Source organism: Stenotrophomonas sp. Sm6012, from assembly GCF_030985895.1.
Classification (GTDB): Bacteria; Pseudomonadota; Gammaproteobacteria; order Xanthomonadales; family Xanthomonadaceae; genus Stenotrophomonas; species Stenotrophomonas forensis.
The window spans coordinates 1-54,120 of record NZ_JAPTFX010000006.1 but is presented as its reverse complement, the minus strand read 5'-3'; the positions used below and the strand labels follow the sequence as shown (position 1 = coordinate 54,120).

At 66.6% G+C, this 54,120-nt stretch carries 54 protein-coding genes, 8 tRNA genes and 1 pseudogene (1 of these 63 only partly in view); 19 read left to right on the top strand and 44 right to left on the bottom strand.

Features of this window, described 5'->3' with window-relative positions; translation table 11 throughout:
* The 3 genes from O0J73_RS02395 to O0J73_RS02385 form a co-directional block, all read left to right on the top strand.
* Window positions 1–954, top strand: partial view of a hypothetical protein gene (locus tag O0J73_RS02395; protein WP_308307921.1) — the 3' portion only. The gene continues 123 nt to the left of window position 1, outside the view; 954 of the gene's 1,077 nt are visible here — the last part of the coding sequence; its start codon lies off the left edge, out of view; its stop codon occupies window positions 952–954.
* 90 nt (window positions 955–1,044) lie between these two features.
* Complete coding sequence (locus O0J73_RS02390; protein WP_040008088.1) at window positions 1,045–1,245, top strand: hypothetical protein; 201 nt, start codon at window positions 1,045–1,047, stop codon at window positions 1,243–1,245.
* A 118-nt stretch (window positions 1,246–1,363) separates the two neighbouring features.
* On the top strand, window positions 1,364–2,128 hold the full coding sequence (locus O0J73_RS02385; RefSeq protein WP_308307920.1) for a thioesterase family protein: 765 nt from the start codon (window positions 1,364–1,366) through the stop codon (window positions 2,126–2,128).
* A gap of 15 nt (window positions 2,129–2,143) precedes the next feature.
* On the opposite strand, the gene O0J73_RS02380 is transcribed toward O0J73_RS02385, so the two are convergent.
* Together O0J73_RS02380 and O0J73_RS02375 are read right to left on the bottom strand one after the other, a co-directional pair.
* Complete coding sequence (locus tag O0J73_RS02380) at window positions 2,144–2,413, bottom strand: hypothetical protein (protein ID WP_049456400.1); 270 nt, start codon at window positions 2,411–2,413, stop codon at window positions 2,144–2,146.
* Window positions 2,414–2,538: 125 nt separating this feature from the next.
* Complete coding sequence (locus O0J73_RS02375; protein ID WP_308307919.1) at window positions 2,539–3,243, bottom strand: winged helix-turn-helix domain-containing protein; 705 nt, start codon at window positions 3,241–3,243, stop codon at window positions 2,539–2,541.
* A gap of 105 nt (window positions 3,244–3,348) precedes the next feature.
* On the opposite strand from O0J73_RS02375, the gene O0J73_RS02370 reads away from it, so the two are divergent.
* Window positions 3,349–3,990: a flavin reductase gene (locus O0J73_RS02370; RefSeq protein WP_308307918.1), complete on the top strand. Its 642-nt coding sequence runs from the start codon at window positions 3,349–3,351 to the stop codon at window positions 3,988–3,990.
* Between the two features lie 10 nt (window positions 3,991–4,000).
* Here O0J73_RS02370 and O0J73_RS02365 read toward each other — a convergent pair whose 3' ends face one another.
* Window positions 4,001–4,657, bottom strand: coding sequence for a GNAT family N-acetyltransferase (locus O0J73_RS02365; RefSeq protein ID WP_308307917.1), 657 nt, complete (start codon window positions 4,655–4,657; stop codon window positions 4,001–4,003).
* A gap of 151 nt (window positions 4,658–4,808) precedes the next feature.
* Between O0J73_RS02365 and O0J73_RS02360 the strand changes: the two genes are divergently transcribed.
* Window positions 4,809–5,366 carry a hypothetical protein gene (locus tag O0J73_RS02360; protein WP_308307916.1) on the top strand — a complete coding sequence of 186 codons (558 nt, stop codon included), beginning with the start codon at window positions 4,809–4,811 and terminating at the stop codon, window positions 5,364–5,366.
* 377 nt (window positions 5,367–5,743) lie between these two features.
* Here the strand turns inward: O0J73_RS02360 and O0J73_RS02355 are convergent.
* The 3 genes from O0J73_RS02355 to O0J73_RS02345 all read right to left on the bottom strand — a co-directional run bounded on the left by O0J73_RS02355 (window position 5,744) and on the right by O0J73_RS02345 (window position 6,177).
* Window positions 5,744–5,817: transfer RNA gene (locus O0J73_RS02355), tRNA-Cys, on the bottom strand.
* Window positions 5,818–5,883: 66 nt separating this feature from the next.
* Window positions 5,884–5,959: transfer RNA gene (locus tag O0J73_RS02350), tRNA-Gly, on the bottom strand.
* Window positions 5,960–6,101: 142 nt separating this feature from the next.
* Window positions 6,102–6,177 (bottom strand) — tRNA-Gly (locus tag O0J73_RS02345).
* A 128-nt stretch (window positions 6,178–6,305) separates the two neighbouring features.
* Between O0J73_RS02345 and O0J73_RS02340 the strand changes: the two genes are divergently transcribed.
* Together O0J73_RS02340 and O0J73_RS02335 are read left to right on the top strand one after the other, a co-directional pair.
* On the top strand, window positions 6,306–6,707 hold the full coding sequence (locus tag O0J73_RS02340) for a hypothetical protein (RefSeq protein WP_308307915.1): 402 nt from the start codon (window positions 6,306–6,308) through the stop codon (window positions 6,705–6,707).
* Entirely contained in the window at window positions 6,700–7,149 is a 450-nt protein-coding gene (locus O0J73_RS02335; protein WP_197563432.1) for a hypothetical protein, read from the top strand. Before O0J73_RS02340 ends, O0J73_RS02335 begins: the two co-directional genes overlap by 8 nt.
* A 2-nt stretch (window positions 7,150–7,151) precedes the next feature.
* On the opposite strand, the gene O0J73_RS02330 is transcribed toward O0J73_RS02335, so the two are convergent.
* The 7 genes from O0J73_RS02330 to O0J73_RS02300 form a co-directional block, all read right to left on the bottom strand.
* The gene (locus tag O0J73_RS02330) at window positions 7,152–8,066 is read right to left on the bottom strand and encodes an HlyD family efflux transporter periplasmic adaptor subunit (protein WP_308307914.1); all 915 of its coding nucleotides are present in this window, start codon (window positions 8,064–8,066) and stop codon (window positions 7,152–7,154) included.
* Window positions 8,063–8,791, bottom strand: coding sequence for an ABC transporter ATP-binding protein (locus tag O0J73_RS02325; RefSeq protein WP_049456510.1), 729 nt, complete (start codon window positions 8,789–8,791; stop codon window positions 8,063–8,065). The genes O0J73_RS02330 and O0J73_RS02325 overlap by 4 nt, the downstream gene beginning before the upstream one ends.
* A gap of 10 nt (window positions 8,792–8,801) precedes the next feature.
* Entirely contained in the window at window positions 8,802–9,941 is a 1,140-nt protein-coding gene (locus tag O0J73_RS02320; RefSeq protein ID WP_006430187.1) for an ABC transporter permease, read from the bottom strand.
* Window positions 9,938–11,401: an efflux transporter outer membrane subunit gene (locus tag O0J73_RS02315; RefSeq protein ID WP_308307913.1), complete on the bottom strand. Its 1,464-nt coding sequence runs from the start codon at window positions 11,399–11,401 to the stop codon at window positions 9,938–9,940. Before O0J73_RS02315 ends, O0J73_RS02320 begins: the two co-directional genes overlap by 4 nt.
* Before the next feature lie 369 nt (window positions 11,402–11,770).
* Window positions 11,771–11,846, bottom strand: a tRNA-Gly gene (locus O0J73_RS02310).
* Between the two features lie 116 nt (window positions 11,847–11,962).
* Window positions 11,963–13,069: an NAD(P)/FAD-dependent oxidoreductase gene (locus tag O0J73_RS02305; protein ID WP_308307912.1), complete on the bottom strand. Its 1,107-nt coding sequence runs from the start codon at window positions 13,067–13,069 to the stop codon at window positions 11,963–11,965.
* 162 nt (window positions 13,070–13,231) lie between these two features.
* A complete protein-coding gene (locus O0J73_RS02300; protein WP_308307911.1) occupies window positions 13,232–14,443 on the bottom strand; it encodes an NAD(P)/FAD-dependent oxidoreductase in 1,212 nt (403 codons plus the stop codon).
* Window positions 14,444–14,728: 285 nt separating this feature from the next.
* Here O0J73_RS02300 and O0J73_RS02295 point away from each other — a divergent pair, with 285 nt between their 5' ends.
* A complete protein-coding gene (locus O0J73_RS02295; protein ID WP_006429988.1) occupies window positions 14,729–15,289 on the top strand; it encodes an Rrf2 family transcriptional regulator in 561 nt (186 codons plus the stop codon).
* Window positions 15,290–15,348: 59 nt separating this feature from the next.
* Here O0J73_RS02295 and O0J73_RS02290 read toward each other — a convergent pair.
* The 13 genes from O0J73_RS02290 to O0J73_RS02230 form a co-directional block, all read right to left on the bottom strand.
* Window positions 15,349–15,424: transfer RNA gene (locus O0J73_RS02290), tRNA-Gly, on the bottom strand.
* Between the two features lie 147 nt (window positions 15,425–15,571).
* Window positions 15,572–16,201: a CDP-diacylglycerol--glycerol-3-phosphate 3-phosphatidyltransferase gene (gene pgsA, locus O0J73_RS02285; protein WP_040008180.1), complete on the bottom strand. Its 630-nt coding sequence runs from the start codon at window positions 16,199–16,201 to the stop codon at window positions 15,572–15,574.
* Between the two features lie 19 nt (window positions 16,202–16,220).
* Window positions 16,221–18,065, bottom strand: a complete 1,845-nt coding sequence (gene uvrC / locus O0J73_RS02280) for an excinuclease ABC subunit UvrC (RefSeq protein WP_053511557.1) — start codon at window positions 18,063–18,065, stop codon at window positions 16,221–16,223.
* Window positions 18,062–19,474, bottom strand: coding sequence for a hypothetical protein (locus O0J73_RS02275; RefSeq protein ID WP_308307910.1), 1,413 nt, complete (start codon window positions 19,472–19,474; stop codon window positions 18,062–18,064). Before O0J73_RS02275 ends, uvrC begins: the two co-directional genes overlap by 4 nt.
* Window positions 19,471–19,959, bottom strand: coding sequence for a low molecular weight protein-tyrosine-phosphatase (locus tag O0J73_RS02270; RefSeq protein ID WP_197563422.1), 489 nt, complete (start codon window positions 19,957–19,959; stop codon window positions 19,471–19,473). Before O0J73_RS02270 ends, O0J73_RS02275 begins: the two co-directional genes overlap by 4 nt.
* On the bottom strand, window positions 19,956–20,729 hold the full coding sequence (gene kdsB, locus O0J73_RS02265) for a 3-deoxy-manno-octulosonate cytidylyltransferase (RefSeq protein ID WP_006429926.1): 774 nt from the start codon (window positions 20,727–20,729) through the stop codon (window positions 19,956–19,958). The genes O0J73_RS02270 and kdsB overlap by 4 nt, the downstream gene beginning before the upstream one ends.
* 75 nt (window positions 20,730–20,804) lie before the next feature.
* On the bottom strand, window positions 20,805–21,824 hold the full coding sequence (gene lpxK, locus O0J73_RS02260; protein ID WP_308307909.1) for a tetraacyldisaccharide 4'-kinase: 1,020 nt from the start codon (window positions 21,822–21,824) through the stop codon (window positions 20,805–20,807).
* Window positions 21,824–23,572, bottom strand: coding sequence for a lipid A export permease/ATP-binding protein MsbA (gene msbA, locus O0J73_RS02255; protein WP_308307908.1), 1,749 nt, complete (start codon window positions 23,570–23,572; stop codon window positions 21,824–21,826). The genes lpxK and msbA overlap by 1 nt, the downstream gene beginning before the upstream one ends.
* Entirely contained in the window at window positions 23,569–23,991 is a 423-nt protein-coding gene (locus O0J73_RS02250) for a biopolymer transporter ExbD (RefSeq protein ID WP_004152323.1), read from the bottom strand. Before O0J73_RS02250 ends, msbA begins: the two co-directional genes overlap by 4 nt.
* Before the next feature lie 3 nt (window positions 23,992–23,994).
* The gene (locus O0J73_RS02245) at window positions 23,995–24,657 is read right to left on the bottom strand and encodes a MotA/TolQ/ExbB proton channel family protein (RefSeq protein ID WP_006429918.1); all 663 of its coding nucleotides are present in this window, start codon (window positions 24,655–24,657) and stop codon (window positions 23,995–23,997) included.
* Window positions 24,658–24,660: 3 nt separating this feature from the next.
* A complete protein-coding gene (locus O0J73_RS02240) occupies window positions 24,661–27,060 on the bottom strand; it encodes a DNA internalization-related competence protein ComEC/Rec2 (protein ID WP_308307907.1) in 2,400 nt (799 codons plus the stop codon).
* A gap of 59 nt (window positions 27,061–27,119) precedes the next feature.
* Window positions 27,120–28,463, bottom strand: a complete 1,344-nt coding sequence (locus O0J73_RS02235; RefSeq protein ID WP_053449300.1) for a HAMP domain-containing sensor histidine kinase — start codon at window positions 28,461–28,463, stop codon at window positions 27,120–27,122.
* Window position 28,464: 1 nt separating this feature from the next.
* Window positions 28,465–29,136 (bottom strand): response regulator transcription factor, encoded by a 672-nt coding sequence (locus O0J73_RS02230; protein ID WP_006429911.1) that lies wholly within the window; start codon window positions 29,134–29,136, stop codon window positions 28,465–28,467.
* A 145-nt stretch (window positions 29,137–29,281) separates the two neighbouring features.
* On the opposite strand from O0J73_RS02230, the gene O0J73_RS02225 reads away from it, so the two are divergent.
* Complete coding sequence (locus O0J73_RS02225; RefSeq protein ID WP_006429910.1) at window positions 29,282–30,061, top strand: MipA/OmpV family protein; 780 nt, start codon at window positions 29,282–29,284, stop codon at window positions 30,059–30,061.
* A 30-nt stretch (window positions 30,062–30,091) separates the two neighbouring features.
* Window positions 30,092–30,376 carry a hypothetical protein gene (locus O0J73_RS02220; protein WP_006429908.1) on the top strand — a complete coding sequence of 95 codons (285 nt, stop codon included), beginning with the start codon at window positions 30,092–30,094 and terminating at the stop codon, window positions 30,374–30,376.
* Between the two features lie 52 nt (window positions 30,377–30,428).
* Here O0J73_RS02220 and O0J73_RS02215 read toward each other — a convergent pair whose 3' ends face one another.
* Window positions 30,429–30,569 (bottom strand): hypothetical protein, encoded by a 141-nt coding sequence (locus tag O0J73_RS02215; protein WP_008268513.1) that lies wholly within the window; start codon window positions 30,567–30,569, stop codon window positions 30,429–30,431.
* A gap of 161 nt (window positions 30,570–30,730) precedes the next feature.
* Between O0J73_RS02215 and O0J73_RS02210 the strand changes: the two genes are divergently transcribed.
* From O0J73_RS02210 to O0J73_RS02200, 3 genes are all read left to right on the top strand, one after another.
* On the top strand, window positions 30,731–31,300 hold the full coding sequence (locus O0J73_RS02210) for a TlpA disulfide reductase family protein (RefSeq protein ID WP_197563418.1): 570 nt from the start codon (window positions 30,731–30,733) through the stop codon (window positions 31,298–31,300).
* A 100-nt stretch (window positions 31,301–31,400) separates the two neighbouring features.
* A complete protein-coding gene (locus O0J73_RS02205; protein ID WP_197563416.1) occupies window positions 31,401–31,589 on the top strand; it encodes a hypothetical protein in 189 nt (62 codons plus the stop codon).
* A 222-nt stretch (window positions 31,590–31,811) separates the two neighbouring features.
* Window positions 31,812–32,132 (top strand): hypothetical protein, encoded by a 321-nt coding sequence (locus O0J73_RS02200; RefSeq protein WP_308307906.1) that lies wholly within the window; start codon window positions 31,812–31,814, stop codon window positions 32,130–32,132.
* A gap of 93 nt (window positions 32,133–32,225) precedes the next feature.
* On the opposite strand, the gene O0J73_RS02195 is transcribed toward O0J73_RS02200, so the two are convergent.
* From O0J73_RS02195 to uvrB, 3 genes are all read right to left on the bottom strand, one after another.
* Window positions 32,226–32,300 (bottom strand) — tRNA-Val (locus O0J73_RS02195).
* A 98-nt stretch (window positions 32,301–32,398) separates the two neighbouring features.
* A tRNA-Val gene (locus tag O0J73_RS02190) sits at window positions 32,399–32,473 on the bottom strand.
* Between the two features lie 106 nt (window positions 32,474–32,579).
* Window positions 32,580–34,604, bottom strand: a complete 2,025-nt coding sequence (gene uvrB, locus O0J73_RS02185) for an excinuclease ABC subunit UvrB (protein WP_006429643.1) — start codon at window positions 34,602–34,604, stop codon at window positions 32,580–32,582.
* 170 nt (window positions 34,605–34,774) lie between these two features.
* Between uvrB and O0J73_RS02180 the strand changes: the two genes are divergently transcribed.
* Complete coding sequence (locus O0J73_RS02180; RefSeq protein WP_308307931.1) at window positions 34,775–35,269, top strand: GspH/FimT family protein; 495 nt, start codon at window positions 34,775–34,777, stop codon at window positions 35,267–35,269.
* Between the two features lie 48 nt (window positions 35,270–35,317).
* Here O0J73_RS02180 and O0J73_RS02175 read toward each other — a convergent pair.
* The 11 genes from O0J73_RS02175 to grxD all read right to left on the bottom strand — a co-directional run bounded on the left by O0J73_RS02175 (window position 35,318) and on the right by grxD (window position 48,717).
* A tRNA-Asn gene (locus O0J73_RS02175) sits at window positions 35,318–35,394 on the bottom strand.
* A 79-nt stretch (window positions 35,395–35,473) separates the two neighbouring features.
* Window positions 35,474–35,896: a type IV pilin protein gene (locus O0J73_RS02170; RefSeq protein ID WP_164241066.1), complete on the bottom strand. Its 423-nt coding sequence runs from the start codon at window positions 35,894–35,896 to the stop codon at window positions 35,474–35,476.
* Window positions 35,897–35,934: 38 nt separating this feature from the next.
* Window positions 35,935–39,687, bottom strand: coding sequence for a PilC/PilY family type IV pilus protein (locus O0J73_RS02165; protein WP_308307905.1), 3,753 nt, complete (start codon window positions 39,685–39,687; stop codon window positions 35,935–35,937).
* Between the two features lie 11 nt (window positions 39,688–39,698).
* Window positions 39,699–40,217 carry a PilX N-terminal domain-containing pilus assembly protein gene (locus O0J73_RS02160; RefSeq protein ID WP_308307904.1) on the bottom strand — a complete coding sequence of 173 codons (519 nt, stop codon included), beginning with the start codon at window positions 40,215–40,217 and terminating at the stop codon, window positions 39,699–39,701.
* Window positions 40,218–40,219: 2 nt separating this feature from the next.
* A complete protein-coding gene (locus tag O0J73_RS02155; protein ID WP_006429634.1) occupies window positions 40,220–41,380 on the bottom strand; it encodes a PilW family protein in 1,161 nt (386 codons plus the stop codon).
* 2 nt (window positions 41,381–41,382) lie between these two features.
* Complete coding sequence (gene pilV, locus O0J73_RS02150) at window positions 41,383–41,856, bottom strand: type IV pilus modification protein PilV (protein ID WP_049456558.1); 474 nt, start codon at window positions 41,854–41,856, stop codon at window positions 41,383–41,385.
* Complete coding sequence (locus O0J73_RS02145) at window positions 41,853–42,368, bottom strand: GspH/FimT family pseudopilin (protein ID WP_006429631.1); 516 nt, start codon at window positions 42,366–42,368, stop codon at window positions 41,853–41,855. Before O0J73_RS02145 ends, pilV begins: the two co-directional genes overlap by 4 nt.
* Window positions 42,369–42,528: 160 nt before the next feature.
* Entirely contained in the window at window positions 42,529–43,917 is a 1,389-nt protein-coding gene (gene ppnN, locus O0J73_RS02140) for a nucleotide 5'-monophosphate nucleosidase PpnN (protein WP_308307930.1), read from the bottom strand.
* A gap of 252 nt (window positions 43,918–44,169) precedes the next feature.
* The gene (locus O0J73_RS02135) at window positions 44,170–47,391 is read right to left on the bottom strand and encodes a carboxypeptidase regulatory-like domain-containing protein (RefSeq protein WP_049456556.1); all 3,222 of its coding nucleotides are present in this window, start codon (window positions 47,389–47,391) and stop codon (window positions 44,170–44,172) included.
* A gap of 232 nt (window positions 47,392–47,623) precedes the next feature.
* Window positions 47,624–48,400, bottom strand: a complete 777-nt coding sequence (locus O0J73_RS02130) for an SDR family NAD(P)-dependent oxidoreductase (RefSeq protein WP_049456555.1) — start codon at window positions 48,398–48,400, stop codon at window positions 47,624–47,626.
* A complete protein-coding gene (gene grxD, locus O0J73_RS02125; RefSeq protein WP_006429513.1) occupies window positions 48,397–48,717 on the bottom strand; it encodes a Grx4 family monothiol glutaredoxin in 321 nt (106 codons plus the stop codon). The genes O0J73_RS02130 and grxD overlap by 4 nt, the downstream gene beginning before the upstream one ends.
* A 121-nt stretch (window positions 48,718–48,838) precedes the next feature.
* Here grxD and O0J73_RS02120 point away from each other — a divergent pair.
* Window positions 48,839–49,279, top strand: a pseudogene (locus tag O0J73_RS02120) (Fe-Mn family superoxide dismutase); the annotation flags it as partial.
* 12 nt (window positions 49,280–49,291) lie between these two features.
* Here the strand turns inward: O0J73_RS02120 and O0J73_RS02115 are convergent.
* From O0J73_RS02115 to purE, 3 genes are all read right to left on the bottom strand, one after another.
* Window positions 49,292–49,633 (bottom strand): carboxymuconolactone decarboxylase family protein, encoded by a 342-nt coding sequence (locus O0J73_RS02115; protein ID WP_006429504.1) that lies wholly within the window; start codon window positions 49,631–49,633, stop codon window positions 49,292–49,294.
* Between the two features lie 112 nt (window positions 49,634–49,745).
* Entirely contained in the window at window positions 49,746–50,894 is a 1,149-nt protein-coding gene (locus tag O0J73_RS02110; protein ID WP_308307903.1) for a 5-(carboxyamino)imidazole ribonucleotide synthase, read from the bottom strand.
* Window positions 50,891–51,394: a 5-(carboxyamino)imidazole ribonucleotide mutase gene (gene purE, locus O0J73_RS02105; RefSeq protein WP_005412808.1), complete on the bottom strand. Its 504-nt coding sequence runs from the start codon at window positions 51,392–51,394 to the stop codon at window positions 50,891–50,893. Before purE ends, O0J73_RS02110 begins: the two co-directional genes overlap by 4 nt.
* A 58-nt stretch (window positions 51,395–51,452) precedes the next feature.
* Between purE and O0J73_RS02100 the strand changes: the two genes are divergently transcribed.
* The 4 genes from O0J73_RS02100 to O0J73_RS02085 all read left to right on the top strand — a co-directional run bounded on the left by O0J73_RS02100 (window position 51,453) and on the right by O0J73_RS02085 (window position 54,094).
* Entirely contained in the window at window positions 51,453–51,722 is a 270-nt protein-coding gene (locus O0J73_RS02100; RefSeq protein WP_005408847.1) for a Trm112 family protein, read from the top strand.
* Window positions 51,719–52,570 carry a carboxylating nicotinate-nucleotide diphosphorylase gene (gene nadC, locus O0J73_RS02095; protein ID WP_308307902.1) on the top strand — a complete coding sequence of 284 codons (852 nt, stop codon included), beginning with the start codon at window positions 51,719–51,721 and terminating at the stop codon, window positions 52,568–52,570. Before O0J73_RS02100 ends, nadC begins: the two co-directional genes overlap by 4 nt.
* A 104-nt stretch (window positions 52,571–52,674) precedes the next feature.
* The gene (locus tag O0J73_RS02090) at window positions 52,675–53,676 is read left to right on the top strand and encodes a DUF2272 domain-containing protein (RefSeq protein WP_197565086.1); all 1,002 of its coding nucleotides are present in this window, start codon (window positions 52,675–52,677) and stop codon (window positions 53,674–53,676) included.
* 67 nt (window positions 53,677–53,743) lie between these two features.
* Window positions 53,744–54,094: a DUF3301 domain-containing protein gene (locus O0J73_RS02085; protein ID WP_049436544.1), complete on the top strand. Its 351-nt coding sequence runs from the start codon at window positions 53,744–53,746 to the stop codon at window positions 54,092–54,094.
* Window positions 54,095–54,120 lie beyond the last annotated feature (26 nt).

The following is a 54,120-nucleotide window of genomic DNA, read 5'->3' as shown; positions in this document are numbered from 1 at the left end:
CTGGACGTGCCGGCCGGATGGAACGGCGACCTGGTGATGCTGGCGCATGGCTATGAGCCGGTGGGCGTGCCGCGCACCACGCCGATGACCGCCAACGACAGCACCGCAACACTGCTGGCCGCCGGTTACGCAGTCGCGCAGAGCGCGTATTCCAGCCAGGGTTGGGCCGTAGCCGATGCGATCACCGACATGGAGCGCCTGCGCCGGCACGCGCTGGACGAACTCAAGCGCGTGCGCAGCACCTGGATGCTCGGATTCTCGATGGGCGGCGCGGTGGCCATCGCCAGCCTCGAGCGATATCCGCAGCACTACGCCGGGGGCGCCTCGCTGTGCGGCGCCAACCTCAGTGGCGAGCAGATCGCCGCCAACCTGCTGACCACGCTGGTCGCGTTCGATTACTTCTTCCCCAACGCAGACGGCCTGCCGACCACCGGGCTGGCTTCGCCGGAAGCGGCCGCGCTGCCACAGGCAACCCTGTATCAAGGCATTGCCAATGCGCTGCAGCGGAACCCGGAACATGCCGCCGTGCTGGCCAGGCAGTTGCAGGTCTCTACTGACGCGCTGGCCGGTACGATCAGCCTGCACGCACTGGTCCTGCACGAACTGGCTGCGCGCAGTGGCGGCATGCCGGTGGGCAACAGGGGCGTGATCTACCGCGGCTTCGGTGACGATACGGCGTTCAATGCCGGTGTACGGCGTGTCGACGCCGTGCCTGCCGCGCAGGCCGATGTCCGCACGAAGCTGGCACTGAGCGGTGCCTTGAAGCGGCCGTTGGTGATCCAGTTCAACCACAACGATCCCACCATCGTGCCGCACATGCAGGCGGTGTATCCGCAGCTGGCGGCTCAAGCCGGCGCACGGCCCTTGCCACGGGTCCTGCCTGCGGAGGGCGCCGGGCATTGTGGTTTCTCTGAAGCCGACGTGCTCGAGGCGTTGAAGGCTGCACAGCGGTGAAAACAACGCGTGTCGCGGTGCGTCAAGGCCGCGCTGGAAGGACTGCTATGGTAGCCCCGCCCATTGATGGGCAGACAAAGGACTGACGTGATGATCAAGACGACCTTGAAGACCGTGATGCTCCTTGGCATGGCCGTGACCGGCCTGGCCTTCGCCGCAGGACCCTGTGAATTCTGCAGCCAGCAGTACGAGTACTGTCTGCGCGCAAACTCAGGCCCACTGGCCAAGACACCCGCAGAATGCCTGGCCCAGTACAAGATGTGCCGCGAAATGGATTGCCAGTCGTCCTGACCGGCATCCGGCCGGCTCCTGCGGGAGCCGGCTCCTCCCGCTGCGGTGCCGAACGCTTACGATGCAGAGACCGGTGGAGTTCCTGCCACCTTCCTTCCCTGCTGAAGCAACGCACTCGATGGCCTTCTTCGAACGACTGAGCGAGACCCGCTACCTGCCGACCGAACATACCGGCGGCGCCTGGAACATCCGCGAGCAGCACATCGCGCCGGCGATCGGCCTGCTCGCCCACCACCTGGAGCGTGATGCCGCGGCGCGTGGCCATGGCTTCCTGATCGCGCGCCTGTCCTACGACATCCTCGGCACCATTCCGATCGAAGCGATGGAGGCCGACGTACAGGTGCTGCGAGGTGGCCGCACCATCGAACTGGTCGAGGCCACGCTGCGGCATGACGATCGCCCGGCTCTGCGCGCGCGCGCCTGGTTGATGCGCCCGAACGACACCGAGGCGATCGCCGGCACGCCGATTCCAGGCATTGCTCCACCGGAATCGATGCCGGCGTGGGACCCGGGCACGGTCTGGCCCGGTGGCTTCATCCAGAGCATCGAGATCCGTCGCCACGACCAGGGCCCCGGCCGCGCAACCTACTGGGCACGCGCAACACAGCCGCTGCTGGATAGCGAGACGGTCAGCCCATTGGCCCGCGCCGCGACGCTGTTCGACCTGTCCAACGGCATGGCGGTACGTGCCGATCCGAAGGAGGTCGCCTTCCCCAACCTGGACCTCACCGCTCACCTGTTCGGCATGCCCGAAGGCGAGTGGCTGGGCTTCGACACGTCGGTGTCGTTCGGCCGCCTCGGCATCGGCCTGACCAGCACCGTGCTGCATGATGCGCGCGGCCCGATCGGAGCACTCGGCCAGGCGCTGACGGTGCGCCCGTAAACGCAACGGGCGGCGTCAGCCGCCCAGCGTACCCATCGTGAAGGTGTAACCCGAACTCATCAGAAACTCGCGCATGCGCATTTCCGCGCGGCGCGGTGAGGCCAGATTGGCCGGTGCATACAGCGCGTAGACCACGCCCGCGCCCTCAACGGCCTCGCGGCGCACCCCGCAGTGCCGGGTCTCCGAAGCAATCACCCATCCATCCTTCAACCGGTCGGGGCCAATCGACTGGCCGTTCATCAGCCGGAACGTCAACCAGCGTACTTCCGCAGCGGATTTGTTCATTGCCGGCGCCCCGGCTGTGTATTGCGATTCATCGTGTCCTTGCTCGCCATTGCAGCTCCCTAAGACTTGGAACTCGACCATAGCGCCTCCCCATGTCGCGGGCGGATGAGACTGGTCAACGCCGCTCAGGATGGCAGGCCAAACCGCTTCCACAGCGCCTCGCGCCCGGGCGGTGTCAGTCGCAGTTCTCGCCGGCCGTCCACGCGCCGCAGCCAATCATTCTTCACGAAGCTGTCCAGCATCGCCTCACCGACCAGCCCGGCCAGATGCGGGCGCCGCTCCGTGCAATCCAGGCAACCGCGGCAATAGCGTGCGGGCTTGCTGGTTGCAGGGCGCTGCAGCACCTCGACCAGCGGCTGGCCGAGCGCCTTCAGGAACTCGGCCCCCTCCGGAGTCACTTGCCAATAGCCATCACACGGCAAAAGGTGCCCGGCCTGCAGCAGGCGATCGGTGATGGCCACGGCATGCACACCCGCCAGATGCCTGTAGCAGGAGCGCGCCTCGCGCAGCGCCGGCATGCTGCGCGACGCAGCCGCGGTGCAGGACGGCGTGCGGTCGGCAACCCGCAGGATGCCCTCCAGCATGTCCGCGACCTCGGTGGACGCCAGTCGATGGTAGCGGTGGCGGCCCTGCGGGATGGCGACCAGCAGATCGCCTTCGATCAGGCGCCGCAGATGCGTGCTCGCCGTCTGTGGCGTCACCCCGGCCACCCGCACCAGTTCCATCGCGGTGTAGGCGCGGCCATCCATCAGCTGCAGCAGCATCGCGGCGCGTGCCTGGTCACCGACCAGGGCACCGACGCTGACAAGGGAACCGGAGGTGTGGACCATGCCGGCATTGTGGCATGCAAGGCCCGGCCGACAGTTCGATGCAGGCCGAAGCATTGCCGGGCCGCCTCGACGCACAGTCATCGCCCCGCTCTTCCGAGAACCGCAGTGACGAATCCTTCGATCCCGCGTCGGCGCATCACCCCTTCGGTCCTGTACCCGGGCACGCCGGTACTGCTGATGACCACGCTCAATCCAGACGGCAGCAGCAACATCAGCCCGCTCTCATCGTTCTGGGCACTGGGCAACCGGGTCGTGCTGGGGCTCGGCACGCAGGGCCAGGGTTATCGCAACCTGCAGCTGCGCAACGAGTGCGTGCTGAATTTTCCTTCCTCTGCACAGGCGGCCCAGGTCGAAGCCATCGCGCGCGCAACCGGACGCGATCCGGTGCCCGATGCCAAACAGGCGATGGGCTATGTGCATGTCCGCGACAAGTTCGCGCTGGGCGGATTCAGCGCCGTGCCGTCCGCCCAGGTGGCACCTGCGACGATTGCCGAATGCCCGCTGCAGGTGGAAGTCACGGTGATGGCGATGCACGCACCCAGCGAGGACGATGGCCAGCACTTCGTGATCGTCGAAGGCCGCATCCGCTGCGTGCATGCGCATGAGGCGATCACCCATGCAGGCAGCCAGCACATCGATGTCGCCCGCTGGAAACCGTTGATCTATCTGTTCCGCCACTACCTGGGCGTGGGTGAACCGGTCGGGCGCAACTTCCGGGCGCAGACGCCGGCCCTCGATCCGGCGTAGCACCGATGATTCAAGGCTCCGGCGATGGTGGGTGGCTGATCACTGAAATCCAGTACGACACCGTGTCCACATAGCGGCCATCGCGTTTCACCGCACGCGGCTCGATGCCGGATTCGATGAATCCCAACGACACGTACAGTGCACGTGCGGCGGCGTTGTCTGCCAGCACCGTAAGCGTGAGCGACTCGATGCCATCTGCGTGTGCCGCCGCGAACGCCGCAAGGAACAGTTGACGGGCGATACCCTGACCACGATGGCCTGCGCCAACATGGACACTGTGGATCTCCGCCGTGTGCCGGCGCGCCAACCGCACCGGACGCACATAGCGCAGGAAGCCAACCAGTGTTGCCTGGTCAAAGGCACCGAAGTAACGGGTATGAGGGTCATCGAGCTGTGTCCGCATCACTTGTGCGGTATCACCGACGGCTTCGGCCAGCGTGGACAGGAACGCAGCAGGCGACTCGCGCAGTGCCTGCAAGCGGGCCGCCCACAGCGTGTCCGCGTCGTCGTTTTGCAGTGGCCGGATCAACATCTCGCGTACCCGCAGGCGTTCATGCGCAGTGGCCAGCGTAGCAGTCCAGTCCCAGCATCGGTGCCCGCAGGCCAACGCCAGGCTGAAGGCGATGATGGCCGCTCCGCTCAACATTGGGGCGAGCTGTACCGCCATTCTCAACCGCTCAGGCCCGCCTACATGCATTCTCCTGCGATCCGTCGTAGGGCTTCACCTACAGCCATGCAAGTGATTTCCCGATTGCACCCACGTCGCACGGTTGCGACCTTGCGCGAGCAGTGCAGCACTACCCTACTCATATGGAGAGATGGAAGTGAAGTCGAAGCGAAACGATCGCAGAACTGCCCGCTCAGTCATTCGCCCGATACTGCTGGGCGTATCCCTTTGCCTGATGTCAGCCGGCCTCGCCCAAACTGCCTTCGCCGGCCAGTGGGTTCAAACTGGCCGCGTATTGCTGGTAGATACGGAAGGTGTGGCCCCTTACATTCTGTCGTGGACCAACACGTGCCAAGGCGGCGTGGAAGGGCCCTCTGGTTTCTACACCTACGGAGATTGGGGGCCGGAGGGTCTCGGCTCGTGCCCGTCTGACGCGAACACGGGATGGGCGGCAAATATGATGGGCAGCGTTGGCTACTGCCGACCCGAGCCCGAAAGTCTCGGCGGGGGCTACTCGTGCACTGAGTACTCGCACACGTTTGGTGGTCAAAGTTACACCGGAGCAATTCCGGCAACATGCAACGTTCCAGGGACCTACGCCATCAGCTACATGCGGCGCGCAGAGCTCGTTTACGCCGGCAACGGCAACATGCCCAACGACTACTACGACAGGATCAACGAAGTCTCTGCCGAGTTCTACTGCCAGTAACAGACAATGCAGAGCATCTGACCGCTAGAGCTCCAACAGTCCCCGCGTGAGCGGGGACACTTGCCCGAGCCGCTCCAGCTTCATAGGCCTTGCAGGTCCTTCACCATCTCCTGCCCCCTGCTGAAGGAACCCGGCCAGCAGCGCCCCCGGGTTGAGCTGCCTGTGGCCCCGGGTCCGGCAGAGTCAGAATGCCTGCCCCACCCGCCTGGCACCATCGGGCAACCCTGCCCTATGGGGTCGGGCGGTCCGTACAAACACCCTGCCACCCGGAAGCGGGTGGCAGACCGATGATTTCATGGCTGAATCAGGGGATTTCTCAGGTAGCCGTCAAACGCCAGGCAAAAAAAAAGCCCTGACCGGAGTCAGGGCTTTTCAATTGGAGGCCTCAAGCGGAATCGAACCGCTGTAAACGGATTTGCAATCCGGTGCATAGCCACTCTGCCATGAGGCCAACGTACTGCGCGCCAGGAACGGGGCCCTGACAAGACAAAACCCCATGATGGGGCCTGTCGGAACATGGAGCGGGAAACGAGACTCGAACTCGCGACCTCAACCTTGGCAAGGTTGCGCTCTACCAACTGAGCTATTCCCGCGTAAGCCGACATGGTACCGGAAATCCGGGACACACACCAGCGATTTCACCTTTCTGACTGCGCGCAAAGCCTTGTGGCCCAACGTGCCCCGCCTTGCCGTGGCGGGAGAAAAACAAGGCCCCTACCGGGGCCCTGTAGAATCTGGAGCGGGAAACGAGACTCGAACTCGCGACCTCAACCTTGGCAAGGTTGCGCTCTACCAACTGAGCTATTCCCGCAGATTCTTCGACCTGCGTCGAAGGAGCGCTATTGTGTCCAAATTCCTTCACGCCGTCAACAGTCTTCACACGATGCGGTCACGGGCGTCCGCACTGGGGTACGCTGCCCCGCCCAGCTCTCTTCGGCCATGTTCCTTCGCGGCAAGCCCCTGTTGATCGCCCTGCTGCTGCACCTGCTGGTGGCACTGCTGTACTGGGCGCTGATTCCGCTGGGGATGAACGCCTATCGCGACCATTTCGGATTCACCTCCCATCGCGACATCGGCCTGGGCATCGCCCAGTTCCACCTGTTCTGGACGTTCCTTGCTGCCCAGCCATTGATCGCAGTGCTGCGGCCGCTGTTCGCGAAGCTGCTGGTACTGGCGATCCCGCTGGCGTTCGCGACGTGGACGCTGATGCACAACCATCCGCTGCGCCTGCTGTATTTCACCGTCGGGCCCGGCCTGCTGGCGCTGGCCGCCATCGCGGTAAGCCTGCGCTGTTCGCCTGTCGGAACCTCACGCCCCATCACGGACATCGCCGATGCCTAGACGCTACGTCCGCCTGTTCTGGCTGCTGGTCTCGCTCACCTGGCTGGCGCTGATCGCCGCGCTGGTCAATGCCGGCTTCACCCCGGACTACTGGCTGCTGCATCGCCTCGAAGGCATCGAGCCGCGCTACCCCACCAGCAGCGTCATCGTATTCGCGTTGCTGGGAACGGTTGAGCTGGTCGTGGCCGCACTCATCGTGCGGCCCTGGAAGCTGAAGCGGCTGTGGCTGCGCCTGCTGATCGCCTTCGCCCTGCTGCTGGCGTGGTCGGTACCGTGGATGCTGTCGGCCATGCACCAGCCTCCGGTGCACGGCATGCATCTGCTGTGGTTGCTGCTGCTCGACGTAGCCCTGCTGCTGGCACTGTGCGGGGTATCAGCAGTGAGTGCCTGGCGGGCGCTCAGGCACCGCGCGGGAGACGGCGCTGCCCCGCTGCAACGCTAGGGTTACTTCCGGAACTCCACCCGCACATGCTGGCCGAAGCGCGCCTTGGCCGTGCCGTCGAACTCCAGCACGCACTCCACCACCTTGGCCACACCGCGCCCCGCGTCTTCGGGCAGGCGTGCCTGCGCGAACACCGGGCTGATGCGCACCACATGTGCGGACGGCAGCGTACTTGTGTTCTCGGCGCCGTCGCTATCCGGCACTACGGTGGCCTTCATGCCCACCTGCACCGCGTCGGCATAGGCGGCGCTCAGTTCTGCACGCACCTGCAGCGGCCGTGCCGGCAGCAGCGAGATCGCCGGCTTCCCCGCCTGCACGAAGGCGCCGAGACCCGGCACCTGCCCGACCACGGTGCCGGCCTCCGGTGCGCTCAGCGACATCTGCTGCAGTTTCAGTCTGGCGTGTTCCAGCTTGTGCTGGGCCATGTCGACCTGCGCGCCGGCCACGTCGACGTCGGCACGCACGCCGGCCAGCTGCTGCTTGGCCGCATCGGCCTGCTGGTTGGACGACACGCCTTCGCTGGCGCCCGTGGACAGGCGGGTGGCGTTGCGCTCCAGTTCGCGCAGCTGCGCCTGGCTGCCCTTCAGACGGTCATTGGCCAGGGCGAGATCGGCGGTGGCCATCGCCACCTCCTGCTGCAGCAGGGCACCATCCAGCGACAGCAGCAACTGCCCCTTCTTCACCGTGGCGCCCTCCTTCACCGGCGCGGCGGTGATCGAACCATCCACCGGCGGCGCCAGCGCGATCAGGCCACCCTCGACGTCGATGATGCCGCGCGCCACGGCGACCTTGCCGGCGGTGGCAGTGCTTGCTTTACCTGCAGGTGCCTGGGCGGGCGCGTCCCTGGAACAGGCGCCAAGCAGCAATGCCGCGGACAGGGCCAGGCTGAGGGGGAGCAGGTGCGACGTCTTGGTCATGGGGCGGACTCTACAGTTTCGTTCTGGCGGCGGTCATCACGGACCATGCCGTCTTCCATGGCGATCACCCGATCGGCATGCCGGATCAGGCGCGGATCGTGGCTCACGCACAGCACGGTGGCGCCATGCGCGCGTGCATAGCGATGCAGGATGTCGATCACGCGCTGGCCGTTCTCGGCGTCCAGCGCGCTGGTGGGCTCATCGGCGAAGATCAGCGTCGGTGATTTGGCGAAGGCGCGGGCGACCGCAACGCGCTGCTTCTCGCCGCCGGACAGCTGCGCCGGGCGCATATGGCTGCGATGGCTCAAGCCGACTTCTTCCAGCGCCCTGCGGGCCAGCGGCTCGCTTTCGCGATTGCTCATGCCACGGTAGCCCAGCGGCAGCTGCACCTGTTCAAGCGCGGTCAGTGCAGGGAACAGGTTGAAGCCCTGGAACACAAAGCCAACGTGGTGCAGGCGGAAACGCTCGACCTCGCTGCGGGTCATGTGGCCCACATCCTGGCCCAGCGCATGCACGCGGCCACCATCCGGTGAAGACAGGCCAGACAGCAGCGACAACAGCGTGCTCTTGCCGCAGCCGGACGGGCCCGACACCAGGGTCAGCTCGCCGGGGTAGATGTCCAGCGACAGGCCGCGCAGCACGGGCACCTGCACATCGCCGGACATGAAGCCCTTTTCCAGTGCGTCGGCCTGCAGGGTCGGGGCGACGGCGGGTGTGGAAGTCATCGGCCGGTCCTCAACGCAGCAGCAACGATGGATCGGAGCGGACCACGCTGCGGACCGCCATGATGCTGGACAGCATGGCCATCACCGCGACCAGTGCCACGCAGCCGATGATGACCATCGGCGTCAACTGCACCGGCACGCGCTGGGTCTGCGCGATCAACAGCACGACGGTGCTGAACGCCGCCGCCAGCAACATGCCTACGCCGCCGATCAGCAGCGCCTGCTCGAACACCACCCGCGCCAGCGCATAGCGGCCTGCGCCGAGCGCATTGAGCGTGGCGTATTCGCGAACCGAGCCGGCCACTACCGAAGCAAACGACTGGTTGGTGATCACCGCGCCGACGAAGCAGACGATGACCGCCATGAACAACACCGCGATGCCGGCACCGGTATCGAACAACCAGTACTGCTGCGAGCGGCTGGCAAACTCGGGCGCCGTCCAGAACTCGACCGGCGTCGCCTGGCCCATCGACGCGGCCAGACGATCGCGCACGCGGTCGGCCAGCTCCGGCGAACGCAGGCCCGCCACGAAATAGGTACTGCCTTCATGCGGGTCGGTACCGGCGATGGCACGCGCGGTATCCAGCGACGCCAGCACGTTGACGCCACCAAGGCCACGCAGCCCCGGTTGTGCGGCGACCACACGCACCGCCTTGCCGTTGATCCAGGCACGGTTGTTCTGCAGGTCCACGCCCAGCGTATCCAGATCGGCACTGTCGACGATCACCGCGCCCGGCTCGCGCAGCTGCGCGCGCAGGTCGGCCGGCAGGATGCGCGCGAACATCATCGCGTCATCCTGGGTGGAGATACCGGACAGGTACACCGAGACGTTGCCGGTGCCCTGCGCGCTGGAGCGCCATTCGCCATCGACCCATTCGTAGGGTTCGACACGGGTCACATCCGGGTCCATGCGCAGGTGGCTTTCCACGTCCGCGCTTATCGCGTGGCCGTAGTTGACGCTCTGGGTGCCGGGAAAACCGGCCCAGATGTCGGCCGAGGACGCCTTCACGTAGATCGCGGCGGTACCGAAGATGCCCAGCACCAGCGCTGCCTGCACGATCAACAACACACCGGCGAAGCACATCGCCAGCACCACCGGCAGGAACCGGCGCCACTCGTAGGCCAGGGTCTTGCGGGCCAGTGCGATCATTGTGACTCGCCCTCCGCCTCGACCGGCAGCGGCGCGCCGCCCAGGGCGCGGTACAGCGAGGCGAATGCCAGCACACGCGCACCCTGCGCACCGATCAGATCGGCCTGCGAAGACAACGCAGCGCGCTGCGTGTCGAGGCCATCGAATTCGCTGGACAGGCCCAACTGCACCTGCCGCACCTGGCGCTTGACCTGCTGGCCGGCAGCATCATTGGCCGCACGCAGCGACTGGATGCTGCTGTCCTGGCGTGCCAGGCTGCCCAGTGCGCCCTCCACTTCGCTCACCCCTTCCAGCACCGCCTTGCGGTAGCCGAGCAGCGCAGCATCCAGCTGCTTCTCATCGGCATGGAAGCGTGCACGACGCTGGCCCCAATCCCACAACGGAATATCGATGTACGGGCCGATCGAGGGACTGGAGTCGGAATTGGAGCGGGCGTTCTGGGTGAGGTTGTAGGCGTACAGGATCGAACCGCCGAGGCTGACCCGCGGATACATCGCCGCACGTGCGGAACCCTTGCTCGCCGCAGCCTGCATCACTTCCGATTCGGCCAGCAGGATCTGCGGGCGGTGGCGAAGCAGATCGGCCGGCACCTGCTGCAGCGAGAATGCGCCCAGCTTCGGCGGCGTGCGATAGGCGTGCCAGGCCGGGTCGGGGCCATCGCGGCCCAGCAGCAGGGCCAATGCACGGGCGGCATTGTCCGCATTCTCGCGGGCCTGCGCCGTCGCCGCGCGGGTGGCTGCCTGGCGAGCCCGCAGCCGATCAAGTTCGCCCGGCTCATCCAGGCGCAGGCGCTGGCGAACCAGCGCCAACTGCTCGCCGCGATCATCCACCGCCTGCTGCCGGGCCAGCAGGTCCTGCTGGGCCTGCGCCACGGTCAGATCCAGGTAGCTGCGCACCACGTCGGCGATCACCGCAACCTGCGCAGCACTGCGCAACGCCTCGGCATTGCCGGCCGAAGCCTGCGCGCTCAACTGCGCACTCTCGGCGGCACCGAACAGGCCCAGGTCCCAGATCGCTTCAATGCCCGCATGGAAGTAGGTATCGACTGCGGCGGCGTCCTGCACCTGCTTGGCGCTGGCCGAGATCTCCGGCAGGAAGCGTGAGTCCGACGTGCCGGCGACGATCCGCACCGCCTGCAGGCGCAGCGTGGCCTGCTGCAGGTCGAGGTTGCCGGCAATGGCCTGGTCCACCAGGCCATCCAGCGCCGGGTCGGCCAGCACCTTCCACCATTGCCTGGCGTCCACCGCCACGCCCTGCCCCTGTGGCACCTGGGCCCAGGCGCTGGGCGTGCGGTCGGGCAGGTCCGGCACCGGTACCGACATGCAACCCGCCAGGGCCAGGCTGGCCAGCAGTGCGCCGGGGCGCAGCACCGCCTGCAGGGAGAATCCGCGCCCGGTCCTGGGCACTGCCACTGGAGTGATACGCCTGACCACCAGCCCGCCAACGTCTAGAAGGAGCATGAAGGCTACCGTGCGATTGTGGAGCGAACATGGAGAAATGGTCCGAAAAACGTCACAGCACGCGTGCGGTTCAGGCAATGCTGGCGTTGGCCTTTCGCCAGCCTTTCACCACATGGGACGCGCAGAACGCTGGTGCTGATTCCAAGCCATTGAACCCTGCTGCCGCCCACCCCCGAGCCTTGCACCCGCGATCGTCCCCACGACCGCACGCCCGCCATTCCGATTGCGATACTGATGTCGGGATCATCCCGCAGGCGCACTGATACCACGCCTTCCATGAAGATGCCGTGGCCTGCCTGTAGCGAGTGCAGCAGCCGGCATCATGACAAACGAAAAAACGCCCCCTTGCGGGAGCGTTCTTCTTGAATCTGGAGCGGGAAACGAGACTCGAACTCGCGACCTCAACCTTGGCAAGGTTGCGCTCTACCAACTGAGCTATTCCCGCAGATTTCGTTCGACCTGCGTCGAAGGAGCGCTATTGTGTCGATATTGCTGCACGGCGTCAACAGGAATTTTCACGTCACATGTGGGGTCGCACTCGGGCGTCACGGCCGGCTCCCTTCACATGCGAAGACCGCGACGGTGGAAGTAGATCTGCTCGGCGATGCGCCGTGTAGCCGCCGTATGCAGCAATGCGTTGAGCGGCCAATCGGCCTGCAGATGATCCATCGCCCGGCGCAGCAGGCGCTTGCCGCGGAACGCCGGCGCCGCCTGCCGCGCCACCCGCTCCGGCTGCGGGCCGCTGCCCCGCAGGTGCCGACCGATGGCATCGCCCACGGCCCAACCGTGCCGCCATGAGGAATGGATGCCGCCGGCCGAGAGCGGCGAGACGATGCCCGCGGCGTCGCCGGTCAGGATCACGCCAGGGCCGGTGATCGGGCCTTCCGGCCGGCCGCACGGCACCAGGCCGGCGCGGGTAGCCGAAGGCCGCGCGGCGGGCGGAATGCCGACCACATCGCGCACGTGCTCAAGGAAGCCATCGATATCCGGCGGCCGCACCTGTGCCGGGTCATGGCGCAGTGCCAGGCCGACCTGCAGGCCCGTCGGATTCTGTGCGACCCAGCCGATATAGCCCGGTGCGAAGCGCTTGCTGACGAAGCAATGCAATGCATCGCCCTGCGGCAATTGCAGGCCAGCGAACTCGCGCTCGACGCCGTAAAGGTTGTCACGCACCTGGCCGAGGCCGGTTCGCTGGGCCACGCGCGAACGCGCGCCATCGGCGCCGACCAGGTAGGCGCAGCGCCCCGCTCCCTTCACCTGCCAGCCGTCGCCACTGCGACGGGCATCGGTGAAGGACTGTTGCAGTCGCAGGTCCACGCCATTCGCGCGCAGCTCACTGGCCAGCCAGCGCATCAGGCTCGGCGTATCGGTGGTGAGAAAGTAGTAGCCCGGCGCAGCCAGCAGCACGCTGCGCAGGTTCGGCGCATACAGGCGCACATTCGCAACGCGTTGCACAAGGTGTTCGGGCATTCGACCCAACCAGGTCTGCTCCATCGCTTCCTTCACCACGATGCCGGTGGTGTGCAGGCGTTCGCCGGGATCGGCTTTGCGTTCCAGCACGCAGACGCGCAGGCCGTACTGGGCAGCGGCGAGTGCGCAGGCGGCACCGGCGAAACTGGCGCCGACGATGACCACGTCATGGTCGTAGGTGGAGGGGATGTGGGGCATCGCTGCATCACCGGCTGGAAACGAGGAATACAGCTTCAGTCCAGCGCATGGTGGGACGATGGGATGACGGTGAAGTGGGGATGAAGCGATGCCCTGCGCGTGATGCACCGGAAGAGCAACGCTCCCTTCGGGGAGCGTTGCCTGCAGAGCGTCCTGGCGCTATCAGGCGACCACGATCCTGAGCGGGTCGGCCAACGCAAGGATCTCCGCACGCTCACCACTAGGCGGATAGATCCATTCGGTGTTGATGCGGGTCTTCAGCGCCTTGGCTTCCGCACCGGACAGCACGACCTGGCGATCCCAGCCTTCGGTGTAGACGGCACCCCACGGCCCCAGGTCCAGGCAGGTCACGTACTTGGGCTGCGCATACGGAATCATCGCTTCCCCGATCAGATCGGCTGCAACATTGTGGCCAGCCGAGCGTCCCAGGTTCATCGCGTGCTGGCAGGACATCATCGCTACGTTGCCATCGTCGTCCGTGGCGGCGTGCGCGCAGTCGCCGGTGGCGAACACCGCATCGACGCCCGTCGCCTTGAGGGTGCGATCCACGTGCAGCCGACCCACGGCGTCGTGCTGGCCGGGGATCTGCGTGGTCAAGGCGCTGGCGCGTGCACCGGCCGTCCAGATGACGGTCGCGGCGTCGATGCGCTCACCGTTCTCAAGGGTCACGCCGTTGGCATCCACGCAGGCCACGCCCGACCCCAGCTGCCAGGACACACCGAGCTCGGTCAGGGCCTGGGTGATGACCGGACGCGGACCTTCGCCGAGGTCCGGGCCCAAGTCCTCGGCGCGCTCGACCATGATGACGTTCACTGCGGCATCGGCACCGAGTACGTCGCGCAGGCGAGCCGGCATTTCGGCTGCGGTTTCGATACCGGTGAAGCCGGCGCCCGCGATCACCACCGTGTTGCGTCCTGCGCTTTCCGGGCGGCCGGCAAGACCCTCCAGATGCGCCTGCAGTCGTGCCGCGTCGGCGATCTGATCGACATTGAAGGCGTGCTGCTGCAGGCCGGGAATCGGCGGGCAGTTCAGGCGGCTGCCAGCGGCCAGCACCAGGCGATCGTAGTGCAATGCCTGCGTTGCGGCATCGGCTCCCACGCCCACCACCTGCACTTGCCGGTTGGCGACGTCGATGTGCTCGACGCGGCCGGCAAGGTAGCGCACGCCGACCGCATCGAAGATGGCCTGCAGCGGCGCCTTCATGCGCTCAAGTCCCTTTTCGTAGAGGCGTGGGCGCACATGCAGCTCCGGCGACGGCGCAACCAGCACGATCTCTACATCACGGCGCGCCGCCTGGTCGAGAAGACGGGCGGCGGCGAGCGCGCTCCACATGCCGGCAAAGCCGGCGCCGATGACAAGAATGCGTTGGGACACGGAGGGAAATCCTTCTGGGAATCAGGGTTCAGGCGCCCGGGTGCGCGGACGGCACGGGCGTGGGCGGTGTGCCGCAGCGCCGTACCACATAACGCGGATCATATGAGTCCGCATTATGTCGCGCAAGCGCCTGACGGCGGCGCGGTTCAGGCCGACGCCTTCCTGCCCTACTCCTTTTCCCCACCACAACGCCAATGAAATCAAAGATCTGCATGAAGTTCCGCAGGGTTGCGGCGGGTAACTCAGGCCCCTATAGTCCGCGTTATATTTTTCTGGATCGGTCCCATGGCCCACATCGGAACGGGCGTCGAGTACGCCCTGCACTGCCTGCTCTGGCTGGTCCCGCCGCTGGAACAGCGGCCCAGCAGCCGCGACCTCGCCGAACTGCAGGGCGTGCCGGCAGCGTTCATGGCGAAGATCTTTCCGAAGCTGGAGAAGGCCGGCATCGTCGAGTCCACTGGCGGCATCCGCGGCGGCTACCAGCTGGCGCGTGCGCCCGAAGACATCAGCGTGCTGGATGTGGTCGACGCCGTTGAGGGACAGAAGGCGCTGTTTGATTGCCAGGAGATCCGCGGGCGCTGCGCGCTGTTCGATGGCAGTCCACCGCGCTGGGCCAACCGCGGCGTGTGCGGCATCCACGCGGTGATGATCAATGCACAGAAGGCGATGCGCGAAGAACTGGCGCGTTCCAGCCTGGCCTCGATTGCCGAGGGTGTGCAGGGCAAGGGGCGCCCGGCGAGCTTCGCAGGCGATGTGCAGGAGTGGTTTGCCGACCGCCAGGCGGCACGCGAGGAAGCGCGCATCACCGGCATGCGTGCGCGCACGTCGACGCAGGACGACGATTGATCGCAGTGACGCGCACGCAAACGAAAAACGCCCCCTTGCGGGAGCGTTCTTCTTGAATCTGGAGCGGGAAACGAGACTCGAACTCGCGACCTCAACCTTGGCAAGGTTGCGCTCTACCAACTGAGCTATTCCCGCTTGGGAGGCGAAATTCTACCTGTTCCAGGAATGGCGTCAAGCGGTTTTTTTCAGGCGTATGCGAGGCACCTGGCATTGCCCATCTACGCCTGGCATGGATGCATGCCTTTCCAGTAGATCCACGCCATGCGTGGATGTCGCGCCCGATCAACCGTTGCCCAGCTTCTTCTGCCGCGAACGCTCGCGCGCAGCGCGCTCGTCCTCGCGCAGGCTCGGCCAGGCGGCGTGCAGGTACTGCAGGCCCGACCACAGGGTCAGCACGGCGGCAATCGCCAGGGTCCAATCGCCGATATGGAACACCGGCCAGCCCATCCAGATGTCCTGCACCGGTACGTTCGGCGCCACCGAATACAGCAGGCACAGCAGCGCGACCATCTGCGCGGTGGTCTTGACCTTGCCGATCATCGCCACGCGTACCTTGGCACGCTGGCCCAGTTCAGCCATCCACTCGCGCAGCGCCGACACCGCGATCTCACGGCCGACGATCACCGCCGCCCAGAACGCCATCCACGGCGTCGGATGACCCTGCACGATCAGGAACAGCGCCACTGCCACCATCAGCTTGTCCGCGACCGGGTCCAGGAACGCGCCGAACGCCGACTCCAGCTGGTAGCGGCGTGCGATCCAGCCATCGAGCCAGTCGGTGATCGCGGCCAGGCCGAAGATCGCCGCCGAAGCGAAGTTGGTCCAGGTGTAGGGCAGGTAGAACACCAGCACCAGCACCGGGATCATCACGATCCGCAACAACGTCAGCCAGGTGGGGAGGGTCAACTTCATGGCGTGCGTGCTTCTCTCTCTACTCGGCCGCATCGGGCGTGGCCAACCCGTGCAGGTTAGCGTAGATACGTGCCGCGAGGGCGTCATTGATGCCTTCCACCTTGGCGATTTCCGCTTCGCCAGCGGCTTTCAGGCCCACAAGGCCACCGAAATGCTTGAGCAGGCTGGCACGGCGGCGCGGCCCGATACCGGGGATGTCCTCCAGCTTGCTGGTCATCCGCGCCTTCTGCCGGCGGCCGCGGTGGCCGGTGATGGCGAAGCGGTGCGCCTCGTCGCGCACCTGCTGGATGAACTGCAGCGCCGGATTGGCCGCGCCAGGGCGCAGTTCGCGGCCATCCGGCATCACCAGCGCTTCGTGGCCGGCGCGGCGTTCCACGCCCTTGGCCACACCCACCAGCAGCACGCCTTCCACGCCGAGGTCGGCCAGCGCCGCCTGCGCCTGTGCCAACTGGCCGGCGCCACCGTCAATCAGCAGCACGTCCGGCAGCACGCCCTGCTCTTCCACGGCACGGCGGAAGCGGCGGTCGATGGCCTGGCGCATGGCGGCGTAGTCATCGCCCGGCTCGATACCGCTGATGTTGAAGCGGCGGTACTGCGCGCGCACCGGGCCAGCGGCGTCGAACACCACGCAGGAGGCCACGGTGGCTTCGCCGAGGGTATGGCTGATGTCGAAGCACTCCACCCGCTTGACCGGCTCGGCCAGGCCCAGCATGTCGCGCAGCGCATCGCTGCGTGCGTGCTGTGCGTTGCGGCTGTTGAGTTCGGTGGCCAGGGTCAGCTGCGCGTTGCGGCTGGCCAGTTCCACATAACCGGCACGCTCGCCACGCACGTTCCACTTCAGCTGCACCTTGCGTTCGGCCGAGGCCGACAGCGCGGCGACCAGCAGGTCGGCATCGGGAATCTCGCGGTCCAGCAGGATCTCGCGCGGCGGCTCGAATTCGATGTAGTACTGCGAGACGAACGCAGCCAGGACTTCTTCCGGGCTTTCCTCGCCATTGGTGCGCGGGAAGAACGGACGGGTGCCCAGGTTGCGCCCATCACGGAACGCCAGCAGCAGCACACAGGCCTGCGAGCCCTGCATGGCCACCGCCAGCACGTCCAGGTCGGCGGCGCGGCCATCCACGTACTGACGGGTCTGCATGCTGCGCAGCGAGGAAATCAGATCGCGCAGGCGCGCGGCCTGCTCGAATTCCAACGCCTCGCTGGCCGCCTGCATCTGCTCGCCCAGCTCGCGGGTCAGCTCGTCGCTCTTGCCTTCCAGGAACAGCGCGGCACGACGCACCGACTCGGCATATTCGGCTGGCGCCACCAGTTCGACGCAGGGCGCGCTGCAACGGCCGATCTGGTACTGCAGGCACGGCCGCGAACGGTTGCGGAACACGCTGTCCTCGCAGCTGCGCAGCTTGAACAGCTTGTGCATCAGGTTCAGCGTCTCGCGCACTGCGGTGACGCCCGGATAGGGCCCGAAATAGCGGCCGGGAATGGCACGTGGACCGCGATGCAGCGCGATGCGCGGCCAGTCCTCGCGGGTCAGCAGCACATGGGGATAGGTCTTGTCGTCGCGCAACGAGACGTTGTAGCGCGGCGACAACGACTTGATCAGCTGGTTTTCCAGCAGAAGCGCCTCGGCTTCCGAGCGCGTGACGGTAACGTCCATGCGCGCGATCTGCGAGATCATCGACATGATCCGCGCGTTCTTCGGGCTGCCGTTGAAATAGCTGCCGACGCGGTTGCGCAGTGCACGCGCCTTGCCCACGTACAGCAAGGTGTCGTCGGCCGCGTACATGCGGTACACGCCGGGCGCGGTGCTGAGATGGGCCGCAAAGGCCTTGCCGTCGAAGGCCGGGGCGGGAACGTCGGTCATTCGCTGATCGGTACTTCGCTGAGCACGCCACTTTCAGGGTCCAGGCGCAGCACGGCGTGGGCGTCGGTCTCGGCGATCCACACCGCGCCTGCGCCCACGGCCAGCCCGGCCGGGCCCTGCAGGCGACGCGGCAGCGGCTGGGTGGTGAGTTCTCCACCGCCCAGGCGAAGCGTGCGCAGGCGGCCGTTGCCGGAATCGGCGATCCACAGCAATGGAGCGTCCGGACTCAAGGCGATCGCCTGCGGGAACTGCAGGCGGGCCTGCGCGCGCGGGCCATCCTCATTGCCGAAGCGCCAGGGCCCCTGCCCGACCAGCGTCTGCACCAGATCGCCGCGCAGCTGCAGCGCACGGATCGAGGAACCCAGCGCGTCGGCCACGTACAGCACCTGCTGCACTACGGCCAGCGCGCTGGGCTGGGCGAAGGCGGCCAGGTGGCCACTGCCGTCGCGCTCGTCGATGGCACCGCTGCCGGCGCGCCACTGCAGGCTGCGCTGGCCCAGGTGATAGCTCCAGATGCGGTTGTCGCCGGCCATGGCGATATGCAGCTGGTTGTCGGCGATGGCCAGGCCGATCGGATGGTCCAGCGATACCTGCCGCGCCTGCGCAACCGGGCCCTCTACCGGCGCGCCGGGGCGGCCGTTGCCGCACAGCGTGTCGACGATGCCGGTCAGCAGGTTGATGCGTCGCACCGCATGGTTGCCGGTGTCGGCCACGTACAGCGCGTCGCGTTCAAGGACCAACGCCTGCGGGCGATGGAACGCCGCCTCGGCAAGGTTGCCATCCATGAAATCGGCGGTGCCCAGCCCGAACTGGCGCAGGATGCGGCCACCATGGCTGCATTCGAGGATGCGGTGATGGCCGCTGTCGGCGATGTACAGGCGTTCGGTGCTGACAGCCAACCCCAACGGAAAACGCAGGGCCTGGCGCGGCTCCGGATGCAGTTCGCTGCCTCCCCGCGGCGGCGCCGAAGGGGCGCCCTGGCACAGCGCGTTCAAGGCACGCTCAAGCTCACCGGGCGCGCCCTGCCCGACCAGCCGTTGCTGCTCGCGGCCCTGCGCGTCCAGCAGCACCATCGTTGGCCAGGCGTTGATGCCGAAGCGACGCCAGCCATCCCAGTCGGCATCCAGCAGCAGCGGCATCGTCAGGCCCTGCCGGCGCAGCAGCTTCAAAGCGGCCCCCGGGTCGCGCTCGAAATCAAAGCGCGGCACCTGCAGCACCAGCGGCTGCAACTTGCCCGGGTGGCGTGACAGCCACTGGCCGAACTCGGCCAGCCGCTGCGCGCTCCAGGCGGAGGCGGCGTTGACGAACAACAGCGCCACCGGCCGACCGCGCAGTTCGGTCAGGGTGCAGGGGGTGGCGTTGAGCCAGGTGGCGAACTCGGGCAGGTCCGGGACGGGCTGGACGTTCATGGCCCGATTATGCCGGAGTCGGCGTCATGCAACAGTCGTGCCACGGCACGTTCTGCCGCAGTGTCGACCAGCGTCCAGACCTGTTCGAAGTGATCGTTGCTACCGGTGTAGGGATCCGGGATCGCGACTCGCCCCTTCCCGCCCGACCACGGCAGGTACAGCGCCAGCCGCTCGCGCTGGGCGGGCGTCGCCAGCCGAGCGGCATCACGCATATTGGCTTCGTCGGCGCACAGGACCCAGTCGAAGCGGTCGAAATCCACGGCCCGCAGCTGGCGTGCACGCAGGCCACCAATGTCCACGCCGTGCCCGGCCGCACAGGCGATCGCGCGCCGATCCGGCGGCTCACCGACGTGCCAGTCACCCGTACCGGCCGAGTCGACCTGCACCTGGCCGGCCAGCAGCGAGGCGTCCAGGCGTGCGCGCAGCGCACCTTCGGCCATCGGCGAACGGCAGATGTTGCCGAGGCAGACGACCAGCAGTCTCATCGCGCGGCCATCGCCTGCAGCAGCGCTTCGGCGCGCTCGAGGTCCTCGGGGGTATCGATGCCCGGCGGGAACGGTTCCGGCGAGATCGCCACGCTGATCGGATAGCCGGCCTCCAGCACCCTCAGCTGTTCCAGCGATTCGACCTGCTCCAGCTGGCCCGGCGGCATCGCCGCGAACTGCTGCAGGAAGCCGGCGCGATAGCCATAGATGCCGATATGGCGCAGCCAGGCATGGCCGTCCGGCAGGGTGTCGCGGCCGCGGGCGAAGCCATCGCGGTGCCAGGCGATCGGCGCACGGCTGAAGTACATCGCCTCGTTGCGCACGTTGCGCACCAGCTTGACCACGTTCGGGTCGAACAGGGTGTGCGCGTCCTCGACGGAGGTGGCCAGGGTCGACATCGGCGCATTGCCGTCGACCAGCGCGTCGGCCACTGCCCGGATGCCGGCCGCAGGCGCGAAAGGTTCATCGCCCTGCAGGTTCACCACCACGGTGTCGTTCGCCCACCCGGCAATACGCGCGCACTCGGCCAGGCGGTCGGTGCCGGACGCGTGCGACGTCGCGGTCATCGCCACCTTCACTTCGGCCAGCCCGGACAGCGTGTCGGCAATGCGCTGGTCGTCGGTGGCGACCCAGACCTCGCCAGCGCCCGCCTGCAGCGCGCGGCGCGCCACGTGCAGGACCAGCGGCTCACCGCCCAGCAGGCGCAGCGGCTTGCCCGGCAGCCGCGATGCGGCATAGCGGGCCGGGATGGCGACGACGAATTCGGTCATGCGGGCGGTACTCGGCAGGCTTGTTGCAACAGGAATGCGGCCGGCGACGGGTGAATGCAAGCGCCGCCGCGCCACTCAGTTCGGTCTCAGCTTGTCCAGGCGGTCGGTCAGCGCCACCCAGAACGCAGCAGGCAGCTCGGCGCGCAGCGGGACGGCGTAATGCCAGTCGTTGCCGAACTGACGGCACTTCACCGCGTCCTTCTCGGTCATCAGCACCGGCAGCTGGCTGCCGAAGGACAGGTCCTGCGGCTGATACGCCTGATGGTCGGCGAAGGCATGCGGCACCACGCCGATGCCCCGCGCGCGCAGCATGTCGAAGAAGCGCTGCGGATGGGCGATGCCGGCCACCGCGTGCACACGCTGGCCCTTGAAATACGACAGCGGGCGCGCACGGCCACCGGCCAGCGGCTGCGCACTGTCGATGTGCAGGGCCATCGGCCACTGGCCGAATCCACAGGCCTGGGCGGCGGCGTCCTCATCGGCCTGGCCGAGGTTGACCACACGGAAGTCGCACTCGGTAGCGCGGCTGACCGGCTCACGCAGCGGCCCGGCCGGAATCATCCGGCCATTGCCGTAGCGGCGCTGGGCATCGACCACTTCAATCTCGATGTCGCGTGCCAGACGATAATGCTGCAGGCCATCGTCGCAGACGATCACATCGCATCCTGCCTCGATCAGCGCCTTGCCAGCGGCAACGCGGTCACGGTCCACGCGCACCGGCACGCCGGTCTTCCACGCGATCAGCACCGGTTCGTCACCGCCCTTGGCGGTCGGCGTGTCGGCCTGCACCCACAGCGGCTTGTCGGCATCCTCGCGGCCATAGCCACGGCTGGCCACGCCCGGCTTCCAGCCGGCGGCGCGCAGTCGCTCGACCAGGGCGATCGTCAACGGCGTCTTGCCGGTCCCTCCCGCAGTGATGTTGCCCACCACGATGACCGGCACCGGCAGCGTGTAGTGCTTGCGCCAGCCGCGCCGATAGGCACGCCGGCGCAGCGCGGTCACACCGGAGTACAGCGGCGCCAGCAGGCGCATCGCCCAGGGAACCGGGCTGCCGTCATACCAGTAGGGCGGGGTCTGGGTACCCTTGCCAGCCATCAGTCCTGCCTTTCGCGGAACTGCATGCTGTGCAGATGCTGGTACAGGCCGCCCATGCCCAGCAGCTCCTTGTGGGTGCCACGTTCAACGATGCGACCGTGGTCCATCACCAGCACCTGGTCGGCATGCTCGATGGTCGACAGGCGGTGCGCGATGACCAGCGTGGTGCGCTCGGGCATCAGGCGCTGCAATGCGTCCTGCACCAGCCGCTCGGATTCGTTGTCGAGCGCAGCGGTGGCTTCATCGAGGATCAGGATCGGGGCATCACGCAGGATCGCGCGCGCGATCGCCAGGCGCTGGCGCTGGCCACCGGACAGCAGCGCGCCGTTCTCGCCGACCGGGGTCTGCAGCTGCTGCGGCAAGCGCGCGATGAATTCCCACGCATTGGCCGCTTCGGCGGCCGCGCGGATCTGATCGTCGGTTGCCTCCATGCCATAGGCGATGTTGGCGCCGATGGTGTCGTCGAACAGCATGACCTTCTGACCGACCATCGCCACCTGGCGGCGCAGATCGGCCAGCGGATAGTCGTCCAGCGCCACGCCGTCGAGGGTGATGCGCCCGCCACTGGGTTCGTAGAAGCGCGGTACCAGCCGGATCAGGCTGGTCTTGCCGCTGCCGGATCGGCCAACGATGGCGGTCACCGTGCCCGGCTTGGCAACGAAGCTGATGTCATCCAGCGCGATGCCACTGTCGGCGCGGTAGCGCAGCATGACGTGCTCGAACGCCAGTTCACCCTGCACGCGCTGCACCGTGTTGCGGCCTTCGTCGCGCTCGACCGGCATGTCGAGGATGCCGAACAGGCGCTCGGCAGCGGACACGCCACGCGAGATCGAGGACTGCACGCTGGTCAGGCGGCGCAGCGAGGGAATGATCGCGGTCATCGAGATCATCAGCCCCATGAACTGGCCGGCATTCAGACGGCCGGCAAGCGCTTCGCGGGTCGACACCCAGACGATCACCGCCAGTGCCAGCGCGGCCAGGAACTGGACCACGCTGGACGCGCCGGCACGGGTGATTTCCACCTTCATGTTCAGTGCCAGCATGCGGTTGGCCAGGCGCGAGTAACGCGACATCTCATGCTGCTGGGTGCCGTGCACCTTCACTTCCTGCTGCGCGGCCAGCGACTGCTCGGCGGTCTGCGCCATCGTGCCCATGCCGTCCTGGATGCCGCGGCTGATACGCCGGTAGCGCTTGCCGACGTAGGACACGATCACGCCGATCATCGGCACCACCACCAGCATCGCCACGGTGACCTTGACGCTCATCTGCAGCATCACCGCGAGCATCGCGATGATGGTGAGGGTATCGGCGACCACGGTCTTGAGTGCATCGGCGCTGGCCTGGGTGACCTGCTCGGTGTCGAAATTCAGGCGGCTGACCATCACCGGGGTCGATTCGGTATCGAAGTGCGATGACGGCAGGTGCAGGTACTTGGCCAGTACCTGCTCACGCAGGTCGCGCACCACGCTGCGGCCGGTCTTGGCCAGTGCGTAGTCGCTGACCCAGGTAGCGGCACTGCGCATCAGGAACAGGCCGAGGATGGTCAGCGGCAGGATCACCGCCATCCTTGGCTCGGGATTGACGAAGCCGCGGTTGACCAGGGGCTCCATCAGCTTGGTGAAGAAGTAGCCGGCCACCGACTCCACCGCCATGGCGATGACAGCGGCGACCATCAGCATCCAGTAGGCACGGGTATATCCCAGCAGACGCTTGTAGATCGGCCACACCGGCGCGTGTTTGGAACTCATGGACGCACCTCGGGTGCTGTTGCAATGGCAATACGTCGGAAGCCGAGCTGGCCCAGCGCATCCTGCGCGGTCACCACGGCCTGGTAGGGAGTGCGTGCATCGGCGCGCAGCAGCACGGTCTGCTCGCGATCACTGCCCGCCACGGCGGCAATGGTCTGCTTGACCGACTCGACGTCGCTGCGCAGCACTTCCTGGTCATTGATGAAATAGCGGCCCTCGGCGTTGATCAGCACGCTGAGCGAGCGCGGCGGCTCGTTGGTCTGCTGCTGGCTGGCGGTCGGCAGCTGCACCTGCAGCGTCGAACGCGCGTCGAACGTGGTGGTGACCACGAAGAAGATGATCAGCACCAGGATGACGTCGATCAGCGGCACCAGGTCGATATGCGGCTCATCCTGTGACCGGTCGTTGCCGATACGCATCGATCAGGCCTTCGCCGTGGCAGCGTTGGATGAACGCACCGCTGCGGCCGGGTTCATCACCCCGGGGCGACCGTCGAGCGTATCCAGCAATGCGCTGGCTTCCTGCTCCATCTCCACCACGTAACCATGGATGCGGCCCTTGAAGTAGCGATGGAACATCAATGCCGGGATCGCCACGATCATGCCGGTGGCGGTGCAGACCAGAGCCTTGCCGATACCACCGGCCAGCTGGTTCACGTCGCCCACGCCGTGGTCGAGGATGCCCAGGAACATCTGGATCATGCCGATCACCGTGCCGAGCAGGCCCAGCAACGGGCCCGCCGAGGCGATGGTGCCCAGTGCGTTGAGGAAACGTTCCATGCGGTGCACAAGGTGGCGGCCGGTGTCCTCGATGCGCTCGCGGATCTGGTCACGCGGGCGATTGCGCGCTTCCAGCGCGGCGGCCAGCAGCGCGCCCAGCGGCGAGTTGGCACGCAGGGTCTGCAGATGGGCCGGATCAAGCTTGCCGCGCGCGGCCCAGTTGCGCACTTCCTGGCCGAGGCCGGGCGGCAGCACTTCCGTCCGCCGCAGGGACCAGAAACGCTCCAGGATGATCGCCAAAGCCAGTACGCCCAACAGCAGCAGCGGCACCATCGGCCAGCCACCGGCCTTGACCAGTTCCCACACGTTTCAACCCTCCGGCCCAACGGCCGCTTGTTCGATCGACGATAGGATAGCAGCCGACCGCGCCCGCCCAGCGGCATCCCACCAACGGGATGCGTGGACACGCTGTTCACGCAGCTGCAGCCCTTGCGCGCCAAGCCATACGAGGATCGCCCCGGCGTCGGCGGTCGCCAGCACCTCGGCTCCCTGCGCCTGCCAGCGCTGGACCACCTCCCGGCGCGGGTGGCCGAAGCGGTTCTGGTGCCCGGCCGAAACCAGCGCCAGCCGCGGTGCCACCGCCGCCACCCATCCCGCGCTGGAGCTGCCGCCGCTGCCATGGTGCGGCACCAGCACCACGTCGGCCTTCAACGCCGCTGGTGTCGCCTGCAGCAGTCGCTGTTCCGTCGACCGGCCGATGTCACCGGGCAGCAGAACAACGCCATGACGGCTGGCGATGCGCAGCACGCAGCTGTCTTCGTTGCCGGCCTGGCGGCTGCCGGGCGCCGGGTGCAGTACCTGGAAATCAACACCGTCCCACTGCCAGCGCATTCCCTGCTGGCACGGCAGGTCCCCGGCAATCGCACTGCCGGGCGGGGCCAGCGCCTGCAGCCCGGGCAGTTGCCGCCGCAGGCTGGGCAGGTTGCCGATGTGATCCAGATGGTCATGGCTGAGCATCACCTGCTGGGGAGGCCCCTGGCCCAGCGCGCGCAGGGCCGGGACCAGGATCCGTTCATTGCCGTCGCCGCCGTTCGGCGGCCCGACGTCGTACCAGAGCGCGTGCTGCGCCGTGCGCACCAGCACCGCCGCACCCTGGCCGACATCGTGCACCAGCAGCTCCAGCTCGCCCTCTGCGGGCGCCTCGCGCGCCGGCCACAGCAGCGGCAGGCACAGCAACAGACCGCTGAGTGCACCGCCTGCCCCGCGCGGCAGCAGCCACCAGAACACCCCCAGCAATGCCGCCGGCACCGCCCAGACGGGCGCTTCGGCCAGCCACCACATCGCCCGCGGATGCAGCGCCAGGGGCTGCAGGGCCTGCCAGCTGAGCTCGAACAACCCGGCGGCGGCACGCCACGCCCATCCGCCCGCGCCGTCGTGCAGGGTGTGAAGAGCGGTCCCCAACAGCGACAGCGGCACCACCAGCAGCGTCCACCACGGGATGATCGGCAGGTTGACCAGCGGCCCCAACCGCGCGGTACCGCCGAACAAGGCCACGCACAGGGGCAGCAGGCCCAGGCTGGCCACCCCCTGCGCCGCCAGGAAGCCGCGCACTCCACCGCCGAGGCCTTCCCGCCCGGTGCGCGGCAGGCACCACAACAGCCACAGCACCCCGCCAAAGCTCAGCCAGAACCCCGCCGACAGGACCGACATCGGCGCCGGCAGCAGCATCACCATCGCAGCCAACGCCAACCCCTGCCCCGCAGCAACCGGGCGGCGTCCGGCCCGGGCCAATGCAACCAGGCCGATCATCAGTGCCGCGCGCACGGTCGGCAGCGCGCCGCCGGCCGCAACGGCATAGGTGGCCGCGGCCAGCGCGGCGCCCCACGCGGCGGCCTGCGGCCGTGGCCGGACCCGCCCCAGCGCCGGGCACAACCACCACGACACGCGGCACAACAGCGCACCGAATCCAGCCACCACGCCCACGTGGAATCCGGAAATGGCGACCAGATGGGTCAGGCCCAGCGCGCGCAGGTGCTCCCAGTCGGCATCGGACACGCCACGGGTGTCGCCCAGTGCCAGCGCCTGCACGAACCGTGCAGCCGGATGCGCCACCTGCGTGGCAATCGCGGCGCTGCTGCGTTCACGCCAGGCCTGCAGGCCCCGTGCGGGCAGCCGCTCACGAGCGCTTGCCGGATCACGAACCGTGCCATTGCCGGAAATGCCCCGCTGCAACGCATGCCGCTCGGCATCGAAGCCACCCGGATTGATCCGTGAACGCGGCGCCCGCAGGCGCAGTGACAATTCCCAATGCGCCCCGGCGCGAACCGCATGGCGCCCTCCCCCGCCGCCAGCGCTTGCAGGCCCGCGCCACGGATCGTTCCAGGTGACCTGCAGGCGCGTGCCGCGCAGCGATGGGAGCGCCCCGGCCTCGTCCACGTGCAGCAGGAAACGTGTGTAATCCGGCCCGCTGTGTGGAAGGTCGACGACGCGTCCCAGCACCCGCACGTCCTGCGCCGGCGCAGCGGGAGGCATCTGCCGGTGCAGCGCCCAATGCCCGTGCAGCGTCGCCCATGCCAGCCCGAACACGGCCATCGCCCAGCCCCGGCCCCGCCAGCGCGCCAACCAGCCGGCAACAGCGGTAACCGCCAACGGCGCACACAGCCACAGTGGCAGCAGCACCGGCAGCTGCATGCAGGCCAGCGCGCCCAGCACCAGCCCTGCGGCACTGCCCCCACCGAACAGGGGGGGAGCGGATCGTTCGGAAACCATCCGTGCAGCCTGCAATCGGCCACGACGGCTTGCCTATCGGGCAACGCCCCGCGCGGCTGTCAGCGCCGAACGGTGCCGCGATGGAAATTGACCCGGAAGCTGGCGCCGCCGCCGGTCGCTTCGCCGACACTGACCGAGCCGCCGTGGTGCTGCACGATCTCCTTCACCAGATGCAGGCCCAACCCACTGCCACTGCCAGCCGCGCGCAGCCGGTGGAACGGCTCGAAGATCGCCTCGCGATCATTGACCGGAATGCCGGCACCCTGATCGCTGACCTCCAGCAGGCCGCGCTCATCCAGGCGCACGCAGATGGTGCCGCGCCCGCCACCGTGAACGATGGCGTTGTGCACCAGGTTGGCGATCACCCGCCCCAGCGCCAGGCTGTCGCCGTGGATCCACACCGGCGCGTCCGGAGCATCCACCTCGAAGCCATAGCCCGCCCCTACCACCAGCGGCGCCAGCTCGGCAGCGGCTTCGCGCACCAGCAGCGCCAGGTCCAGCCGTTGCAGCGCACCGACATTTCGGTCAAGCCGCTGCAGGTCGAGCAGATGCTCGGCCACGTTGCCGAGGCGGGCAACGTCGGTGAGCAGCTGCGACTTGAGTTCGCCCTGCGGCAGCTGTGACAGGCGCGCCTGCACCACCGCGATCGGCACGCGCAGCTCGTGTGCGGCATCGGCGAGGAACTTGTCGCGCGCCGCGTAGCCCTGCTGCACCTTGTCGATCGCATCGTTGAACGCTTCCACCAGCGGCGCAACCTCGGTCGACACCAGCTGCGCATCCAGCCGCGCGCCCGGCTGGCCGATATCCAGCTCCTTGGCCTGCTGCGCGGAACGCCGCACACCGCGCATCGCGCGGTGGATCACCGTCGGCATCACCAGCAACGTGACCACGATCAGCGGCAGGAAGAACCACAAGCCAATCAGGCGCAACACCATCAGTGCGCCATCCAGCAGCCCACCCTTCGGTGCGCCCCCCACCATCACCGTGATGCGCCGACCATCCTCGTTGCGGATCATCACCCTTGCCACATCCAGGTAGGGCGGCACCAGCGAACCGAGTTCGGTGGCACCCAACGCCGGCAACCGTGCCAGCAACGGCGCGTGGATGGCCGGAATCGTGCCGCGTTCCAGCCAGATGCCCTTGTCATCGACCGCCGCGAACCAGAGATTGCCTCCCGCATCCGCGTCCAGCCTGCGCCAGCGCGCCTCGTCCAGCACCAACCTGCCGCCCTCACTGTGCACGGCCTTGGCCACCGCCTCGGCCATGAACATGTCCATGCCCCAGGAGTCCTTGTCACCCCAGGTCAGGATCAGCGCGACCACCGCGAACAGCACGGTGAATGCCTGCGCCAGGAACAGCCGCCAGGCCAGGCCGAGCGTGATGGAACGGATCGGGCGCGCCATCTCAGGCCTCCGCCAGCAGGTAGCCGACGCCCCGGATCACGTGGATCTCCACGCCCGCCCCGGCCTGCTGAAGCGCCTTGCGCAGCTTGGAGATGTGCGCGTCGAGTGCATTGGACTGGATCTCATCATCGAAGCCGTAAACCGCCGCTTCCAGTGCGCTGCGGGTAACCGTGCGCCCCTGCCGCATCGCCAACGCCTGCAACACCAGCACCTGCCGGCGCGGCAGCGGCAGCGGCTGGCCTTCCACCTGTGCCTGCAGCGATTCGAAATCGAACTCGAGCCGTCCCAGCCGCAGGCTCGGCGTCACCATCGCAGACGGCCGCCGCGACACCGCGCGGATGCGCGCCATCAGTTCCTCGATCGCCACCGGCTTGACCAGGTAGTCATCGGCACCGACGTCCAGCCCTTCGACCTTGTCCGACAACGTGCCCTTGGCCGTCAGCATGATCACCGCCAGGTTCGGGCGCAGTGACCGCGCAGTGGCGACAAAACCGGCGCCGTCACCATCGGGAAGCTGGCGGTCCAGCAGCATCAACTGGTGCACCGGATCGCGCAGCGCGATGGCCGCCTCGGCCAGGCTGCCGACCACGTCGGCCACCACGCCCTGCCGCTCCAGGCCCGATTGCAGGGCACGGGACAGATCAGGATCGTCTTCGACCAGAAGGATGCGCATCAGGGACTCGGCTGCCGGAAACGGTGCCGATCATAGTGCCTGGCGCCTGCTTTGGGCGTCATTGCGTGCCGATTGCCCAGGCGCAATGTTCTGACAATGTTGGGCCCGCACCATGCACAGCCATCCCCCGCAAAGTGGCTGATCGATGCCGTCGCTGTCCCCGACCCTGCTGCGCCCCCTGCTGCGCCCCCTGCTGTTCTCCGCTGCCATCGGCCTGCCGTTGATCACGCAAGCCGCCGACCGCAGCCCGGGCGTGCAGGCTGGCATCACCGCGGGTGCGACGTCCGGCGCGTATGCGCACTACGACGTCAAACCGCTGGTCGTACCGGCGATTTCCTGGCAGGGCCAGCGCTTCTTCGCCAGCCCCGGCTCGCTGGGCATGTATCTGTACAAGGGCCAGGGCCTGCGGCTGTCGGCAGCACTGACGCCGTACACGCTGCGCTTCAAGACCGACGACGTGAATGATCCGCAGCTGCGCCGCCTGCACAGCCGGCAGATGTCGGCCATGGCAGGAATCAACGGTGAATACAGCGCCGACTGGGGCATTGTCGAGGCCGGTGTGATGCGTGAGATCACCGGGCATGGCGGTGGTTTCGAATCGCGCCTGCATTACAGCTATCCGATCCAGGCCGGCCGCTTCACCTGGGTGCCACGGGTGGGCGTGGTGCACTCCAGCGCACGCCTGCTGGACTACTACTACGGCATCAGCGACGAGGAAGCACTGCGCTCGGGCTTGGCAGCCTATCGCCCGGGCAGCACGACATCACCGAGCCTGCAGATCGCGGTCAGCACGCCGCTGGGCACCAAGTGGCGTGCAACAGGCGTGGTCGCCAACCAGTGGTTCGGCGATGCGGTGAAGGACAGCCCGATGGCACGACGTGGTACACAGACGTCGGCCTTCGTTTCCCTGATGCGCTCGTTCTGATCGAGCGCCTGCTACGGACAAGGACCCCCCATGGCCTCCGTCTCCCCTGCTGCAGAAGCGCACGCGATCCTGCGTGCTCCCGACCTGGAAAGCGCCGAGCGCGCCTACCTGGGACTGATGCCCGACCTGGAACACGTGAACGCGCTGGCGCGGCGCGCCCTGGGACTTTCGCGCGTTGCCGATGCGGCGCGCGGCTACGCGCTGTCGATGACCCTGGTCGGGCTGCGCCTGCAGGAACTGGAAATGGGTGAGGCCATCGCGAAGGAACAGCGCCAGGCGACCCTGCGCAGCCTGCGCCAGGCCTTCAACGCCTGAGCGCAGGGTAGCAACGGCGCCTGCAGCCGGTGCTGCAGCGCCGCGCAAGGACTCAGCGGAAGGTGGTCCAGGCCAGGACCGCAGCCAGCAGGGCCACCCAGACCACCGCCTTGAACGTGCCCTCCAGCATGTTGCCGCCGAACAGCAGTTCAAGCACTGGATTGGGCCGGGACACCGGGACATGATCGCTCATCGGGAAATCCTTCTGGTAATGAGGGAAGGCAGGCGCGCATGCCTGCGCGGATGCCACTCTAGTACAGGCGCGGCTCCCGTGCGCGCGTGGCGAACATCGACTTAACATCCCGTGCGCCAGTTCCGGTATGTTCGGGCCAACGCTGCGTTCAAGGATGATCGATGATCAAGCGCGTCCTGTTCCCCGTTGTGGCCCTGTTGCTGTCGGCGCTGATCGTCGCGCTGGGATGGCAGAACCGCCAGCTGCGGCAGATCAACCAACAGATGGCCTCGCAGCTGCAGGACATGCGGCTTGAAACACACGGCCTGGCACTTGGCAGCCTCGCCGCCCCGCTTGCACTGGCGACCACGCAGCAGGCCCGCGTGCAGATTGGTGGCCCACGCGCCACCCCGCAGATCCTCTATTTCTTCTCCACGGCCTGCCGCTACTGCCTGGCCTCGATGCCACATGTGCGGAAGATTGCCGCTGCACGGGGCGCCAGTGAGCTGATCGGCGTGGGCCTTCCTCCCTACGACGAACTGGCCGGCTACGCCGGCACGCACGATCTGCGCTTCCCGATCGCCATCGACAGCGGAGGCGATGCATCGAAGCGCTATCGCGCAACGGTCACGCCGATGCTGATCGTGCTGGGTAACGATGGCAGCGTGGCCTACAAGCATGTCGGCCAGCTTGATGAGCAGGTCGTACAGGCCGCCATGACGTCGTTGGCGCCGGACCTTGCCCTACCCTGACCAGACAGACCCCGATACCTCGTCATTGCTCCCGCGCCACCACTGGCACTCACGTGCCTTCGGCAACTGCAACACCACAACGCCAACCAAGGAGATACACATGATCGGAAAGAAAGTCCTTTCGTCCGTCGCCGGTATCGTCGTTGTCGCGGCCATGGCCTTCGGCGCCACCCAGGCCTTTGCCGTCGCGCCCAAGACCGGCTACGCGCCGGGCTGCGAACCGCACCCGAGCTGTCCGTTCGGAAATTCCGGCAAGCCCGGCCAGGTACTGTGCTGTGATCCGTTGTAACCCCATCCGTTCCGAAGCCCGGGTTCTCTGACCCGTTGCCACCGCCGCGACGCTGTTCCGGCTCCGCGGCGGTGGCAGGGCCAGGGGGATCATGGCCACCCCGCCCCGGATTCATCCTCCCCGGACAGGCTTGAAGCGCGCTTTACCGGCTTTCGTCGCATACCGGTTTCACCGCGCAGGAGGCAGTGCCACGCTGGACTCCCTTCTCCGGAGCACCGTGCCATGCCGATGCTTGCCCTGCTGCTGTTGTGCGCTGGATTGTTCGGCCGCGACGCCGACGCCGGGGATACCTCACTACGCCGCCAGATCCTGCAGGCCGACGCCGAACACGCAGGTGCGCCGGCGGCACGCGATCCGGCGACCCTGCAGCTCTACAGGCTGCGCCAGGACCGCGTTCTGCGCGTGGGCTACCAGCCTCTGGCCACAGACGGCCAGCAGCGGCGGTCCAGGTCGGCGCGCTTTGCGCAGGTCTGGGAATGCGTCGAAGGCCATTGGAAGCTGCAACGCGTGATCAGCCTCGATGAATGGGTCGCCCAGCGCTGATACGCAGCGAGGCAACCCTCACACATGAAAAAAGCCGGCCCAAGGCCGGCTTTCTCGTGATCCACCGCTGCACCGGTCATGCCGGGAGCCAGGTGGTGGGCGGTACAGGGTTCGAACCTGTGACCCCTACCATGTCAAGGTAGTGCTCTACCGCTGAGCTAACCGCCCATCTTGTTCTTGCCGCCCGAAAGCTGGCCTTGCTACGTAAAAACCCGGCGCCAGGGCCGGGCTTTGCAGTTCACGACAGCCCCTTTCCAGAGACTTCGTGGTGGGCGGTACAGGGTTCGAACCTGTGACCCCTACCATGTCAAGGTAGTGCTCTACCGCTGAGCTAACCGCCCGTTTTGCTTCTGCATTTCCGCGATTGCGTCGGTGCAGGCCGCGTATATTACGGATGCCAGCCGTGAAGCGCAACACTTTTGTGAAGATGCGGCTGCCCTGCCACGTTCAGCCCAGGCTGGCTTCCTTCAGCTGCCGGATCTGGTCGCGCACGCGTGCCGCATCCTCGAACTCCAGGTCCTTGGCATGCTGGTACATCTGCTGTTCCAGCGCCTTGAGCCGGGTGGCCAGCTGGGCCGGGCTGAGCGACCGGTAGTCGGCCCCTTCCTCTGCCACGCCTGCCCGGCTCTTGCCCTTGCCCTTCTTGGCTTCCTTTTCGGCCGCGTCGGAACGGGCGCCTTCCAGCACGTCGACAATCGGCCGCGCCACCGAGCGCGGCACGATGCCGTGTTCCTCGTTGTACTCGACCTGCTTGGCGCGGCGGCGGTCGGTCTCGTCGATCGCCGCCTGCATCGAACGGGTGATCTTGTCCGCATAGAGGATCGCCTTGCCGCGCACGTTGCGCGCCGCTCGGCCGATGGTCTGGATCAGCGAGCCGGTGGAGCGCAGGAAACCCTCCTTGTCGGCATCGAGGATCGCCACCAGCGACACCTCGGGCATGTCCAGGCCTTCGCGCAGCAGGTTGATGCCGACCAGCACGTCGAACTTGCCCAGGCGCAGGTCGCGGATGATCTCCACGCGCTCGACCGTGTCCACGTCCGAATGCAGGTAGCGCACGCGGATGCCATGCTCGGTGAGGTATTCGGTGAGATTCTCCGCCATGCGCTTGGTCAGCGTGGTGACCAGCACGCGGTCGCCAGCCTTGATGCGCTCGTTGGCCTCGCTCATCAGGTCATCGACCTGGGTACCGACCGGGCGGATCTCCACCACCGGGTCGATCAGGCCGGTCGGGCGCACCACCAGCTCGGTGATCTCGTCACCCGCTTCACGATATTCATAGGGACCGGGCGTAGCCGACACGTAGATCGCACGTGGGCAGCGCTCTTCCCACTCCTCGAAGCGAAGCGGACGATTGTCCAGCGCAGAGGGCAACCGGAAGCCGAATTCGACCAGGGTCTCCTTGCGCGAGCGATCGCCCTTGAACATCGCGCCGATCTGCGGAATGGTCACGTGCGATTCGTCGATCACCAGCAGTGCGTCGGGCGGCAGGTAGTCGAACAGGGTCGGCGGCGGCTCGCCGGCATTCTTGCCGGTGAGGTGACGCGAGTAGTTCTCGATGCCGTTGCAGAAGCCGACCTCGGCCATCATTTCGATGTCGAACTGGGTGCGCTGGGCCAGGCGCTGCGCCTCGACCAGCTTGTTCTCCGCGTACAGCTGCTCCAACCGCTCCTTCAGCTCGACCTTGATGGTGTCCACCGCCGCCAGCACTCGCTCGCGGGTGGTCGCATAATGGGTCTTCGGGTACACGGTGAAGCGCTGCATGTTGCGCAGCGTCTCGCCGGTGAGCGGGTCGAACAGGGTGATCTTCTCAACCTCGCCATCGAACAGCTCCAGGCGCAGCGCCTCGCTGTCCGACTCGGCCGGGAACACATCGATCACTTCGCCGCGCACGCGGAACGTACCGCGCTGCAGTTCGTACTCGTTGCGCGTGTACTGCAGCTGGGTCAGGTGATTGATCAGGTCGCGCTGGTCGATGCGCTCGCCCTTGGACAGGATCAGGCGCAGCGACAGGTAATCCTCGGGTGCACCCAGGCCATAGATCGCCGATACGGTCGCCACCACGATCGCATCCGGGCGCGACAACAGGGTCTTGGTCGCGGCCAGGCGCATCTGCTCGATGTGCTCGTTGATCGAACTGTCCTTCTCGATGAAGGTGTCCGATGACGGCACATAGGCTTCCGGCTGGTAGTAATCGTAGTAGCTGACGAAGTACTCCACCGCGTTGTGCGGGAAGAACGCCTTGAACTCGCCATACAGCTGCGCCGCCAGCGTCTTGTTCGGCGCCATGATCAGCGTCGGCTTCTGCACGTTCTGGATGACGTTGGCGATGGTGTAGGTCTTGCCCGAGCCGGTGACGCCCAGCAGGGTCTGCTTGGCGATGCCCGCTTCGAAGTTGCTGGTCAGCTTCGCGATGGCATCGGGCTGGTCGCCCGCCGGCGAGTACGGCGAGACGAGTTCAAAACGGTCGCTCATGGTGTTGCCAGTTCCCGGGAAGGGTGAGTATACGGGGCCAGGAGTGACGGCCGGCTGAGGGGTTTCCGGGCAGCCGAGCGCGGCGCTGCCTGATGGCGCAGTCCCTGCGCGGCAGCGAGGCTGGATGCATGCGCCTCCTTCCTGCTTCCAGTCCCGACACGCAGCACGGCATCCATCTGCTCGAACTGCTGGTGGTGGTGGCGGTCCTTGCTGTCCTGCTGGCAGCCGGCTGGCCCGCGCTGCGGGAACTGATGCTGCATCAACGGGCGGAATCCACCCGCCTCAGCCTGCAGTCCGGTCTGGCCACCGCGCGCTACCAGGCCATCATGCGCAGTGCGCTGATCGGCCTGTGCGCAAGCCCCGACGGGTACCACTGCGGCGACGATTGGAGCCAGGGCTGGATCGTGTACAGGACCGATGGCCGGCGAGAGCCCCCCTCCTCCACCGACTCCATCCTGCTGCACCAGTCCGGCCTGTCCAGCGTCAGGATCAGCGCGGCCAGCAGCAGCGGCCGGCCGCAGATCTACTTCCAGCCGGATGGCCGCAGTCCCGGTGCGAACCTGACGCTGCGCATCTGCGCGGACCACCGGGAACGCGCCCGGGTCATCGTCAGCAACAGCGGCAGAATCCGCTCGACCCGCAGCCAGGACGGCCCACCCTGCTGACAACAAAAAAGGCCTGCGGATAACCGCAAGCCTTTGATGCGTAATGCTTGGCGCCCGAAGTTGGACTCGAACCAACGACCCCCTGATTAACAGTCAAGTGCTCTAACCGGCTGAGCTATTCGGGCGGGGAGGCGCATTGTAATCACCTCGAACAGAGAGTGCAACACTCTTTCACGCAGCCCTGCAGGCAGCCTCCTGCTCGCGTCACCAGCAGTCGGACAGTGTTGCCTGCGACGTCTTCACGTTGGCCTGGTTGAGCGTCAGGTCGCCACATTTGTCCTTGGTCTGCGCATTGGCCGCCGCTGCAGTGAACGTGAACGTCGACTGCCCGGTCTCCATGGACAGGGTGTAGGCCGCGGTGCCACCCTCGCGTGGCGAGTTGATGGAATCAGCTCCGCCGGGGAAGGTGAAGCCCACATAGGTGTTGTTGATGGTGTGGTAGCGCTCGGCCAGCTGCGCGTACTCCACCAGATCGGCCTTGGCCTGCGCGCGCCGCGACTTGAGAACATGCGCGCTGTAGTTCGGATAGGCGATCGCAGCAAGGATCGCCACGACCGCCACCACGATCATCAGTTCGATCAGGCTGAAACCGCGGGCCAGGCGGCCCGCCATGAACGGTGTGCGCATTGCGGTGACTCCTGGTGCCAGCGTAGAAGGAACGTCAATCACTGGATCTGCCTCCATGACTGGCGACCGCAGGGGTACGGCAGGTACATCGGATCCGCGCCAGCCACCGAAATCTGCATCATGCAGGCATCACCCGGAGGCTTCGGCGGCGGGCTGCCAGGCTTGCCCGCGTCCGGCGGCGCCAGCCGCGGCACCACCGAGGTGGTGACATCCCTCACCGGCGCGTTGCCGCCGGTGTTGAGCGCAACACCCGCCGTCCCTGCGCCCTGCGATTTTCCGTCCGGCGCGCCAAAGCGCACCTGCGACATCGATGCCTCGCCACTGCTGGCCTGGAGGCCGAACAACCAGTTCGAGCCATCCACCGAACAGCCCTGGGCCTCAGAAGGAATGTAGGTCGGGAAGAACACCACGCCGGAGACGATGCGCGGATTGCCCACGGCCCGCTCCTTGTTGGCGAGCGTCACTGTCCAGCCACGACTGACCGTGGGAATGCTGCCTGCACTCAGCGTGCGCAGGTTGTCACTGATGCCGGCCGCATATGAACGCAGGTTGGCCGAAGTCAGTGTCGCGGTCGACAGGCCGGCCTCGGTGTCGTTGATGCCGTACAGCGCCTGAAGCGCCGAATCGTTCTCGTCGCCGTAGTAGGAGAAACTGCCGGTGCCGAAGATCAGCATCACACCGCCGGACGGCCCCGTGGTCACGGTCATGCCGCCGGTGATCGGCTGACGATAGGTCAGGCGATCACTCGCATCGACATGCGTATCGGTGGTGAACAACGGCACCGTCGGTGCAGCATCGTTACGCAGGTCGAACTTCCAGACCGCGCCGCGCTTGTCGGCCGCATAGACAGTATCAGCCAGGCCATCGCGCACCTGTTCGTTCTGCCCCGCTCCACCCCAGCGATCGACCACGACAATGTTGCCCAGCCCATTGCTGCCTGCCGGCAGGTTGGTACCAGACTCGACGGCTTCGATCATGCGGATGGTCGGCGTGCTGCCGGCCACCATGTCGACCACGAACAGGACCGCCTTGCCGCTGCTGCTTTCATAACCATTGCCGAAGATCGCACGGAAACTCACCGAACCGTCTGCGTTCTTCATCGGCACGATCACCGGCTTGCCCAGCACGTGGCCGATGTTGGCCCGTACTTCGCTGTCCAGCGCCGAGTTCAGATCGCTGATCTCCCACAGCAGGGAACCGGTGCCCCCGAAGCTGCCCGGATCGGACACATCCAGTGCGAACACGCTGCGACCACCCGCGCCGGCAGTACCCACCAGCGAGGTGGTCCAGCCATTGCTGCCATAGGTGTCGCTGACCGTTATCGGGCCATCGACGTAGTAGCGATGCTGGAAGCGCTGGGTGTTCTCATTGGTCGGATCGTAGGGCAGCAACAGATTGCCCATATGGCCCAGCGCGGTGGACGGAATGTAGGCGAACAGTTCCTTGCCGCCGTCACTGTCCATTTCGCCATCCGCGCCCATGCCGCCATCGAAGGCATGCAGCATGCCGTCATTGGCACCGGCATAGACCATGTAACGACGATCATCCCGCTTGGTGGTCATGTACTCGGCGTAGCTGCTGCCGATCGCACCCGGCAGACGGCGGAAACCGTAGTCGTCCAGGGGTGAGCTCAGCACCGGCGTGGAGGTGATGATGTCGCCCAGCACGGTGGTGCGGTCACGCAGCTTGCCGCCATTGCGTTTCTCGTTGCCGGTAGCACCTCGCAGATAGGCCACCGCCGTAGCCGAGTCGGTGGCCAGCGTGGTGATCTCGGATTCAGAGCAGATCCTCATGCCCGGATACAGCGAGCCCGACTTGTCGCACAGATTGGCCAGACTGACGTTGCCACCGGAGAAATCCACCAGCGCGCCGTTGCGCCAGAAACGGATGCGGCGTGAATCGGCCGCCGGCATCTGCGCGGAGGCTTCCCACGCCTCCTCCGAAATGACCTTGCGGGTGGATTCTTCCACCTTCAGGTTGAAGGCGTGCAGTTTGCCGTACCAGTCGGTGCCGTTGTTGGTCGCTTCGTAGAATGGCTCCACCGACAACGAGCCTACGCCGATGCGCGCGCCGGTCAGCGAACGCGAGCCGGACGGCGTGGCGCCCTGGGCGACGTTGCTGATGATGCGGCGCATCGCAGCGGTGATATCGCCCGGACGGGTGGCATTGACCATTTCGCCGCGGGTGTCATACACCGCGTTCCACAGCTCATCGACCGCTTCCGGCTTGAGATCCTGCGTCGACGTGGGGAAGCTCGGCTTGTTCACATAGGGATTGGGGCTGAGTACCCACGGCCGTTTCGGATCCGGCAGGTACTTGACGCCGAACTCCTTGCCCAGCGTACCCAGGGTCACGCCATAGAAATTCATGTGCAGGTGCGTCTTGCAGTCCAGCGCCGGGTCTGGATTGGCGCCCTTGCACTCGGAAGGCACTGGAACGGAATTGGTCTCCTTGGTATCCACCAAGGACTTTTCGTAGTACGGCGCCACCAGGTCCTTCATCAATGTCCTGTTTTCGGTCTCATTGATGTAGCCGTCGGTAAACAGCATGCCGGCGTTCTTCTGGCACGACAGCAGCACCGGCGCTTTCGCGTCGGTACGCTTGAACTGCTGCCCCAGGTAATCGGCGGCCGATCGATTGGGCGTACTGCTACTGGCCCGCATGTCCTTCATGATGTCATCGAGAAGCGTCGACTTCTCATCATCATTGGTCATGTTGTACATCGTGACGTTACGCCGGTTGTTGATGCGGAACCAGCCGACTCGCAGGTTGGTCTGGTCATGCAGCGCAGTGGTGGCTGCGCCGATCAGCGATTCGCGACGCGTCCGATACAGGCTGAACCATCGGGCGAAGTTGCCCATGGCCTGGTTGTACTTGGCCGTATTGTTGCCGAAATTGGCGAGCTTGATTTCGTACTTGTACAGGGTGCCCGGGCGACCACCGACAGGATTGGTCACCGCGACCGGTGACGCGGTATAGCCATAGTCTTCAGGCAACGTAGCCCGATCCACCAGATAGAACGTGGCCGGGAAGAACACCATGGCCGCACTGCAGTTCCCGGTGAGGGTCACGGCCTTGGAGCCGACCACGCTGAAACCACCGTCGGTCGAGCTGTTGTTGCGGTTCAGATCACCACAGCGGTCGCGTTCGATACGCGTGCCGGACGGCAGCACCATGCCGCTGTAGAACTGGAATCGCCAGGCCACGTTGCTGCCATTGACCACGATGGCATTACTCGTCGAATCGGCGGTCAGGTTCAGCGTACCCGTCTTCAGAGAGAAGGCGCCGCTCGGCCGAGGATCCAGCGGCGCGCTCTTGGGATCGATGCCCTGTTTCGGGAAGTCGGCATTGGGTTCCGGAAGGCCCGTCTTCCAGTAAGAGTATGTTTCGCGTGGATCGAAGTAGGAGGCATTGATGTCCGGAGAGCGTGCGAAACCGTAAGCATCCAACGGCGGAAGTGCCAGATTGGAGTCCCGACCGTAGCTTGGAAACACATAGTGGTACAACAGCCCGCGATCAACGTAGCCGTTGGCCTCGCTGCCCGTGTAGAAGCTCTTGCCGCCCCAGCGGTAAACCCCGTCGCGGGTATTGTTCAGCACTTCCCAAAGCATCGAACCGGAATCGTCCAGCGCCATCAGGAACGCTGGCGGCGTCTGCACCTGGATGTTCAGCGGCGCCTGTGCCAGCGTGCCCTGGGCCTGGGCGGCCATCAGGCTGTAGATGAAATAGCCTCCCCCCAGCGCCAGTGCGGCGCCGCCTGCGGCCATGAAGCGGAATTTGCGCGAAGCCATGGCCTGCGTCCTCAGAGTTTGAATACGGTGTCGATCACCACCGACGACGAGCTCGCATCGGCATCGTCGGTAGCGAACCCGGTGATCTGGTAGATCGGTGTGGTGTCGTCCAGCGGCCGGCCCATGTCCAGCGACGATTCGCCGACCACGCAGCTGTCGATCTGCCGCACGTTGACGGCCGGCGCCGTCTCGTCGCGCCGGTCCTCCGCCCAGCTGGCCGGATCGAAGCCGTCATCGCAGACACGCGATACATCCCCCGCCTGCAGCAGGCTGCCCTCGCTCACGCTTTCGCGATTGGTGATCTGCTCGACCGAACGCTCGGCCGCCCGCACCACGCCTTCCGAATTCTGGAAAGCGCGGTTGGCCGCCCGGTAGTTGGCCGCCATCTTTTCCTGCATGCCGGCCACCTGCATGCCGGCAATTCCCAGCAGCGCCAGCAGGATGAGCATCACCAGGGCCACATACAGCACCGCACCGCGCTGGCGGGCGGGAGCGGCGACAGGCCGGAAGGAACGCGGGAAAGGAGTCATGGTCAGTTTCCGAACAGGCGATTGCGCAATGCAATCGACACTTCATAGCTGGAGCGGTAATGACCGTCGGACTTGTCGCCGTTGGCAAAGCCCACGCCGAGCACAGACAGCGCATTGGCCGAGCGGGTCGAGGACGACGGCGACGGACTGCGTGCCAGCAGCCCCACCTGCACCTGCCCCACGCGCAGCCATTGCGCGGCACCCGCGGCATCGGCATCGGTGCTGACGCCGTCGGCCGCAGCAAACTGCGTGATGTTGCCGGCCGGTGGCGTGTCCAGGCCGATGTTGGCGGTGTTGTCCAGGCCGTACATCAGCTGCAGGCTTTCGATGCCTTCCACCAGTTCTTCGTTGATCGAGTAGGCGCCATCACTGTCGGCGCGCGCGCGGCGCAGGCCCGGCTGCTTCGTCTCCGGATTGATGCCCACGTAATAGACCATCGACTCGGCGCGATACAGCATTGTCTGCCCGGTGGGCTGCGCGGCATAGCGCGACAGGTCGAGCGAAGCGGCGGTGACCCGTGCGGCGCTCAACGTGCCCGCGAACACATCCGCGTGGCCGCAGTCGGCGATGCCGAACAGGGTCGGATCGCCCACGCCACCGCCGGTCAGGCGGGCGACGCGGGTGCTGTCCATGTCCAGCAGCGCGTTGCCGCCGTCCGCGGAAATGGCCGTGACCGGCACGCCTTCCGGCGCGAAAAAGCGCAGGACCAGCACATCGCTGCCGCCGGCCGGTGCCGGGATGAGCCCTTCGATCGCGGTAGGCAGACCGGTCGGAGCCGACCAGTCCGCCCCCAGCGTCAGACTCCCGCCCGGCGTCGTCTCGGGCGCGTCGAAGCCCTGGATGGACACGCTGAAATCCAGCGGACTGCCATCGCCCGAGGTTGCCCCCAGGTGTGACACCGGGTCGCCCTGGTTCTTCACCACATGGGCCTGGTCGTTGACGCATCCCATGTGTCCGGCCATGCGGATGTCGCGCTCCAGGAAATCCAGCGCGAAGCGCGCGTTTTCCTGCACGCGGGAGGCGCCCTCGGACAGGCGGGAGGCCGTCTGCGAGGCGATGAACACCTGGACCACGCCCAGCATCAGCACGAGGCTGATCACCAGCGCGACCATCAGTTCAACCAGCGACAGGCCGGTCATGGCGGCACGACGGTTCATGGCCATGCTCACAGCTCCGTATCCAGGGCGAAGGTGGTGGCCTTGTCCGGATGGTCCGGATCCCAGCGCTGGTCGCCCCAGCTGACGGCCACTTTCACCTTGCCGCCGTTGTAGGTGACTTCCGCGCCCGCGTCATCACCCAGCGCCTTCACCACCTGGCATTGCCAGCGCGCGACCTTGGCGGAAATGGCGACGTCGCCGGTGTCGGCACTGCATGCCTTCTCCGCGGTCTTGCTGCCTGCCGCGAACGACGCAGTGGTGTACCACGCCGCCTGGTAGCGGTTGCTGCGCATCTGCTCGGTCAGGTCATAGGCAAGATTGGTGGCCTGGGTGCGGTAGTTGGCGCTCTGCACGAAGCGGACGTTCATGGTCTGCAGCAGCGCGAACCCCAGCAGGCCGAACGCCAGCACGATGATGGCGATCAGCACTTCCAGCAGGGTGAACCCCCCTGCCTGCCGCGCGCGGATGGAACGGGATTTCATGGGCAGGCTTCCTTGGTGCTGCGGATCTGCCCGGAGGCGTTCACCGTCAATGTGCGCTTGTGCAGCGCGTCCTTGCTGCAGACATCCGGCTCCAGCAGGATCTCCTGATCGGTGCTGGCCCTGCGGCGCCCGCGGCCGTCGAAGGCGATCACCTCCGACGGCCCGCTGACCGTCAGCTTCGGACTGCCATTGACGAAGCGCAGGACGGTCTCGCCCGACGACATCTCGCCATCACCATTGGTATCGGCGAAGGCCAGCATGCCGCCGGACCAGCTGCCGTCGCAGCTGGCGCCATCGCTGCTGCCGCACACGCCGCCGCCGCGGTTGCTGCGGATCGCCTCGCTGCGGGCCAGGCTGAGCAGGCCCAGGATTTCATTGTTGCCCGAGGTCACCCGGCTGGAACGCAGGGTGCCCTGGAAGCTCGGAAACGCGATCGCGGCCAGGACCGCCACCACGGCAATGGTGACCATCAGTTCGATCAACGTGAAGCCGCTTTCCCGGCGCAAAGACATTGGACGCTCCCCAGCGTATTGATGGCCACGATGGGCCATCGCCCTGCCACCGGCAAGCGGCGGCAGGATGAACGGTCAATCCGGGACGACGGGCGTCAAAGGCTTGACGACCCGCCCTCCCTTTCCGGCCCGGCGCGATCCCCATCGCGCCGGTGCAGGCTCAGGCCAGCACCTGGTAGCAGGGCTGGTATTCGCCGGAGATCTTCATCCGGCGCTGCTCGACGAAGGCGCGCAGCAGCGCGTCCAGGGCCTGCATCATGTCGGTGTCGCCATGGATCTGGAACGGCCCGAACTGCTCGATGCGGCGCATGCCGTCTTCCTTCACGTTGCCGGCCACGATGCCCGAGAACGCCCGCCGCAGGTCGGCCGCCAGCGCGTGCGGCGCACGCCCGTGGTGCAGGTCCAGCGCGGCCATCGCCTCGTGGGTCGGCAAGAACGGCTGCTGGTACTCCCACGGAATCTCGATCGACCAGTTGAAGAAGAACGAATCCTTCTGCGCCAGGCGGTGTTCGCGCACGCGCTTGATGCCGTTGGCCATCTTCTTCGCCACCGACACCGGGTCACCGATGATGATCTCGTAGCGCTCGGCGGCCTCATCGCCCAGGGTCAGGCGGATGAAGCGGTCAATCTGCTCGAAATACGGCGCGGCCACGGTCGGGCCGGTCAGGATCAGCGGGAACGGCAGGTCCTTGTTTTCCTCGCGCAGCAGGATGCCGAGCAGGTACAGGATTTCCTCGGCGGTACCGACGCCACCGGCGAACACGATGATGCCGTGGCCGATGCGGACGAAGGCCTCCAGGCGCTTCTCGATGTCCGGCATGATCACCAGGTGGTTGACGATCGGGTTCGGCGACTCGGCGGCGATGATGCCCGGCTCGGTCAGGCCGATGTAACGCGTCACGGTACGGCGCTGCTTGGCGTGGGCGATGGTGGCGCCCTTCATCGGGCCCTTCATCGCGCCCGGGCCGCAGCCGGTGCAGATGTCCAGGCCGCGCAGGCCCAGCTCGTAGCCCACCTGCTTGGTGTACAGGTATTCGTCGCGCGAGATCGAGTGGCCGCCCCAGCACACCACCAGGTTCGGATCACCCGGGTTGAGGATGCGGGCGTTGCGCAGCAGCCCGAACACCGCGTTGGTGATGCCTTCGGACGACTCCAGCTCGGCCGCATAGGCCGGGCCCATCTCGATGGCCATGTAGGCCAGGTCGCGCACCACCGCGAACAGCAGTTCGGCGACACCGCGGATGATCTCGCCATCGACGAAGGCCATCGCCGGCGCGTTGACCAGGTCGATGCGCACGCCGCGATCCTGCTGCGCCACCTGGATGTCGAAATCGGGATACAGATCGCGCGCCGCACGCGGATCGTCGGAGGCACTGCCGCTGGTCAGTACGGCCAGCGCGCAGCGGCGCAGCAGCTCGTGCATGCCGCCGGCGGAGGCATCGCGCAGGCGCGCCACTTCGGCCCGCGACAGCACATCCAGCCCACCGCGCGGGTAGATCCGTGCGTCCTGCACCGGCAGCGCGCGGGCTGCTTTTTCGTTCGTGGTCATATCCAATTTTTCGCTTCCTTCAAGGTTTCCGACTGTACTGCCGCCCCCTTAAAAAGCAAAACGGCCGGGAAACCCGACCGTTGGATATGTGCTGCCCGTGATCACCTGCCTGGGACCGCTTCGGCGGCATTGGCGCCGCGCACATTTCTGGATGCTACGCCCATGCAGAGCCGCCCGCAAGGACTTTCGCCTGAACGGAAAACGGCGCGCGTTCCCCGGCCGTTTCCATTTACATCATCAGGCTCTGAAGGATCAGAACTTGTACTTCAGGGTCAGCTGCATCGACCAGCGCGACACCGCGGTGTTGCCCTTGTCGTTGTTGTTTTCCTGCACCTGCGCGTTGTCGGTCGAACCGGTGAACGAGTACACGTACTTGCCGGTGGCCGGATCGATACCCGCGTAGTTGGCAACGCGACGGGTCGAGTAGAAGCCGTAGTCGTCGATCAGGCCCCACTTCTTGTTCAGCAGGTTGCCGACATTCATGATGTCCAGGGCAACTTCACCCTTGTGACCCTTCATGAAGCCCGGGAATTCCTGGCTGATGCGGACGTCGAAGCTGTTCACCCACGAAGCGCGGTGCGAGTTCGCCGGGACCACGCTGCCACGGTAGGCATCCAGATCCGGGGTCTTTGCCAGCCAGTCGAAGAACGCCTTCTCCATCGCGGCGCCGCCGGTGAACAGCACGTCGCCCGGGCCCTTCGGCACGTAGAACAGGTCGTTGGTGGTCGCACCGTCGCCGTTCGCGTCGTTGTAGAAGATGTAGCTGTACGGACGGCCCGAACGGCCTTCGTAGAACAGACCGACGCGGGTAGCGTTGTCACCGAAGAAGTTGTGCTTCCACTCCAGGGTGCCGGTGATGCGGTCCTTCATCGCGTAACGCGAGTTGTAGGCCACGTTCTCGTTGGCGTTGAAGATCAGCGTGTTGTTCCAGTTCGAGGTGTTCTGCGAGCTGGACAGCGGGCTGACCTCGGACGACTTGGTGTAGGTGTAACCCAGCGACCAGCCCCAGTTCTCGGTCAGCGGCTTGGCCAGCGAGAAGGTGGCCTGGGTACCGTGACCCTTGTCGGTGTTGCGCAGGACCAGCACGTCACCGATGTCGGTCGGACGGTTGAAACGATCAACCGCGTTCTTGGTACCGGTGGAGATGCCGTAGTCCACACCCTTGTCGATACGGGTGTTGGCCGAGTTGCGCCCTGCATCGTTCCAGTAGATCGCACGGCCGTCCTGACCGGTAGCGGTCGGAGCCGACACGTCCAGACGGTCGAAGTAGATGCCGTCCTTGACCTTGGTGAACAGCAGTTCGGCCGACGCCACGATGCCGTACCACGGCAGCTCATGGTCGAATGCCAGGTTGGCCTTCCACACCGACGGCAGGCGGGTGCCCGGCGCGATGATGTCGACGTTCTGACGGGCCGAAGCCGGGCCACCGGCCGGGATGTACGGGTTGTTGCCATCCGGGGTGAAGGCACCGGCCGGGATGCTGCGCTCGTCGTACTCGATGTAGTTCAGGCCGGTGTTCTGGTAGGCACCTGCCAGCCACACGTTCGGGGCAGCGCCGCCGAACAGGCCCACGCCGCCGCGCAGCTGGGTCGGGCGCTCGCTGTCGAAGGTGTAGTTGAAGCCAACGCGCGGCTGCACCAGGTTCTTGTCGACCAGCTTGGTGTTGTTGAAGCCGTACAGCTGCTCGATGCGCGGGTTGTACAGGCGCTGGGTGCTGAAGTCAGGCATGTCGATGCGCACGCCGAACATCAGGTTCAGGTTGTAGTTGATCGCCCAGGTGTCCTGCACGAACACGCCGGTGTTCTTCAGGGTGAAGTCGGCCGGGATGTCGCTGCGGCTGCCATCGGCGCGCGGCGCACGCAGCTGGTAACGCGATGCCTTGCCCGCCAGGAAGTCGTTGACGCTGTTGAATTCATACACGCCGTTGAGGTTGCGGCCGTAGAAGTTCATCAGGTCGTTCTTCGAGTAGTCGAAGCCGAACTTGACGGTGTGGTCACCGATGTACCAGGTACCGGCACCGAAAGCGCTCAGTTCCTTCGACTCGACGATGTTGACGTGGGTGTTCTGCTCGGTACCGACGTACAGCGAGTCATTGCCCGACTTGATGCGGATCTGCGGCATGTCGACCAGCGGAACGCGGTTGGCCGAGTAATCCTTGTGCGAGACCTTGAACTCGGTCGAGAAGTTCTCCGACCAGTCACTGAACAGTTCGCCCATCCAGGTTTCGTATTCGGTCGGCTGCTGGTACCAGAAGTTGCTCAGCGAGATGGCGCTGCTGCTGACCTGCGGGAAGCGAACGACGTTCTGCTCCATCTTGTTGTAGCGCAGGGCCGCACGGTGGTTCTCGTTGATGTTCCAGTCCAGCTTGACCGCGTACTCTTCGATCTCGGTCTTGCTGTTCGGCGCAGACAGGCTGCCCGGGTCATAGCCCAGCTTGCCCAGGAAGTTCTGGACATCGGTGATCTGCTGCTGGGTGATCGTGCCACGGCCGATCGGCGTGTCGCTCAGGGAAACGCCAGCCGCCGCGCGCTCGTACTTTTCATAGTTGGTGAAGAAGAACAGCTTGTCCTTGACGATCGGGCCGCCGAAGGTCATGCCGTAGGTCTTCTCGTCCTTGAAGCCGTTGAAGTCCTGCTTGTCACCTTCCAGGCGCGAACGGACCATGTCCTTGTCGCGGTAGGAACCGTAGATGGTGCCGTGGAATTCATTGGTACCCGACTTGGTGACGGCGTTGATCACCGCACCGGTACCACCGGAAATGGTGGTGTCGTAGTTGGCCAGGTCGATGTTGATTTCCTGGATGGCGTCCATCGACACCGGCTGACGCTCGGTCGGCAGGTTGTTGGAGCCCAGGCCGAACGGATCGGAGGCGCTGATGCCGTCGATGCGGATGGCGTTGTAACGGGTGTTCTGGCCGCCGGCCGAGATCGCGCCGTCCGCCTTGCTGACCTGCGAGATGCGCGGGTCCAGACGGATGTAATCCTGGATGTTGCGGCTGGCCGACGGCAGCGCATCCATCGTTTCACGGGTCACGTTGGTGCCGGTGCCCATCTTGTTGGCACTGAACAGGTCCAGGCCGCCAGCGGTGGCGACGACGTTCACGGCGTCCAGGTTGGTGGCAGCCAGATCACCGCCGAGGTTGGCGTTGACGGTGTTGACCTGGTTCAGGTTCAGGTAGACACCTTCTTCGGTCTTGGTGCCTTCACCGGGCTTGGTGATGGTGATGGTGTACGGACCACCCACGCGCAGGCCGCGCGCATTGTAACGACCCGCCGCATCGGTGGTGGCACGCGAAACGGTGCCCGACTCGGTGTGGGTGATGGTGACTTCAGCGCCGGCGACAGGCTGGCCTGCGGCGGACATCACCTGGCCGCCGACGCCGGCGGAGGTGCTGCTCTGGGCGAAGGCGGGAGCGGCGGCGAGTGCAGCCACGAGACCAAGGGTAAGCTTGGACATCCGGAGTGGGTGGGTCATTTTTCGGTAGCCTCGATGCGAGTTGGCGATGGCGGAAAAAAAGCGCATCCAAACAGCCCTGCGGGTGGCTGGTCGGAGAGTTATCTGGGGTTCCCTACCGCTTGGCTGAAGGCAGCCATAACGGTTAACACTAGATTAACACGCTACGCCATCAATGTGACGGTTGTGCGACAAACGGCACCAGATCGCAACGCAATCGTGACGGGTTCTTCACTCCGCCTTTCCCCGGGACTCACTGGCCGGGAAACGCTCCGCTGGCGTCGAGAATCCGCCCCCGCCAGGCATGGCCGGCGCGGGACAACAGGGTTACCGCCGCGGCCGCCGCAGCTTCCGGGCCCTGCGCGGCCGGGTCCTGGTCAACCGAGTAGGCCCGGGCACGCAGCGCCGTACGCAGCGGCCCCGGGTACAGGCCACTGACCCGCACCGGGCTGCGGCCGAGTTCGTCGTGCAGGCTGGTGATCAGGCCACGCAGGCCATGCTGGGCCACGCCATAGCCGCCCCAGTAGGCCTGCCCGACCCGCTCCGGAGCGTCGACGGCAAACACCAGAGCGGCATCCTCACGTTGCCGCAGCAGCGGCAGGCAGGCCTGGGCCAACCACGCCGGGGCGGTCAGGGTGACGTGCACCGCGCGGGCGAAACTGGCAGGGTCGGCCAGCTCGAACGGGGTCAGGCCGGGGAAATGCGCGGCGCAGACCAGCAGCCCGTCCAGCCGCCCCAGCTCGCGCTGGAGCGCCTGGGCCAGCTCGGCATAGTCATCCGGGCCTGCCCCTTCAAGGTCCAACGGGTACAGCAGCGGTTCCGCGCCGACGGCCTGGACCTGGGCGTAGACCCGATCCAGCCGGCGCGGCTTGCGCCCCAGCAGCACGACCGTGGCGCCGGCGGCTGCAGCAGCCACCGCCGCGGCACTGCCCAGGCCACCGCCGGCGCCGGCAACCAGCACCACGCGATCCTGCAACGGGCGGCCATCGAGCGCCCCGTCGGTCGGTGACGTCGATGGCCAGGCACTCATCCCTGGGTCGCCTCTTCGACGATGCGCTTGAGCTCGCCGGATTCGAACAATTCCAGAACGATGTCGCAGCCGCCGATCAGTTCACCGTTGATGAACAGCTGCGGGAAGGTCGGCAGATTGGAGAAGCGCGGCAGGTTGGCGCGGATCTCGGGCTCCTCGAGCACATTGACGGTGCGCAGGGTGGCAGCGCCGGCCGCCATCAATGCCTGTACGGCGCGGCTGGAAAAGCCGCACATCGGGTACTGCGGGGTGCCCTTCATGAACAGCACGAGCGGGTAACGATCGACCTCGGCCTGGATTTGCTGCATCACCGCCACAACCACACTCCTTGCTTCGCCGGACAAACCGACCGCGGTGGTCGGCTAGACTGCCCACGGTAGCCGCCATTGTAAGCGGATGGAACCGGCTGCCGCCGCCCCTCTGGCCACGAACCTGTCCATGCCCGTCGAATTGCCCGCCCTGCCCTACCTTTCCGGCTCCCTGCAGCCGCATCTGTCCGCACAGACCGTGGAACTGCACCACGGCCGCCACCACCGCGCCTATGTCGATGCGGTCAACGCCGGCATCCTGGGCACCGAGTGGGAAGACGCGTCACTGGAAGAGATCGTCCGCCACGCCCAGGGCAAACTGTTCGATGCCGCCGCCCAGGCCTGGAACCACGGCTTCTACTGGCAGTGCCTGCGCCCTCGCGGTGGCGGTGAGCCGCAGGGCCGGCTGGACGAACTGGTCAAGCGCCAGTTCGGCGACGCGCAGCGCCTGCGCGAGGAATTCAACCGCACCGCGCTGGGCCTGTTCGGCTCCGGCTGGGTCTGGCTGGTGCAGCACCCGGGCGGGCAGCTGGGCATCCAGGCCACCCGCAATGCCGGCACTACCGGGAAACCGAGCGTGGCACTACGCGCTCTCGTGCGCAGCCACCGCGTCCATCACCCGTGCCGAATACACCAGCGCGGCGCCGGCATTGAGCGACACGGCCACGCCCAACGCTTCGGCGATCTCCTCGCGGTTGGCGCCGTGCTTCAGCGCAGCGTCCACGTGCACGGTGATGCACCCGTCGCAGCGGGTGGTGACCGCCACTGCCAGTGCGATCAGCTCACGGGTCTTGGCATCAAGGTGGTTGGTCTGGGCGCCCGCGTTGGACAGGGTGGCGTACCCCTTCACCGTATCCGGCGAGAGCTTGCCGATCTCGCCGATGCGGCCCTTCAGTTCCTTGCGGTAGGCATTCCAGTCAAGCATGGTCGTGACTCCTGGGAAAGGAGTTCCACGCTATCACCGGGAACGTTGCGCCGATGCCTGCACCGGCGCGCCACATCGTTGCATTGCCGGCCAGCGGCCGGCACTACCGGGCTCAGCGCTTGCGCAATGCGTGCACGGCCGGCGCCACCTGGGCCTGACGACCCAGCTCCAGGCCGACCTGGTCCAGCGCATCGGCCAGTGCCGCAGCATCATCATCGCGCAGCGTGGCATGACCGACCTTGCGGCCCTCGCGTGGCTCCTTGCCGTAGTCGTGCCAATGGCCGCTGGCCTGGCCCAGTACCGGCGCCGGGTCCGGCATCGTGCCCAGCCAGTTCAGCATGCAGGCATGCCCAAGCATGCGGGTGCTGCCCAGCGGCAGGCCCAGCACGGCGCGCAGATGGTTCTCGAACTGCGAGGTCTCGCTGCCTTCGATGGTCCAGTGGCCGGAGTTGTGCACTCGCGGCGCCATCTCGTTGGCCAGCAGCTCGCCGTCGCGGCAGAACAGCTCCAGCGCGAACACGCCCACGTACTGCAGGTGCTCTGCAACGCGGCGGGCATAGCCGATCGCGGCCTGCTGCTCGGCGTCGGACAGCACGGCCGGCGCCACGCTGGCGGACAGCACGCCGTCGACATGCCAGTTGCCGGTAACCGGCCACGCCTCGAAGCTGCCATCGTGGCCACGCACGGCGACCACGCTGACCTCGCGCTGGAAGGCCACGAAGCCCTCCAGGATCAGGCCCGTGTGCTCGACCTGCGCACCCAGCGCATCCCACGCAGCGTCGATGTCGGCCTCGCTGCGCAGGCGGAACTGGCCCTTTCCGTCATAGCCGAGGCGGCGGGTCTTGAGAATGCACGGCAGGCCGAACGCGGCCACCTTCTCAGCCAGCTCGTCGCGGCTGCGGATGTCGGCGAAGGCCGGCAGCGGGATGCCCAGCTGCTGGAACAGGGTCTTTTCGCTCAGCCGGTCCTGGGCCACGGCCAGCGCGGCCGGCGGCGGGTAGACCGGCACGCGGTCGGCCAGGAACTGCGCGCTGTCGGCGGGCACGTTCTCGAAATCGAAGGTGACCACATCCACCTTCGACGCGAAGTCCGCCAGCGCCTGGCGGTCATCGAAGGCGCCGACCGTCAGGGGCGCCAGCGGGCCACTGCAGGCGTCGGCCGCCGGATCGTACAGTTCGAAGCGCAGTCCCAGCGGCGCACCTGCCAGGACCATCATGCGGGCGAGCTGGCCGCCGCCCAGGATGCCGACGGTCAGGCTCATTGGCGCGGGTCGTCGTGGGCCATCACGTCTTCGGTCTGGCGCGCACGGAAGGCGTCGAGCGCCTGGCCGATCGCCGGCTGGTCGCTGGCCAGCATCGCTGCAGCGAACAGCGCGGCATTGGAGGCGCCGGCATTGCCGATGGCGAAGGTGGCGACCGGGATGCCGGCCGGCATCTGCACGATCGACAGCAGCGAATCCATGCCGTTGAGGGCCTTGGACTGCACCGGCACGCCCAGCACCGGCACGGCGGTCTTGGCGGCGATCATGCCCGGCAGGTGCGCGGCCCCGCCGGCACCGGCGATGATCGCGCGCAGGCCACGCGGGCCCGCCTGCTCGGCGTAACTGAACAACACATCCGGCGTCCGATGCGCGGACACCACCTTCACTTCGAACGGAACACCCAGGGCTTCAAGCTTCTGGGCGGCGTGCTGCATGGTTTCCCAGTCGGAACGGGAACCCATGACGATGCCGACAAGCGGCGCGATCGGGTTGGGGGTCATTGGCCGTCACCTGCCTTAAAGACGTATTCTAGCCGTCTTCCACGCAAGACGAAGAACCATGGATCGCAAGCTGCTCGACCTGCTGGTGTCGCCCGACACCCGCCAGCCCCTGTCCCTGCTGGATGGCAAGGGCCTGGAAGCCCTCAACAAGGCCATTTCCGCCGGCGCGGTGAACAAGGCCGATGGCAACCCGCTGGCGCAGCCGCTGCGCGAAGCGCTGGTCACCCGCGACCGCAAGCAGGTGTTCCGCGTCGACGACGGCATTCCGGTGCTGCTGGCCGAGGAAGCCATCCCGACCGCCCAGATCGCCGACTTCCCGGCCGCATGAGCACGCTGCCGACGCCGGATGCGGCCGTTGTCGCCGCCGATGTCGCGCGTGCGCTGGCCGAGGACCTGGGCAGTGGTGACGTCACCGCCGCCCTGCTGCCCGACCAGGCGGACAGCGCCTACCTGCTGTGCAAGCAGGATGGGGTGATTGCCGGCCGCCCCTGGTTCGACGCCACCCACCGTGCGCTCGACCCGGACGTGCGCATCGAATGGCAGGTTTCCGAAGGCGACGCGGTCACCGCAGGCACCGTGCTGGCCCTGCTGTACGGGCGCAGCCGCAGCCTGGTCAGCGCCGAACGCACCTCGCTGAATTTCCTGCAGACGCTGTCCGGCACCGCCACCACCACTGCCCGCTATGTGGCCGCCGTGGCCGGTACCGGCACGCGCATCCTCGACACCCGCAAGACCCTGCCCGGCCTGCGCCTGGCGCAGAAGTACGCCGTGCGCTGCGGCGGCGGCGACAACCACCGCTTCGGCCTGTACGACACGGTGATGCTGAAGGAAAACCACATCCGCGCCGCCGGTTCGCTGGCCGCCGCGGTCGCCGGCGCGCGCCGGCAGTGGCCTGCGCTGCCGCTTGTGGTCGAGGTGGAGGATCTGACGCAGCTGCGCCAGGCCCTGGAGGCGGGGTGCGAACGCATCCTGCTGGATGACTTCAGCCCCGACCTGCGCCGCGAGGCCGTGCGCATCACCGCCGGCCGTATCCCGCTGGAAGTCTCCGGCAGCGTCGGCCTGGGTGGCCTGCGCTCGATCGCGGAGGATGGCGTGGACTGCATTTCCATCGGCGGCCTGACCAAGCACGTGCAGGCCATCGATCTGTCGTTGAAGCTGGGCCCGCCGCCGGGTTGAGGTGGCGGTCGCATGGTGCCGGCCCGCGGCCGGCACTACCACTCTCACACCCTGCGTTCACGACGGCACTGCGACGCTGCGGCCATCCCCCACAGGAGCCGCGCATGCGCCGGATGCTCTTGCCTGCCTGCCTTCTGCTCGCGGCCGCCCCCTTTTCCGCAGCGGCTGCGGAGGCCTGTGACGTACCGCCCCGCTACGGCCTGAGCCCGTTGGCAGTGGCCATCCGCAATACCGCCTGCAATGAACACCGGCTGTGGTTCCGGCCTTTCATCGATCGCGATGGTCGCGCTGCAAGCCTCAGCGTCACCGAGGCCGAGAGCGAGCATCTTGCCGACAACGGCCTGATCGCCTGGCAGCGCGTAGCCGGCTATTGGCGCGACAGTGGCACGCTCAACGCGATGGGCAGCATCGCCGGCGCCAGCAGCTGCCTGGCACCACTGGGCACGCGCTACACCGACAGCGACTGCCGTGCGTTCCTGGTCGACAACCCCTGGTCGGCCGCCTTCATTTCCTGGGTAATGGTGCGTGCCGGCGTGCCCGGCTTCAACACCTCGCCGCGCCACATCGACTACATCCGTGCCGCCTACCAGGGCGGCCCTTCCGGCGTGCCCTATCGGCTGGTCGATCCCGCGACCGCAAAGCCCGCGCCGGGCGATCTGCTGTGCTTCCTGCGCGACCGCAGCACCACGCTGAGCTACAGCGGGCTGGTACAGGCGCTCGGCAACGGTTCGGTCGGCCACTGGAAATCACATTGCGAAGTGGTGGTGGCGGCCAACCTCGGCGGCGATCAGACCCTGTATCTGGTGGGGGGCAACGTGATGAATACCGTGGCGATGCGGCTGCTGCCGCTGGACCGCACCGGGCTGATCCAGCTGCCGCCGGCACGCGAACGCAGCAGCACCGGCATCGACCCCAGCTGCACACCGGGCCGCGAAGACGAATGCAGTTTCAACCGCCAGGACTGGGCCGCGCTGCTGCAGCTGACCGCCACCTCGCCGTTGTTGATGCCCTCGCCCACTGCGACGCCGATGCAGACCGCGCCGCCGCCGCAACCGGCCATCGTGCCCGCGCAGCCAGTGTCCAGCGAACCGCAACCGCGGCGGTGACTGCAACGCTTGATCCAGCGCGCGTTCGCCGCCATCTTTGCCGGATCGACCTCTGACCGCTGACGCCATGCCCACCCTGCTGCTGTTGCTGATTGCCGGCGGAATCATCTATTTCTTCTGGAACGCCGCCCGTTCGGCCGCCGAGCGCGCGGTCGAGCTGGGCCGCAATGCCTGCCGCGCCGCCGACGTGCAATGGCTGGACCAGGCGGTGCACGCCACCGGCCTGCGATTGTCGCGTGGCGAGGATGGCCGGCTCGGTTTCGAGCGCACCTTCAAGTTCGAGTATTCCTATGACGGCATCGATCGCCACGTGGGCCGCATGGTGCTGCGCGGCGACCAGCTGATCTCGTTCACCGGCCCCGGCGCGGCGCGGATCAGCCAGATCCGGCCGGATGTGGACGACGCCGAGGATGTGTAAGGTTTGAAGGCGTGCCGACCAACGGT

Coding starts and splice junctions, on each gene's coding strand:
- O0J73_RS02390 (WP_040008088.1), top strand. CDS start 1,045: ATGATCAAGACGACCTTGAAGACCGTGATGCTCCTTGGCATGGCCGTG.
- O0J73_RS02385 (WP_308307920.1), top strand. CDS start 1,364: ATGGCCTTCTTCGAACGACTGAGCGAGACCCGCTACCTGCCGACCGAA.
- O0J73_RS02380 (WP_049456400.1), bottom strand. CDS start 2,413: ATGAACAAATCCGCTGCGGAAGTACGCTGGTTGACGTTCCGGCTGATG.
- O0J73_RS02375 (WP_308307919.1), bottom strand. CDS start 3,243: ATGGTCCACACCTCCGGTTCCCTTGTCAGCGTCGGTGCCCTGGTCGGT.
- O0J73_RS02365 (WP_308307917.1), bottom strand. CDS start 4,657: ATGGCGGTACAGCTCGCCCCAATGTTGAGCGGAGCGGCCATCATCGCC.
- O0J73_RS02360 (WP_308307916.1), top strand. CDS start 4,809: ATGGAAGTGAAGTCGAAGCGAAACGATCGCAGAACTGCCCGCTCAGTC.
- O0J73_RS02340 (WP_308307915.1), top strand. CDS start 6,306: ATGTTCCTTCGCGGCAAGCCCCTGTTGATCGCCCTGCTGCTGCACCTG.
- O0J73_RS02335 (WP_197563432.1), top strand. CDS start 6,700: ATGCCTAGACGCTACGTCCGCCTGTTCTGGCTGCTGGTCTCGCTCACC.
- O0J73_RS02330 (WP_308307914.1), bottom strand. CDS start 8,066: ATGACCAAGACGTCGCACCTGCTCCCCCTCAGCCTGGCCCTGTCCGCG.
- O0J73_RS02325 (WP_049456510.1), bottom strand. CDS start 8,791: ATGACTTCCACACCCGCCGTCGCCCCGACCCTGCAGGCCGACGCACTG.
- O0J73_RS02320 (WP_006430187.1), bottom strand. CDS start 9,941: ATGATCGCACTGGCCCGCAAGACCCTGGCCTACGAGTGGCGCCGGTTC.
- O0J73_RS02315 (WP_308307913.1), bottom strand. CDS start 11,401: ATGCTCCTTCTAGACGTTGGCGGGCTGGTGGTCAGGCGTATCACTCCA.
- O0J73_RS02305 (WP_308307912.1), bottom strand. CDS start 13,069: ATGCCCCACATCCCCTCCACCTACGACCATGACGTGGTCATCGTCGGC.
- O0J73_RS02295 (WP_006429988.1), top strand. CDS start 14,729: ATGGCCCACATCGGAACGGGCGTCGAGTACGCCCTGCACTGCCTGCTC.
- pgsA (WP_040008180.1), bottom strand. CDS start 16,201: ATGAAGTTGACCCTCCCCACCTGGCTGACGTTGTTGCGGATCGTGATG.
- uvrC (WP_053511557.1), bottom strand. CDS start 18,065: ATGACCGACGTTCCCGCCCCGGCCTTCGACGGCAAGGCCTTTGCGGCC.
- O0J73_RS02275 (WP_308307910.1), bottom strand. CDS start 19,474: ATGAACGTCCAGCCCGTCCCGGACCTGCCCGAGTTCGCCACCTGGCTC.
- O0J73_RS02270 (WP_197563422.1), bottom strand. CDS start 19,959: ATGAGACTGCTGGTCGTCTGCCTCGGCAACATCTGCCGTTCGCCGATG.
- kdsB (WP_006429926.1), bottom strand. CDS start 20,729: ATGACCGAATTCGTCGTCGCCATCCCGGCCCGCTATGCCGCATCGCGG.
- lpxK (WP_308307909.1), bottom strand. CDS start 21,824: ATGGCTGGCAAGGGTACCCAGACCCCGCCCTACTGGTATGACGGCAGC.
- msbA (WP_308307908.1), bottom strand. CDS start 23,572: ATGAGTTCCAAACACGCGCCGGTGTGGCCGATCTACAAGCGTCTGCTG.
- O0J73_RS02250 (WP_004152323.1), bottom strand. CDS start 23,991: ATGCGTATCGGCAACGACCGGTCACAGGATGAGCCGCATATCGACCTG.
- O0J73_RS02240 (WP_308307907.1), bottom strand. CDS start 27,060: ATGGTTTCCGAACGATCCGCTCCCCCCCTGTTCGGTGGGGGCAGTGCC.
- O0J73_RS02235 (WP_053449300.1), bottom strand. CDS start 28,463: ATGGCGCGCCCGATCCGTTCCATCACGCTCGGCCTGGCCTGGCGGCTG.
- O0J73_RS02230 (WP_006429911.1), bottom strand. CDS start 29,136: ATGCGCATCCTTCTGGTCGAAGACGATCCTGATCTGTCCCGTGCCCTG.
- O0J73_RS02225 (WP_006429910.1), top strand. CDS start 29,282: ATGCCGTCGCTGTCCCCGACCCTGCTGCGCCCCCTGCTGCGCCCCCTG.
- O0J73_RS02220 (WP_006429908.1), top strand. CDS start 30,092: ATGGCCTCCGTCTCCCCTGCTGCAGAAGCGCACGCGATCCTGCGTGCT.
- O0J73_RS02215 (WP_008268513.1), bottom strand. CDS start 30,569: ATGAGCGATCATGTCCCGGTGTCCCGGCCCAATCCAGTGCTTGAACTG.
- O0J73_RS02210 (WP_197563418.1), top strand. CDS start 30,731: ATGATCAAGCGCGTCCTGTTCCCCGTTGTGGCCCTGTTGCTGTCGGCG.
- O0J73_RS02205 (WP_197563416.1), top strand. CDS start 31,401: ATGATCGGAAAGAAAGTCCTTTCGTCCGTCGCCGGTATCGTCGTTGTC.
- O0J73_RS02200 (WP_308307906.1), top strand. CDS start 31,812: ATGCCGATGCTTGCCCTGCTGCTGTTGTGCGCTGGATTGTTCGGCCGC.
- uvrB (WP_006429643.1), bottom strand. CDS start 34,604: ATGAGCGACCGTTTTGAACTCGTCTCGCCGTACTCGCCGGCGGGCGAC.
- O0J73_RS02170 (WP_164241066.1), bottom strand. CDS start 35,896: ATGCGCACACCGTTCATGGCGGGCCGCCTGGCCCGCGGTTTCAGCCTG.
- O0J73_RS02165 (WP_308307905.1), bottom strand. CDS start 39,687: ATGGCTTCGCGCAAATTCCGCTTCATGGCCGCAGGCGGCGCCGCACTG.
- O0J73_RS02160 (WP_308307904.1), bottom strand. CDS start 40,217: ATGACTCCTTTCCCGCGTTCCTTCCGGCCTGTCGCCGCTCCCGCCCGC.
- O0J73_RS02155 (WP_006429634.1), bottom strand. CDS start 41,380: ATGGCCATGAACCGTCGTGCCGCCATGACCGGCCTGTCGCTGGTTGAA.
- pilV (WP_049456558.1), bottom strand. CDS start 41,856: ATGAAATCCCGTTCCATCCGCGCGCGGCAGGCAGGGGGGTTCACCCTG.
- O0J73_RS02145 (WP_006429631.1), bottom strand. CDS start 42,368: ATGTCTTTGCGCCGGGAAAGCGGCTTCACGTTGATCGAACTGATGGTC.
- ppnN (WP_308307930.1), bottom strand. CDS start 43,917: ATGACCACGAACGAAAAAGCAGCCCGCGCGCTGCCGGTGCAGGACGCA.
- O0J73_RS02135 (WP_049456556.1), bottom strand. CDS start 47,391: ATGACCCACCCACTCCGGATGTCCAAGCTTACCCTTGGTCTCGTGGCT.
- O0J73_RS02130 (WP_049456555.1), bottom strand. CDS start 48,400: ATGAGTGCCTGGCCATCGACGTCACCGACCGACGGGGCGCTCGATGGC.
- O0J73_RS02115 (WP_006429504.1), bottom strand. CDS start 49,633: ATGCTTGACTGGAATGCCTACCGCAAGGAACTGAAGGGCCGCATCGGC.
- O0J73_RS02110 (WP_308307903.1), bottom strand. CDS start 50,894: ATGAGCCTGACCGTCGGCATCCTGGGCGGCGGCCAGCTCGCCCGCATG.
- purE (WP_005412808.1), bottom strand. CDS start 51,394: ATGACCCCCAACCCGATCGCGCCGCTTGTCGGCATCGTCATGGGTTCC.
- O0J73_RS02100 (WP_005408847.1), top strand. CDS start 51,453: ATGGATCGCAAGCTGCTCGACCTGCTGGTGTCGCCCGACACCCGCCAG.
- nadC (WP_308307902.1), top strand. CDS start 51,719: ATGAGCACGCTGCCGACGCCGGATGCGGCCGTTGTCGCCGCCGATGTC.
- O0J73_RS02090 (WP_197565086.1), top strand. CDS start 52,675: ATGCGCCGGATGCTCTTGCCTGCCTGCCTTCTGCTCGCGGCCGCCCCC.
- O0J73_RS02085 (WP_049436544.1), top strand. CDS start 53,744: ATGCCCACCCTGCTGCTGTTGCTGATTGCCGGCGGAATCATCTATTTC.